The organism is Caldibacillus sp. 210928-DFI.2.18 (assembly GCF_020554505.1).
Classification (GTDB): domain Bacteria; phylum Bacillota; class Bacilli; order Bacillales; family Caldibacillaceae; genus Caldifermentibacillus; species Caldifermentibacillus hisashii.
Genome location: NZ_JAJCHL010000026.1, coordinates 1 through 42,263 on the forward strand (window position 1 = coordinate 1; position 42,263 = coordinate 42,263).

40 protein-coding genes, 1 rRNA gene and 1 pseudogene are annotated in these 42,263 nt (G+C 37.7%); 18 read left to right on the forward strand and 24 right to left on the reverse strand.

Translation table 11 applies throughout. The features are described from left to right. Window positions 1-181: hypothetical protein (locus LIZ98_RS07515; protein ID WP_227139345.1), on the forward strand; the 181-nt coding region annotated here is incomplete at its 5' end. Window positions 182-195: 14 nt separating this feature from the next. Here LIZ98_RS07515 and LIZ98_RS07520 read toward each other — a convergent pair. Continuing rightward, window positions 196-900, reverse strand: a complete 705-nt coding sequence (locus LIZ98_RS07520; RefSeq protein ID WP_227139344.1) for a hypothetical protein — start codon at window positions 898-900, stop codon at window positions 196-198. A gap of 173 nt (window positions 901-1,073) precedes the next feature. On the opposite strand from LIZ98_RS07520, the gene LIZ98_RS07525 reads away from it, so the two are divergent. Next, entirely contained in the window at window positions 1,074-1,529 is a 456-nt protein-coding gene (locus tag LIZ98_RS07525) for an SRPBCC family protein (RefSeq protein WP_227139343.1), read from the forward strand. Window positions 1,530-1,597: 68 nt separating this feature from the next. On the opposite strand, the gene LIZ98_RS07530 is transcribed toward LIZ98_RS07525, so the two are convergent. From LIZ98_RS07530 to LIZ98_RS07545, 4 genes are read right to left on the reverse strand one after another with little or no spacing between them, the layout of a single operon-like run. After that, window positions 1,598-2,269 (reverse strand): ABC transporter permease, encoded by a 672-nt coding sequence (locus LIZ98_RS07530; protein ID WP_216408126.1) that lies wholly within the window; start codon window positions 2,267-2,269, stop codon window positions 1,598-1,600. Continuing rightward, complete coding sequence (locus LIZ98_RS07535) at window positions 2,269-3,192, reverse strand: osmoprotectant ABC transporter substrate-binding protein (RefSeq protein ID WP_210766322.1); 924 nt, start codon at window positions 3,190-3,192, stop codon at window positions 2,269-2,271. Before LIZ98_RS07535 ends, LIZ98_RS07530 begins: the two co-directional genes overlap by 1 nt. 16 nt (window positions 3,193-3,208) lie before the next feature. Next, the gene (locus LIZ98_RS07540) at window positions 3,209-3,859 is read right to left on the reverse strand and encodes an ABC transporter permease (RefSeq protein ID WP_041846770.1); all 651 of its coding nucleotides are present in this window, start codon (window positions 3,857-3,859) and stop codon (window positions 3,209-3,211) included. 16 nt (window positions 3,860-3,875) lie between these two features. After that, on the reverse strand, window positions 3,876-5,018 hold the full coding sequence (locus tag LIZ98_RS07545) for a betaine/proline/choline family ABC transporter ATP-binding protein (protein WP_227139342.1): 1,143 nt from the start codon (window positions 5,016-5,018) through the stop codon (window positions 3,876-3,878). Between the two features lie 352 nt (window positions 5,019-5,370). Here LIZ98_RS07545 and LIZ98_RS18105 point away from each other — a divergent pair. Beyond that, a pseudogene (locus LIZ98_RS18105) lies at window positions 5,371-5,457 on the forward strand (Parvovirus coat protein VP1-like protein); the annotation flags it as partial. 25 nt (window positions 5,458-5,482) lie between these two features. Beyond that, window positions 5,483-5,617 carry a hypothetical protein gene (locus LIZ98_RS18110; RefSeq protein ID WP_309240451.1) on the forward strand — a complete coding sequence of 45 codons (135 nt, stop codon included), beginning with the start codon at window positions 5,483-5,485 and terminating at the stop codon, window positions 5,615-5,617. A gap of 228 nt (window positions 5,618-5,845) precedes the next feature. Here the strand turns inward: LIZ98_RS18110 and LIZ98_RS07555 are convergent, their stop codons facing one another. From LIZ98_RS07555 to LIZ98_RS07580, 6 genes are all read right to left on the reverse strand, one after another. Further along, window positions 5,846-6,187 carry a type II toxin-antitoxin system PemK/MazF family toxin gene (locus tag LIZ98_RS07555; protein ID WP_375293573.1) on the reverse strand — a complete coding sequence of 114 codons (342 nt, stop codon included), beginning with the start codon at window positions 6,185-6,187 and terminating at the stop codon, window positions 5,846-5,848. After that, complete coding sequence (locus LIZ98_RS07560) at window positions 6,181-6,456, reverse strand: AbrB/MazE/SpoVT family DNA-binding domain-containing protein (protein ID WP_227092311.1); 276 nt, start codon at window positions 6,454-6,456, stop codon at window positions 6,181-6,183. Before LIZ98_RS07560 ends, LIZ98_RS07555 begins: the two co-directional genes overlap by 7 nt. Window positions 6,457-6,556: 100 nt before the next feature. Then, window positions 6,557-7,048, reverse strand: a complete 492-nt coding sequence (locus tag LIZ98_RS07565; RefSeq protein ID WP_227092292.1) for a methylated-DNA--[protein]-cysteine S-methyltransferase — start codon at window positions 7,046-7,048, stop codon at window positions 6,557-6,559. 232 nt (window positions 7,049-7,280) lie between these two features. Continuing rightward, window positions 7,281-8,168 carry a fructose bisphosphate aldolase gene (locus tag LIZ98_RS07570; RefSeq protein ID WP_227092293.1) on the reverse strand — a complete coding sequence of 296 codons (888 nt, stop codon included), beginning with the start codon at window positions 8,166-8,168 and terminating at the stop codon, window positions 7,281-7,283. Between the two features lie 369 nt (window positions 8,169-8,537). Further along, window positions 8,538-9,473: an EamA family transporter RarD gene (rarD, locus tag LIZ98_RS07575; protein ID WP_227092294.1), complete on the reverse strand. Its 936-nt coding sequence runs from the start codon at window positions 9,471-9,473 to the stop codon at window positions 8,538-8,540. Window positions 9,474-9,709: 236 nt separating this feature from the next. Further along, the gene (locus LIZ98_RS07580; RefSeq protein ID WP_108897793.1) at window positions 9,710-11,119 is read right to left on the reverse strand and encodes an ISLre2 family transposase; all 1,410 of its coding nucleotides are present in this window, start codon (window positions 11,117-11,119) and stop codon (window positions 9,710-9,712) included. Window positions 11,120-11,512: 393 nt separating this feature from the next. On the opposite strand from LIZ98_RS07580, the gene LIZ98_RS07585 reads away from it, so the two are divergent. The 4 genes from LIZ98_RS07585 (at window position 11,513) to LIZ98_RS07600 (ending at window position 16,025) form a co-directional block, all read left to right on the forward strand. Further along, window positions 11,513-12,052 (forward strand): HD domain-containing protein, encoded by a 540-nt coding sequence (locus tag LIZ98_RS07585; RefSeq protein ID WP_041847840.1) that lies wholly within the window; start codon window positions 11,513-11,515, stop codon window positions 12,050-12,052. A 1,037-nt stretch (window positions 12,053-13,089) separates the two neighbouring features. Next, window positions 13,090-14,460, forward strand: coding sequence for a guanine deaminase (gene guaD, locus LIZ98_RS07590; RefSeq protein ID WP_227092295.1), 1,371 nt, complete (start codon window positions 13,090-13,092; stop codon window positions 14,458-14,460). A gap of 239 nt (window positions 14,461-14,699) precedes the next feature. After that, entirely contained in the window at window positions 14,700-15,746 is a 1,047-nt protein-coding gene (locus tag LIZ98_RS07595; RefSeq protein WP_216408143.1) for an aromatic ring-hydroxylating oxygenase subunit alpha, read from the forward strand. A 12-nt stretch (window positions 15,747-15,758) separates the two neighbouring features. Then, window positions 15,759-16,025: a ferredoxin gene (locus LIZ98_RS07600; RefSeq protein ID WP_216408145.1), complete on the forward strand. Its 267-nt coding sequence runs from the start codon at window positions 15,759-15,761 to the stop codon at window positions 16,023-16,025. Window positions 16,026-16,107: 82 nt separating this feature from the next. Here LIZ98_RS07600 and LIZ98_RS07605 read toward each other — a convergent pair whose 3' ends face one another. From LIZ98_RS07605 to allC, 3 genes are all read right to left on the reverse strand, one after another. Further along, entirely contained in the window at window positions 16,108-17,520 is a 1,413-nt protein-coding gene (locus LIZ98_RS07605) for an allantoinase (RefSeq protein ID WP_227092296.1), read from the reverse strand. A 14-nt stretch (window positions 17,521-17,534) separates the two neighbouring features. Next, complete coding sequence (locus tag LIZ98_RS07610; RefSeq protein ID WP_216408149.1) at window positions 17,535-18,788, reverse strand: pyridoxal-phosphate-dependent aminotransferase family protein; 1,254 nt, start codon at window positions 18,786-18,788, stop codon at window positions 17,535-17,537. A 110-nt stretch (window positions 18,789-18,898) separates the two neighbouring features. Continuing rightward, window positions 18,899-20,149: an allantoate deiminase gene (gene allC, locus LIZ98_RS07615; protein WP_227092297.1), complete on the reverse strand. Its 1,251-nt coding sequence runs from the start codon at window positions 20,147-20,149 to the stop codon at window positions 18,899-18,901. Window positions 20,150-20,437: 288 nt separating this feature from the next. Between allC and LIZ98_RS07620 the strand changes: the two genes are divergently transcribed. The 4 genes from LIZ98_RS07620 (at window position 20,438) to uraH (ending at window position 24,680) form a co-directional block, all read left to right on the forward strand. Beyond that, complete coding sequence (locus LIZ98_RS07620; protein WP_227139341.1) at window positions 20,438-22,042, forward strand: PucR family transcriptional regulator; 1,605 nt, start codon at window positions 20,438-20,440, stop codon at window positions 22,040-22,042. A gap of 252 nt (window positions 22,043-22,294) precedes the next feature. Next, window positions 22,295-22,792 carry a 2-oxo-4-hydroxy-4-carboxy-5-ureidoimidazoline decarboxylase gene (gene uraD / locus LIZ98_RS07625; RefSeq protein ID WP_216408153.1) on the forward strand — a complete coding sequence of 166 codons (498 nt, stop codon included), beginning with the start codon at window positions 22,295-22,297 and terminating at the stop codon, window positions 22,790-22,792. A gap of 33 nt (window positions 22,793-22,825) precedes the next feature. Continuing rightward, window positions 22,826-24,283 carry an NAD(P)-binding domain-containing protein gene (locus LIZ98_RS07630; RefSeq protein WP_227139340.1) on the forward strand — a complete coding sequence of 486 codons (1,458 nt, stop codon included), beginning with the start codon at window positions 22,826-22,828 and terminating at the stop codon, window positions 24,281-24,283. A gap of 40 nt (window positions 24,284-24,323) precedes the next feature. Further along, window positions 24,324-24,680: a hydroxyisourate hydrolase gene (gene uraH, locus LIZ98_RS07635; RefSeq protein WP_227139339.1), complete on the forward strand. Its 357-nt coding sequence runs from the start codon at window positions 24,324-24,326 to the stop codon at window positions 24,678-24,680. Between the two features lie 96 nt (window positions 24,681-24,776). Here uraH and LIZ98_RS07640 read toward each other — a convergent pair whose 3' ends face one another. The 4 genes from LIZ98_RS07640 to LIZ98_RS07655 all read right to left on the reverse strand — a co-directional run bounded on the left by LIZ98_RS07640 (window position 24,777) and on the right by LIZ98_RS07655 (window position 28,876). Beyond that, window positions 24,777-25,796 carry an ABC transporter substrate-binding protein gene (locus tag LIZ98_RS07640; RefSeq protein WP_227139338.1) on the reverse strand — a complete coding sequence of 340 codons (1,020 nt, stop codon included), beginning with the start codon at window positions 25,794-25,796 and terminating at the stop codon, window positions 24,777-24,779. Between the two features lie 39 nt (window positions 25,797-25,835). Continuing rightward, window positions 25,836-26,687 (reverse strand): ABC transporter permease, encoded by an 852-nt coding sequence (locus LIZ98_RS07645; protein ID WP_227139337.1) that lies wholly within the window; start codon window positions 26,685-26,687, stop codon window positions 25,836-25,838. Continuing rightward, window positions 26,684-27,469, reverse strand: coding sequence for an ABC transporter ATP-binding protein (locus LIZ98_RS07650; protein ID WP_216408163.1), 786 nt, complete (start codon window positions 27,467-27,469; stop codon window positions 26,684-26,686). The genes LIZ98_RS07645 and LIZ98_RS07650 overlap by 4 nt, the downstream gene beginning before the upstream one ends. 231 nt (window positions 27,470-27,700) lie before the next feature. Then, a complete protein-coding gene (locus LIZ98_RS07655) occupies window positions 27,701-28,876 on the reverse strand; it encodes an amidase (protein ID WP_227139336.1) in 1,176 nt (391 codons plus the stop codon). A 541-nt stretch (window positions 28,877-29,417) separates the two neighbouring features. Between LIZ98_RS07655 and LIZ98_RS07660 the strand changes: the two genes are divergently transcribed. From LIZ98_RS07660 to LIZ98_RS07685, 6 genes are all read left to right on the forward strand, one after another. Next, window positions 29,418-30,473 (forward strand): ABC transporter substrate-binding protein, encoded by a 1,056-nt coding sequence (locus LIZ98_RS07660; protein ID WP_227139335.1) that lies wholly within the window; start codon window positions 29,418-29,420, stop codon window positions 30,471-30,473. 20 nt (window positions 30,474-30,493) lie between these two features. Next, complete coding sequence (locus LIZ98_RS07665; RefSeq protein ID WP_227139334.1) at window positions 30,494-31,831, forward strand: amidohydrolase family protein; 1,338 nt, start codon at window positions 30,494-30,496, stop codon at window positions 31,829-31,831. A gap of 16 nt (window positions 31,832-31,847) precedes the next feature. Further along, entirely contained in the window at window positions 31,848-32,558 is a 711-nt protein-coding gene (wrbA, locus tag LIZ98_RS07670; protein WP_227139333.1) for an NAD(P)H:quinone oxidoreductase, read from the forward strand. 151 nt (window positions 32,559-32,709) lie between these two features. Further along, entirely contained in the window at window positions 32,710-33,534 is an 825-nt protein-coding gene (locus LIZ98_RS07675; protein ID WP_227139332.1) for a creatininase family protein, read from the forward strand. Window positions 33,535-33,674: 140 nt separating this feature from the next. Further along, entirely contained in the window at window positions 33,675-35,015 is a 1,341-nt protein-coding gene (locus LIZ98_RS07680; RefSeq protein ID WP_227139331.1) for an FAD-binding oxidoreductase, read from the forward strand. Window positions 35,016-35,265: 250 nt separating this feature from the next. Then, entirely contained in the window at window positions 35,266-36,531 is a 1,266-nt protein-coding gene (locus tag LIZ98_RS07685; protein ID WP_227139330.1) for an amidohydrolase family protein, read from the forward strand. 475 nt (window positions 36,532-37,006) lie between these two features. Here the strand turns inward: LIZ98_RS07685 and LIZ98_RS07690 are convergent, their stop codons facing one another. From LIZ98_RS07690 to rrf, 6 genes are all read right to left on the reverse strand, one after another. Then, on the reverse strand, window positions 37,007-37,600 hold the full coding sequence (locus LIZ98_RS07690; RefSeq protein WP_227139329.1) for a hypothetical protein: 594 nt from the start codon (window positions 37,598-37,600) through the stop codon (window positions 37,007-37,009). A 403-nt stretch (window positions 37,601-38,003) separates the two neighbouring features. Continuing rightward, window positions 38,004-38,987 (reverse strand): SPFH domain-containing protein, encoded by a 984-nt coding sequence (locus LIZ98_RS07695; RefSeq protein ID WP_041847842.1) that lies wholly within the window; start codon window positions 38,985-38,987, stop codon window positions 38,004-38,006. 52 nt (window positions 38,988-39,039) lie between these two features. Next, a complete protein-coding gene (locus tag LIZ98_RS07700) occupies window positions 39,040-39,789 on the reverse strand; it encodes a TPM domain-containing protein (RefSeq protein ID WP_041846764.1) in 750 nt (249 codons plus the stop codon). Beyond that, window positions 39,786-40,814, reverse strand: coding sequence for a TFIIB-type zinc ribbon-containing protein (locus LIZ98_RS07705; RefSeq protein ID WP_227139328.1), 1,029 nt, complete (start codon window positions 40,812-40,814; stop codon window positions 39,786-39,788). Before LIZ98_RS07705 ends, LIZ98_RS07700 begins: the two co-directional genes overlap by 4 nt. 138 nt (window positions 40,815-40,952) lie before the next feature. Beyond that, window positions 40,953-41,630 carry a PspA/IM30 family protein gene (locus LIZ98_RS07710; RefSeq protein ID WP_034770406.1) on the reverse strand — a complete coding sequence of 226 codons (678 nt, stop codon included), beginning with the start codon at window positions 41,628-41,630 and terminating at the stop codon, window positions 40,953-40,955. Between the two features lie 351 nt (window positions 41,631-41,981). Next, a 5S ribosomal RNA gene (gene rrf, locus LIZ98_RS07715) occupies window positions 41,982-42,097 on the reverse strand. Window positions 42,098-42,263: the final 166 nt, after the last annotated feature.

The window sequence follows — 42,263 nt, forward strand, 5'->3', positions numbered from 1 at the left end:
TTGTCAAGTGCTTTCCTTGACAAGCCAAATAGAAACTACTACCCTTGTAAGTCATCAAATGAAGGTGGTTTCCACTCAAAAATGCGAATACCCAAAAGACTATTTTCTTGTTAATCCAGTACGTACCTATCTTAAATTTTTGATATATTACAACAAATTCCCGCCTTGGCTTGTTGAATGATTTCGAGTTTCACATTACTTACTTTTAAAATAAAATGAGTGGATAATTAGTGCAACGATATATTCTGGCTGATTTTCTTGGACATCTATTACTTGTACATTACTAATAATATGGTTTGGTTTTAATGTGCCGATTAGTTTTTCACCTTGAGTTAGTGAAATGCCGGATGTCACTGTAATTGCAGATGATTTATACAATTTATCATAAAAGCTGAACTGGATGGCTTCTTTTAATTTTGCAGCATTTTTTAAATTCATTAATGTACGCGCTTCACCAATTCGTTCTCCATTTTTATAAATTATCCACTGATCCTGCTGGGAAAACCACTTTTCACGGTACCATTGTACATCATAAATGTCCTTGTTAATTTGAATTTCTAAGGACAAGTACCAGTTAAATCCAAGAATATCCCCGATGAAATATTGCCATTTTTTTGGAAAATAACGTTTTACATAACCTCTTAGCTCTTCCCCTTTAAAAAGTGGCTTTCGATTCATTAATGACTTTTGGATATTGTAAAATGACCATCCTTCAATATTTTTGGGCTGGTAGGAACTTTCTTTGGCTGCCAGTCTCTTACTAATCAAAAAAATTACAACAGATACAACGGGGAGTAGAAAAATCATCTCAAACATTAATGGATCAAATGCATCAAACACAATATAACGAGCAAGGGTTGTTAATAATAACAAGACAAAAAGTAAGTTTAGTACAATCATAAAATCACCTCGAATTATTTACGACAAACATCTATAAAAGTTTCATTTTGTTAACTTTAGCATTCATTTCATCGGATATTTTGAATATGTTATATTATTTCAGTTTACAAAATCGAAACTTATTCAGATTTGATATAAAAGTCACCATGAAAAATGCTGGGAGGACATGAAATATGCCTAAAGTAAATGAACGGTTTGACTTGAAATATCCCATCGGTACAATCTGGCGCTTTGCTAGGGATTCTGACCTTTGGGCTCCACTTGTGCCCGGTTATATCCGCCACCATAAAATAAATCATCATGCAACTGAATTAGAATGTAAAATAAATCTGGGAATACTGAAAAAGACGTTGAAATTTTACATAGAAATGAACGACGGTGAGGGGTCATATTTGATTCCTTTCCAATTTGCAAGCGAATCGCATAGTATTTTTGGTCATGGGATCTTAAAAGGGCAGGCGATAAGTCCAAGAGAAACGAGAATATTCATAACCGTCCATGTAACCGTCCAAGGAGCAATGGCGCCGGTCGTTAACACGTTCATAGCCAATGCCAAACAAAAATTCACCCAAGAAATAATCTCTGCTTTTGAAGAAAAAATAAATAAAATGAATAATAGTGAACACTGACTCTTAATCTGACTTATACAGTAAAAAAACCACAGAAACATGACTGTGGTTTTTTAAAAGAAAATTTTTCACACTTGATTTGCCGGATTTTTTTTCAATCTTGTACTTGGTGCCAGTCTTTTTTCAAACCATCCCATTACCGCATCAGCAATAATGGCCATTAGTGCTGTCGGGATTGCACCGGCTAAAATAATTGTTGTTCCATCAGAAACATTTGTACCGCGAATAATTATATCACCTAGCCCCCCTGCCCCGATAAATGTTCCAATTGTTGCCACACCAATCGTTATAACAAGAGCAGTCCTTAGTCCGGCCATAATCACTGATAACGATAGTGGCAATTCAACCATGCGTAAAACTTGAAGGCGTGTCATGCCCATTCCTTTTCCTGATTCGAGCATGGACGGATCGACATTTCGAATCCCTGTATACGTATTTTTAATAATTGGCAATAACGAATAAAGAAAAAGAGCAAACACGACTGTATTTGGTCCAAGTCCCATTACGAGCATTAATACGGCCAGCATTGCTAAAGCCGGGATTGTTTGAATAATATTGGCCAGTGAAATTACCCATGGACTTAAACGGTTATGATGTGCAATAAAAATACCGATTGGAATTCCGACGATTGCACCAAATAAAACACCGTAAGCAGACATGAGAAATTGTTTATAAAATTGTTCCCAAACATACCAAGCATTTTGCCCATAATAGTTAAGTAAATCTTGTAAGACGTCCATCATTCCACCCCCTCAAAAAAATGGTGTTCTTCTAAAAATTTCTGGGCGACTATTGCCGGTTCTCGCTTTTTTCCATCTGCTTCATAGTTCAGTTCTTGCATTTTAGACGTATCAATTGTCCCAACTAATTTATTCAATATCCCTTCTAATTCCGGATGCTCCCGTAAAACTTCATTCCGCGCAACTAATGATGTATCATACGGTGGAAAGAATTTTTTATCATCTTCTAAAATTTTTAGATTAAACGCGGCAATTCTTCCGTCACTGGAATAAGCAAGTACCACATCCATTTCATCATTGGCAAGCGCCTCATATACAAGACCGATTTGCATAGGATATATTTTTGGAAATTCAAAACCATATGTCTTAACAAAGCCTTGATAGCCGTCCCCTTCCCGATGGATCCATGAATTATCGACACCAAAACGCATCTTGTCGGCTACATCTGCAAGATCAGATACTTTTTCCAATCCATACTTCTCTGCCAATTCTTTGGTTACCGTAAACGCATACGTATTATCAAAGCCATAAGAATCAAACCAAGTCTGGTCCCAACGTTCCTTAAATTCTTTTTGGACAATTTTCATTGCTTCATCCGGGTCATTTACCGGTTCCATTCCGAGTGCCCCGGAAAGATCCGTCCCTGTGTAACGAGTTGCGGTAATATCCACTTGTTTATCGAGCATGGCTTGGTGCTGGACGATTGAAGAACCTAAATTATTTACTAAGACAACTTCCAAGTCCGTTTCATGTTCAATTAATTGTTTAACAACCTGACCCATAATTTGTGACTCTGTCGTATTTAACGTTCCAATCCTTATTGTATTTTCAGGCGCACCACTTAAGCCGGGAAGGGAACATGCACCCAATATAAATGATAGAGACAAAATAAGTATCGTTATAACTCTCTTTGTTTTCTTCAATGTCTGATTCACCTTCCTATACAGCTTTACTTTTTCGGATCCCTTTTGGGGTTACCCATGTTTCTACTTTTCCTAAAAATAGGTCTGTAACAAGTGCAAGAAGCGTGACAGGTATTGCTCCGGCAAGGATATATTCGGGTTTGTATAAATTCATCCCGCTAAAAATATAATCGCCTAAACCACCCGCACCAATATAGGAAGCCAATGTGGCCCATCCAATGAGAAAAACAGTTGCTAAACGAATCCCGGACATAATTACCGGTGTTGCGAGCGGAATTTCCACCAGTCGAATTCGTTCCCACTCAGTCATTCCCATTCCAATTCCCGCTTCAATCAAATCCTTTTTTACATCTCGGATTCCGATAAATGTATTTCTTAAAATCGGCATTAATGAATATAAGAAGAGTGCCACAATGGCCGGAACAAGGCCGATTCCTAAAAGTGGAATAAATAATGCTAAAATGGCAAAACTCGGGATTGTTTGAAGAACATTTAATAAACCTAATATAAAGTTTGCAATTTTCGGCACTCTCGTCAAAAGCACGCCTAAAGGAACAGCAACAATAATCCCCAAGAAAATTGCAATCAATGAAATATAAATATGTTCCCAAGTTTTTACAATAAGTTCAATACCGTTCACACTTAAAAAATCAAGCAAATTTACCATGAAATCGTCTCCATTTCTATTGAGCTTTAATTTCTGAATCACCATCTCCCCAAATCGAATCATAAACAACATCAACAAGATTTGTACGGGTTACAATCCCTACGAGACGGTTTTCAGCATCAACAACCGGTACGTATTTTAATCCTCGTTTTAATATCGTTTGAATCGTATCGCGTACCAACGTTCCAGTTTCAACTTTGAATAATTCTTTCTCAATAACTTCTTCAATTTTACTAGCTTTTGACCGTTTCTGATCGATGATTTCAAAATCAATATAGCCAACTAACATATTGTTTTGATCAACAACAAGAAGTGAGTCAACCCTCCGTTGTTTCATAATTTTTATTGCCTCTGTTAAAGAAACGTTTGGAGTAACAGTTACAGGAGCCGGGTTCATAATTTGATCGACCGTTTGAATATGTGGACGGACCTGAGATAAACGCTCTTTACCAATAAATTCTTCAACAAATTCATTAGCCGGATTTCGCAGTATTTCATCAGGAGTATCAAATTGGATAACTCGACCATCTTTCATAATGACAATCCGGTCAGCAAGTTTGATTGCCTCATCCATATCATGTGTGACAAATACAATCGTCTTCTTAAGTTTTCTTTGTAGTTTTTTAAATTCCGTTTGTAATGAATCTCTTGTAATTGGGTCTAAGGCACCAAAGGGTTCGTCCATTAAAATTAATGGTTGATCGGCTGCAAGTGCCCTCAATACACCAATTCGCTGTTGTTGTCCACCACTTAATTCATTTGGGTAACGATTGAGGTAATCAGGAGTCATATCAACGAGGCTCAATAATTCTTTTGCACGTTCTCTTTGTTTATCAGACGACCATTTTAATAATCTCGGGACAAGAGAAATGTTTTGTTCGATAGTCATATGAGGAAATAAACCAATTTGCTGAATGACATAACCGATTTGTCTTCTTAATTTAACCGGGTCCATATGCATGATATTTTCCCCGTTAAGAAAAATCGTTCCCTCTGTTGGTTCAATCAGCCGGTTAATCATTTTCATTGTTGTTGTTTTCCCGCAACCACTTGGTCCGATAAGTACAATAAACTCACCTTTTTCAATTTGAAAATTTAAATCATCCACCGCTCGTTTTTGTCCTTTATAAATCTTTGAAACATGTTCAAATGTCAGCAAAAAGAACACCTCCGTATAATTTTTTAAACTAATAATAATATTGTATAATAATTTGAGTAAAATTAAAAGTTTATGAACGATGGCATTTGATGAGTAATCAGAAACACAGTTATGAGTCAAACACGGATGAGTCAAGTTGTTTGGGAAATGGCGGAACATGATATGAGGTGGAAATTATTGATTATAAAAGAATGTAATTAGAAATCGAAGTCTGCTCCCATGCCTCGACCTTTTTTATTTCACAATTCTTTTTCTCGAATTTTTTGTATACCAAAGTATTCCCTACACCCGTCCATTCAAAATCACCATGACAATCATAAATTATTATAAATTGTTATAAGTAGGTGATTTGATGTACAAGTCGAAGCGAAGAGGATTTTGTTTTCCGGGATATAATTGGTGTGGTCCGGGTTGTTCAGGGCCAGGGCGACCAACAAATCCTGTCGATGCCTGCTGCAAAGCCCATGACGAATGTTACAGAAGATATGGTCATTCCAGGTACTGTGATGAAATGTTTAAGAGGTGCTTACAGCCTTATCGGAACAGACATACAAGAATGGGTAGAGATGCCTCATTATTTTCTCGATTTTTCACGGTAAAGAATTTTTTCTTTTAACCTTTTAATTCTATTGCGGCTGTCCAAAAGGCAAAATCGATGGCTTTTGACAGCTCTTCCCTTATCCAACTTTCCGTCCAAAACCGTGTTGTTCCGTTCGTCTAATTTTTTCTTGCGGTTTTTCAACGTAGGCTAACTGCATTGCCAAAGTCCATTAAAAATTCTTTAAACCATACGTAAAGAAGAATATGAAAAATTTTACTGCGTTTAATTAATAAAAAGGTAAAAATGTGGATACTAAATCCAGACAATTCTGAACAACTTCATCTGGAACATGGTCCACAATCTTTAAATTTCTTGAACGCCAATCAACACTCCTTAATTGATCGGTTAAAATTACCCCTTGAACATTCAATTTATCTGGTATTTTAACTTCGAAAGGATAGCCTTTTTCTTTAGTCGTGATTGGACATACAACTGCAAAAGTTCCACTGTTAAATAATTTGGGTGATAAAACAATAGCCGGTCTATGTCCTGCCTGTTCATAACCGGATTGAGGACTGAAATTAAGATAAACTATATCGCCTCTGTCTGGTGTTTGATTCATTACCATATTTCAGCACCTTCTGGTTTGCCCCAATTCACTTCATCATGTTTATTTTCAGGAGTAATTTTTGACATTAATTCTTCAAGAGTTGGTTTTTTCTTTATCGGAATAATTTTGATTGCATTATTTTCTACAGAAATAATAATGTCTGAACCTTCTTTAATATTTAAGTCGTCTAATATAACTTTCGGAAGTCTAACAGCAAGACTATTTCCCCATCTTTGCACTTTTGTGGTCATCTTGATTTCCCCTTTGTTTTCTTTATTCATTTTAATTTTATCATCCTTTGCATAATTTGTATATACTAAGTATATACAAACCGTTTAAAAATAATGCAAGGATAAATTTTTAATATTGTTTTTTTAAAGGAAATGACTACTTTTTACTATATTCCTTATGCTTCTTCTCATGTCTGAGCAACCACTCTTTCCGCCAAAGTCCACCGGCATATCCGGTCAATTTTCCATTAGCACCAATGACTCGATGACATGGAATCACAATGGTTAGTTTGTTTTTTCCATTAGCACTTCCCACAGCACGAACTGCCTTTTCATTTTCGATGGCCACAGCGATATCTTTATAAGACTCCACTTCAGCATAAGGTATTTCCGTTAATGCACGCCAAACTTTCTTTTGAAAAATAGATCCTTCCAAATGATAAGGTATCGTAAATTCATAACGTGTCCCTTGAAAATACTCATCCAGTTGGTTATAGCATTCTATCAGAACAGAAGGTGTTTCCGGCTGGGGGTAGTTTTTCCTTTTATCTTTCTCCGAGAACAAGATCGATGTTATTGCATCTTGAGTACCGGTTATTTCTATCACACCAATGGGTGATTCATAGTCTAATTGATATACTTTAGCCATATAAAAACCTCCATTGAAATATATCGGATTATGCCTGCCAACCCCACTGATGGATAAGAACCAATCGGACGCATGCTGGCAGCCCGTCCCCCAAATATCTCTTTGTAAACTCGAAAATCGGTGGGGGGTGGCCTGCCTGTTAAGATGGGAGTAATTGATTGAAAATTTCCGGAAAAACCTTTTTTGGTTGTCATTCAAAAAAGATGAGCGACAAAAGGTCATACATAAAAATTTATGTGTTGGAAGCTTCCGCAATTGCTTCAATGGATTTACCCAAAATTGCGTTAAATTCCTCATCAGTTTGATTTGCTGATAATCCTTCTGTTAATGCCCGGGAGAAGCTGGCAATCATTCCATGGTTACGAGCTAAAATTTTATTTGCTTCAGCTTGTGAATAACCACCGGAAAGTGCAACGACCCGTACAACATGGGGATCTTTAATTAAATCACTGTAAAAATTATCTTCTGTTGGTAACGAAACTTTAAACATCACTTTTACATTCTCGTCAAGTTTTGCCAACTGTTTAAAGAACTCTTCTTTTAAAATTCTTTCTGATTCTGCTTTATCTTGTGCATGAATATCTACTTCCGGTTCGATTATAGGAACGAGTCCGGCCGCGGCAATTTGTTTTGCAATGTCAAATTGTTGTTGAACAACTGTTTTAATTCCTTCAGCATTTGCTTCTTTAATAAATGAGCGCATTTTTGTACCAAATATGTTGCGTTCGTTCGCTCGTTTTAATAAGTTATCTAATCCGTCAATCGGTTTCATCACTTGAACACCATCTTTAAGTGGAGCAAGACCTTTGTCAACTTTTAGAAAAGGAACAATCCCTTTCTTTTCCCAGAGAAAATCAGCTGTATATTGTCCATCAGTATAACGATCCATTGTATTTTCAAAAAGAATGGCACCGAGAATATGTTTGGAGTGGAATGCCGGACTTTTGATAATACGTGTTCTCATTTCGTGAATAATGGCAAACATTTCTTCATCATTTGAATAACGGTCTTCACTAATGCCGTAAGCTTTTAATGCTTTTGGCGTACTGCCGCCACTTTGATCCAATGCGGCAATAAAGCCTTTTCCTGACTGCATTCTTTTCAATTGCTCCTGATTCATCATTATTACCCCTTTCAAAAATTGGAAATATGTACATACCTAATTATACCATTCTTTATAAGGATCAGGGTAGATTGTTAAGCGGAAAGAACTTATGATTAAGTAAACCCCCTTAATTATTACTTCTTCTTCAATGGGTGCCTTTTTGTAATCAAACTTATTTTGTGTTTTGAAGGGTATTTTTAAACTTAAACAATTGTAGGTGAAAATAATGAAACAAACTAATCTTAAAATTGGATTTTTTAATCATGATTTTTTTTAGCAATATCAAGAATCTTTATAACCTGAAAGAGTCAGTAACTTGTTTGTATTGCAAAAAGATGAAGGCTCTTATTTTTCGTTCTTACCGTTTTAATCTGATAAAACAACCTACCTTTTTGAAACACCCCTTACTACAGGTACTGTTGTTACTTTTCTTTTTCTTATCCCTTGATGAATATTGGAAACTGTAAATATCACAATTGCCAACCAGATACATGTGAAAGTAATGGCATGATCCTTTGTAAACGGTTCATTATACATCAGGACACCAAGAAGTAAACTAATTGTTGGCGTGATATATTGAAAAAAGCCGACCATATATAGCGGAATTTTTTTCGCTCCAATGCCAAACAGTAGCAGCGGTAAAGCTGTCGCAATTCCCGAACCAAGTAAAAATAAATCAATTTTAGGCGACCCTGTCAAAAAACTTTCCCGGCCATTCATGGTTATATACACTAAGAACAAGAATGCAAAAGGGAAAACAAATAATGTTTCTAATAGCAAGCCTAATATCGAATCTACCTTTATAAGTTTCTTAGACAATCCGTAAAAGCCAAAAGAAAACGCCAGCAGCAAGGCAATCCACGGGAATTTGCCAAATGTAATCGTCATATAAATAACACCAATTCCGGCGATGGCAAATGAAACAGCATGCAATACGTTAATTTTCTCCCGTAAGACAAAAACCCCCAGCAAAACGGAGATCAGCGGATTAATGTAATATCCTAAACTCGCCTCCACAATGTGATTCGCATTCACGGCATAAATGTATGTAAGCCAGTTAATGCTTATGAATAGAGATGCGATAAATAAGCCAATCCATGTTTTCTTTTTACTTATTTGCACTTGGAAAAAGCTCTTAAGTAATTTTCTTTTTAAAATGATTACGATTATTAAGACGAAACAAAACGACCAAATCACACGGTGAGCCAGTATTTCAAGTGCCGGAACACCACTTAAAAATTTCCAGTAAATAGGAAGTATTCCCCATAATAGATAAGAACCTGCAGTAAAAGAAATACCGATTGCGTTATCACGTTCCATAAATTCCCTCCCGTGTCTGTTTATTCCATTAAAATTGTTTGTAATTATATCATATTTATCTTAAACATTTCTCAAAAATGCTCATTTGCGTATGTGTCAAGTTTTTCTCGATAGTATTTAAATATCGGGTTTTCAAGACACTCTTTTTTGTACACTTTTCGGCTACCGCGCTTCGCTTACTCTCCTGGATAAGTGGCAATAATTTTCCAAATTAATGCCACTTATCCAGGCTGAAATTAAAACCCAAGAATCTTGCTTAAATGCCCCATTGCCGATGAATGGCTTGTATATAAAGCGACAGATCCACGTTTCACCCCGATTGACGGACGTACTGGCTGTTTAAATAGCTCTGATAACCTTATTGCTTGTTTTAATTCCCTTTGTTTTTTCCCACTTCTTGTACGGTGTTTCAAATAAGCTTCCCTCAATGTCTGGTTAAGAATCCCTTGTTTAATTTTCACCATGGCTTCTGCGCCTTTTTTGCTCCAATGCATGCCCCGTTTCTTCATTCTGAATGAGATATGCCTTTGGTTTGATTCCATCGCTCCCAGGCCTCTTGCACCTTCTGGCACGTTTTCAACCTTGTCTCTCCAGTCAAAAATGCGTTCCCAATTTTTCAAGATATACGAACGGAATTCCTTGATTTTCTTAAGGCTCTTTTCATCCGTCAATGTGCTCTCATACGTATCCAAATATAACGTGAATCGGTCACAGTCATGCGTTTTAATTGCTTTTCTAATTTGCTCTTTAATCTCGCTTTTTCCGCCCCCAAATGTCCTTACAATGGCTTGTGCAACGTGGTAGGTATCCAGCTGGTTGAGCACCGGATATTCCGACTGTGAGAATGCTGTTTGAAACCGTTCAGCTGTGTATCCCGCACCTCCATCACTGTTTGTAATGACATGTGCTTTTTCGAGAGAGTAGGTGTTGGCAGCTGTTGCTTGGACTTCATCCCAAAATGTCTGGATGGATTCCGTCGTCATGATAACAACGGGATGGTGTAGAGAGACCCTTTTTCCATTGGTTTCCCATCCTTCATAGAGAATGGCGTGGTGGACTTCCATACCCTGTTTCTTTTCTAGTCCCCGGACGAATATACCATCAGCTTCGGAAAACAGGTAATCTACCTTCTTTCCCTCAGGTAGTGAATCAGCTATTTCTAGCTCTTCTACAAGTGCCTTGTCGGCTTCAGCTTGCGTTTTCCCTACGTGTTTCACCATGTTCCCTACAGTTGTGTGACTGAGACTCACGGCTGTCCATTCTTTTAAAATATCAGCTACCTCCCGATAGGTGTTCTCACTTGCCAACTCTGCCACCTTTAACTCCACTAACGGGCTGTATCGTTGGTATGGTAAAAGCCCTAACCATTCATCCAGAGGATAATGTGAATTCCCTTTCTGGTCATGCATTAGTGAACGTTTAAAGGTCACATTTCCAAATAAAAACTGAATGCTTCTGTTATCACTCCGGCAGTACTCCCAGCCATCCTCCAGCTTTTTCTGCTTAATTGTTTTATCTAACGTCTCAAATATTTCCCCAACCCATTGCGTAAAGGCATTCTGGATCAGAATTTTAACTTGTTCTTCAAATTCAATAAGACTTTTTGTATCCTTTAATAATCTAGCAATTATTGATATAATATCCATAGGAAGACCTCTTTCTAAATGTATTCGCCCACAAGCGTACATTTAAATGATAGAGCGTCTTCCCATTTTTTTCCACTCATCTGCCCTTCGAGTAAAATTTTACACATACCTCATTTGCATGTTGAGAATTTAAATTTGGTATTTCGGTGAATTGGAAATAATCAAAAAAGAAAGTCCGCAACTCGGCGGACCTTGGCTTTTTTTGGTTAAACTAAAATACGATTAAAGGTCATAAAGCAAAGTTTCTTTTACAACAAGAATACCGTCCCATTTCAAAATGCACAATTATTGATTAATCAAATAAAATAATTGCAAAAACTAACAAAAGATGTTAATGTTTATAACAATATATTTTTATTTATTTGGAAAATACCGGTGTAAAGGAGGTTTATTATGGCTAGGAAAGTTACATTGGAAACATTATTCCGTCACCCGATTGTTCAAAAATATGTCGGTCGTTCCGGTATGGATCATGCGATTACTGTAGCTGAAAAGGCCTTTAATATTGCTATAAAGTCAGGTGTAAACCCGGATTTAGCGGCAAAGGCAGGTTTGCTCCATGATATTGGCCATTATCAATGGTATACAAATGGAAAATGGGATTATCAAATGTACAAACAAAATGATATCCATGCAATCAAAGGTGCTGCTCGTGCCCATAAACTTCTTGTCCGTTCTGGAGAAGATTTAGAAAATGCGAAGGAAATTGCACTGGCTATCCTGCTTCATACAGATTCTTATTTACCTGAGGGAAGTCTTGAATTAACCCCGCTTCAAAAAGTTGTTGCCGAAGCAGATACCGATGACGAAGAACCAGGGGGAAAACATCATTATCGGCAAATTGACCAACGCACCGCGCTAGCCCGAATTCAAATGCTTGACAAAAAAATTGAACGCCATCTCGAATACAATAATTTAGGGAAAACAAGTTAATTCATAAATACAAAAAATTTTTATGAAGCTGAATCCCTTGCCTTCCACCCTCCCCGCTTGTTTTCAAGAATAAAGACTGCCTGCGGAAACGTCCCGGACAGCCTTTTCACCATGCTTTTTTCCAAAACAGATGCCCCCACTCATCATCTCCACTCATTTGTATCAATTTTGGAAAAAACTTTACCGGTTTTACGTAACCTATTTTGGAAACGGAATAATTTTCCCCGTTTCTTCCGGTTGTCTGCTGATCATGATTTGAATAATCGCCTTACCAACACAGTTTGATCCAACAAACAAGGCTTCAAAACCTCAATCAAATCCATCGTCAGTTTTTCCCGCTTATAAAAAGTGAGTTCATCACTGAAAAAAACATGCTGGCAATCTCTTGCTCCTGCAGTATACTCATCTTAGAAAATATAAGGGAACTCAGGAAATTGTTCTGCCATCCGGGTTTATATATTGATAAATACTTTCCTCTCGGTGTTCGCTTGGCACATAACTCCTCCTCTATTTTTACCAATTTCTTTTGTTGTTTTTACATCTATTAAAATCTAAACTTATACCCCCATGTTGGTAAACAACTTCTTATATGTGAATAACAATACAGATTGTAGAATGAGGACTAATGACATTATCAAACCTGACATATTATGTTCTAAAACAGCCAATATGGCAAAAATGATACCTGTAATGATAAAAAGAATACTTAGGATAGGCGTGAGTTTGCTTAATAAATTTAATTTTTTGTTCATTGGATTCTTCCTCCTTTTTCATACCGCACATCGTTATTTACAATGCATGAACACGTATCTATACACTTCTGCCATAACATCCACCTTAATTACATAATAACATATGACAGAATATTTTGTCACCCGAATTCAGTTTTATTTATGCATATTTTCGATTGAATATAGGTCGGGTTGTTGGCGTCAATTCATAGCGATCCAAACCAGAAAAATTGTTCTAGACGTAATATTTATTCTATTTTATAATTACTACATGTTAGAAAATATAACATAAAAAGGGGTTGCAAAATGATGGAGTATAGGTATGTTTTTCGAGGGACCGCATTTACCAGTGAGTCACCTAATGAAGTTAAGATTTTAAAGGATTATCTTTTCTGTATTAACCGCAATGGTGTGATTGAAAAAATGATTCATCCGGATGATAACGAATACGAGCTTGTCTTACATACGTATCAAGGGAAGGACAATTTTCGTCAGTTAAGTGATGGGGAATATTTGTTGCCGGGTTTTATTGATTTGCATATTCACGCACCACAATGGGCTCAGTCCGGAACTGCCTTGGATTTACCACTCAATGAATGGCTGAATACGTATACTTTTCCGCTCGAATCAAAATTTTCCAATATTGATTTTGCTAAACAGGTTTATGAAGATTTAGTGTCTACGCTTTTAGCACATGGAACAACAACAGCTCTTTACTATGCCACCGTCCATAAAGAATCCAGTTTCCTTTTGGCAAGTATTTGTGCAGAAAAAGGGCAGCGTGGTTTAGTGGGGAAAGTGGTGATGGATGATCACAAACAAAACCCGGAATATTACTGCGATCCGGATACAGCATCAGCTCTGGCCGACACGGAGGAATTTATTCTGGCGGTCCAAGATTTAGCGAAGAAAACAAAACAAGGCGTTTATCCGGTTGTCACACCTCGTTTTATTCCGAGTTGTACTGATGAAGCATTAAGGGGGCTTTCTGCTTTAGCCACAAAGTACAACACGTATATCCAGTCTCACTGCAGTGAAAGTAATTGGGAGCATGAATTTGTCAAAACTCGTTTTCATAAACATGATGCCTTTGCACTTCATGATTTTGGGTTATTACGTGAAAAGTCTATCATGGCCCATTGTACGTTTTTAAGTGAAGCGGATGTCGATTTATTTGCAAAAACCGGAACAGCCATTGCCCACTGTCCGATTTCCAATGCTTATTTATCAGGCGGGGTATTACCAATTGCCCATTTTCATTCGAAAGGTGTAGAGATTGGGTTAGGAACCGATATTTCCGGCGGTTTTTCTCCGAGTCTGTTCGATAACGCAAAGCAAGCTGTAATCTCCTCTCGAATGCTAGAAGACGGGGTTAACCCAAATCTTCCCACTGAGAAAAGAGGAAAACCCGCATCACGCATTACGATTAATGAAGCCTTCTATTTTGCTACAGCAGGTGGCGGTGAAAGTCTAAGTTTGCCGATTGGTCGTATAATGGAAAACTATACATGGGATGTACAAATCATCGACACGCAGATCCCAGGTGCGAAACTGCCGATATTTAGTAGTAGAAATCAAGATTTATATGATGTTTTTCAAAAAATCATGTACCATACCCGACCGGATAATATTCGTGAAGTGTGGGTGCAAGGTGTGAACGTACATGCACGAGCGTAACTTGTTAAGGAATCAACCGATTTGTCCAATGTAAAAAACTTGCTTATTTTTGCTTTTAGACAAAATAACTGAAACAGCTTTCCAAATATATACAAATTAACTAGTGATTCTTTTTTATTTTTTTGATAATATGTTACAAAAGTTAACATTAGATTGTACAATAATAGTTTAATAAACTAATAAAACTAACATCACGGGTTATGTTTTTATTTTTAAAAAATTGAAAGGTGTTGATTATATTGGACCAAGTTGAATCTGTAGTCAAACGGCAGCTGCCGATTCCAAGAAATTGTACGTTTTCCCCTCAAGATTGGACAGTTTTGTCCCAATATTGGTATCCGATTGCTCGAGCGGATGAAGTGACTGACAAACCTTTAGCTGTAAAACTTCTGGATGTCGAATTGGTCACTTATCGAGCAAACGGAAAACCTGTTGTTGCCCGTGATCTATGTGTTCATCGCGGAACCCCGCTAAGTATGGGATGGGTAGAAGGAGATGAAATTGTTTGTCCATATCACGGTTTTCATTATGCCCCGGACGGGAAATGTACTTCCATTCCCGCTCATCCCGGCGCAAAAATATCGCCAAAACTATGTCTCACCGTCTTCCCGACTGTAGAACGATACGGTCTTATTTGGACGACCCTCTCCGGGACTGAAGAAAACCTGCCTCCATTCCCTGTTTGGGACGATGATGAATTCCAAAATATATTGCCCCCGACGCTCGATATTAATGGTAACGCCGGTCGGCAAATAGAAGGTTTTCTTGATGTGGCGCATTTCGCTTGGGTCCATGCCAATAGTTTTGCAGACAGGGATAATTCCTTTGTTCCAAGCTACAAAGTGGAAGTAACGGATTATGGACTCCATGCCGAATATATAAGTACGGTCAGTAATTATACAAAAGAAAACCGACATAAAGAGCCACCTGGTTTTAAATGGCTTAGAGTTTTTGATGTTTACCCGCCTTTAGCCGCTCGATTAATTATTTATTTTCCCAACGGCGGTACACAATGGATTTTAAATGTTCCTTGTCCGATTTCAGCCAGAAAAACTCGACTTTTTAGCCCTATGGCCCGGAACTTTGATAAAGATGCTCCATTAGAAAGTTTTTATGAATTAAATTTACAGATTTTTACAGAAGATGCTGAGATGGTGGAAAACCAGAAACCGGAAGAATTACCGATTGATTTAACTTCGGAAGCACATATAGCAGCTGATAAAACTTCTATTAATTATAGAAAATTCCTCATGCAGCTAGGAATGGGCGAAAATTATACAAACTAAGGAGAGACAAATATGGCGAAATATACCATTGTTTGCCAAGATACTTGTATATCGTGCGGAGCTTGTGGCGCTGCTGCCCCGGATATTTTTGATTACGATGACGAGGGGCTTTCTTACACGATTGCCGATAACAACAAAGGCACGACAGAAGTCCCGGAAGAATTTTATGATGATTTAGATGATGCTTATGAAGGTTGTCCCACCGGATCCATTAAAGTGGCCGATCAACCGTTTGATGGTGATCCACTAAAATATGAAAAAATGGAATCTTCAGCTTAATAAGTTTAGCAAAAAGAAATGAAGAAAGCCAAAAGCGATGGAAATCCATCCTCTTGGCTTTCTTTTTGTGATTGATAAATAATTAAAATGCCTTTAATTGAACATCGAAAGAAGCAATTTCACTTTCTCTCAATGAAGGTAAGCTGCCTAGTCTTAGCCACTTCCCGCTTCGATCTTGTCCGTTTATATGTCCATTTTCATATACCACTTTACCTCGGAGGAGCGTCGCTTTAATTTTACAAGGAAAGGTGTGTCCGAGATAGAGACTTTGTTTATGTTTTGCAAAAAAGTTATGCTCTGTTACTTCATACGAGTCGTTTAAAGAGACAATAGCCAGATCAGCATCCATCCCGACGGCAATTTTTCCTTTTGTTGTTAAGCCGAAGCGGGTGGCCGGATGAAGCGATGTCCATTTTGCAATTTTTGTCAATGGGATTTCGTATTTTTTTGCCATTTCAACCATCGCCATTAAAGTAAATTGCCCGCCGCTAATTCCTCCCCATGCTTGAAATAGATTATGTGTCATCGGATCCTTCATTCCATATGGACAAGGTGAATGATCAGACGTCACCATGTCGATTTTTCCATCTAACAATTGTTGTATTAATTTTTCTTGTTCCGGTTTTTTTCTTAAAGGCGGGGCGCACTTGGCAACAGGTCCCTTTCGAACGAGATCATCATGAGTAAATAACAAATAATGTGGACAAGTCTCTACTGTTACATCAACCCCATCATGCTTTGCCTCTTCAATTTTCAAAATCGCCTCTTCACTGCTAATATGAACAAAATGTAAAGAACACCCGGTTAATTTTGCATACGTAATAGCTCTTTCCACCGCTTCCACTTCAGCAACAATCGGACGGGTTTCTATATAATCATCCGTAGAAAGACAGCCTTGTTCCTTTTTCCATTTCGTTAAAACATTGGTAATCGGTCCACTTTCAGCATGGAGAGCAAGAATTTTTCCTAGTGAAGCAATTTCCTTCATTCCTTCTAATAATGTCATATCATCTACCCGTTCAAATTCTCGATTACCTGTTTCCGAAAGAAAAGCTTTAAAACCGACTACACCGGCATCAGCCAGTTCCTTTAACTGATTAACGTTTCCCGGTACAAGGCCGCCCCATAAGCCAAAATCAACCAAAGACTTCTTTTGTCCGATATTTGCCTTTTGCAACAGGGCACTTCTATCTGTTGTAGAAGGAATCCCGTTTAATGGCATATCAAAAAAGGTTGTTATCCCGCCAGCTGCCATCATATTGGAACCGGTTAGGAACCCTTCCCATATTTCTCTGCCCGGCTCATTGAAATGGACGTGACTATCAATCATACCCGGGAAAATGTACTTGTCTTCCGCATCAATAACCCGATCAGATGAACCCATCACATTTTTATCAATTTTTACAATCACACCGTCTTTTACGACAAGATCGACTTTCTGTACTTCATCCGGAAAAATAACGAAACCATTACGAATGATGAGATCATAATTCATGTTTTCCCCACCTTTCAACCGATTTTTATCGTACGTTTTTCTTCAGCCACGTATAGATCTAGAGCCGCTTGCAATGCCTCTCCACGGTTTACTAATATCCCATGGCGAATTAAAACGGCTTCCAAAGCACCAAGAAGAAATAAAATATTTTCTTTTCGACAACTATACCCCATCGTCCCTATCCGCCAAATTTTTCCTTGAAGCGGTCCAAATGATGAAGCAATTTCAATACCAAATTCTTCAAGAAGCATGCGTCGAACCGATTCTCCGTTGACTCCCGGAGGAATCTCGACACATGTAACTGTTGGCAACTTATGATTTACATTACCAAACAATGTAAGCCCCATCGCTTGGATACCGGCAACTAATGCGGCTTCATGCAATTTATGTCGGTGAAACCTCGCTTCCAATCCTTCCTCCAATATGATACGGAGCCCTTCCCGTAACGCATAAATCATGGAAGTTGCTTCGGTATGATGATTCAATCTTCTTGGACCCCAATAGTCTTGGATCATACTTAAGTCAAAATAATTACTGGCAATTGCCGGTTTTGCTCGAACTATTTTTTTATCGTCTTCAGTTTCAATGCCGCGCTCCACTTTTTTCCGAGATTGAATCTTACTTTCTATTCGATGATTATAGCTGATGGGTGCGAGACCGGACGGAACAGATAAACATTTTTGTGTTCCTCCAATGATTGCATCAATATTCCATTCATCGGTTTTTATATCAACACCGCCAATCGATGCAACCGCATCTACAACAAGTAAAATATCCATTTCCCGACAAGTGTTACCTATTTCTTTCAACGGCTGCATTTGTCCGGTTGATGTTTCCCCGTGAACTATGGCGACTATTTGTGGAGATACTTGCTTGATTGCTTCGATTACTTCTTCCGGGTCAAATACCTCGCCCCATTTCGCTTCGATAGTATGAACAGTGGCACCGTATCGTTCACAAACTTCAACCAACAAATGACCGAATCTGCCGTAAATCGGGACAAGAACCCGATCTCTCGGTTCGATAATACTGCACAATACCGCTTCAATACCTGCTCTTGAAGTCCCGTCAATCGGAAACGAACAGTAATTGTTTGTTTGATAAACGTGACGGATCATTTCCATTACTTCATTCATTATTTTGGTAAAAGCAGGGTCAAACTGTCCAAGAATTGGTGTTGACATTGCCCGAAGTACCCGGGGGTCCACTTCAACCGGACCGGGCGTCATGATCGTCCGCTTTGGCGTGTTCAGCTCGGAAAAGACCATTTCCCATCATCCTTTCATAGGAGTTTTTATGGAAAAGTTATCCACTTTGTATTTGTTGCATAAATATTTAACAACAACTTTGCCCAAGTTTTCTTGCCCAGCTTCAGCGTTTAATCATAGGCAAGTTTATATAAAATCGTTTCCAACAAATGAATGCCGGTTGCTAAATCTTCTAAACTTGTGAACTCTTGCGGTGAATGACTAATTCCTTTATGACTGGGTACGAACAATAATGTAGTCGGGCAAATCGAGGCAAACACTTGCGCATCATGCCCTGCGCCACTGACAATATCTTGAAAGCAAATCTTTTGTTTTAAGGCGACCTCGCGTATCCAATTGTTCAACTCATCATCCATACGTACCGGTTTCACATCCATCCATTGTGAAACTGAAATGTCCATAGCTAAGGATATAGCTACGTTCTCAAACATTGAAAATAGCTCTTGGCAATAAAAATCTAGTATTTGTTCCTCATGATGACGGATATCGAGACTAAATTCAACTTCCCCTGCAATGACATTTGCAACATTCGGTGTTACATGCAATTTTCCCACAGTTGCAACCAGTTGCTTGTCTATTTCTTTTGCTCTTTTGGTTAAATAGGATATTAAGTATGAAGCTGTGCTAACCGCATCTTTCCGACCTTCCATCGGTGTTGTTCCGGCATGATTGCTTTCACCTTTTATTCGGACAGTATATCTTCTTTGGCCGACAATGTGCGTGACAACACCAATCGAATTGTGATTTTTCTCCAAAGTCATTCCTTGTTCAATATGAAGTTCAATGAACCGTTCTATGTCTGTTCTGGCAGCAGGTTTATATTTTTCAGGGGCAAAACCAGCCGCTCTCATCGCTGCGAAAAAGGTTACGCCGTGGTCATCTTGTAAATTCTTCACATGTTCCAGATGATAAAACCCGCTTATATTCCTAGAACCCCAAAAAGTTAATGGAAATCGACTTCCCTCTTCTTCAGCTAATGAAACAACTTCTATCGTTTTTTTCGGATAGCCAAAGCGCTCAACCAAACCGGCTACTGCCAATAGACTCGCAATAATCCCATACGCACCGTCATATTTTCCTCCGTTTACAACCGTATCGATATGGGAACCGGTAAGGATGATATGATTTTTATCTATTGAACCGGTCATCCTGCCAAAGAGATTCCCGGCACTATCGAAATAAGTTTGAAATCCTAACTCCCCCATCTTATCTTTTAATGCAAATTGAGCTTCTTGCCAAGTTTGTGAAAATAAAAGCCGTGTCACACCCCCACTTTTTGTCTTCCCAAATGTGCCAAGCCATTCAATCATGTTACCGATCCGGTTTTTTAATGATAAATCATTTTCTAAACGATAAGCCAATGCAATCCCCCCTTTACATTGCAATTATTTTATATGTTATATATTATCACATAAATTTGTCATATTTTTAGTTTATCGATCTTTTTATGCAGTTTCATTAGTAGTTTTAAACAAATTTTTTTATTTTTTTGGTTAAATTAACTAAACGATTTAACATTTTGTTTTATGGATGCGTACTGTTTGTTATTTTTTCTTACATATATAGATAATAAAGTTCACACAAATTTATCTCAATATGGTAGAATAAAATGTAAAATCAAAATAATTATTTTATAAGGGGGAATCGTTATGAAAGTAGCCGAACTTTTATCCATTCCTCAATTTTCCGATATGTCAATTATTGCAGGGGAAACCGGAATAAATCGGGAAATTCATACAGTTAATATGATGGATGCACCGGATATTATCCACTTTTTACATCGAGACGAATGGTTGGTCACTACCGCATTCCATCTCAAAGATCATCCTAAGTTACTGGTGGAGTTGATTAGGGCCATGGCTGAAAAAGGTTGTGCGGCCTTAGGAATAAAGACGAAACGTTTTTTGCATGAAATTCCAAAAGAAGCATTACTTTTAGCAGATGAATTACAGTTCCCAATATTAGAGCTGCCCCTTGAACGATCACTTGGGGAAATTGTCAATCATGCATTACGGGCGATTCTCAACAATAGAGAAACAGAACTGGCAAACGCGCTAGAGATTCATCGGCAATTTACCGAATTCATTATGAAGGGAAACGGAATCAAACAATTGCTTCGTGTTTTATCAAAACAAATTTCACGCCCGGTTCTATTGTATGATCAATATTTTAAACCGATTTACACCTCACAAAGACAGTGGGCGGTCCATTTAAATTTTAATCATTTGTCTTTTGCAACTTCAGATATGGCATACATTACATTTTCCGATATCGTTTCGAAACAAACTTATTCCCTATTCCCGATCCAAATGAGCGAAAAGAAGATTGGCTCACTTTTAATAATGGGAGAAATTTATCAGTCGGACCATTTTACAAGACTCATCATTGATCAAGCAATGAACGTCATTAGCTTTGCATTGATGAAAGAGTATGCTTTAAAACAACGCGACCGAAGTATTCGCAATGATTTCTTTCTTCATTTTATTGATGGAGCTTTTTCGACAACCGAAGAAATTATCAACCGTGCAATGGAATTTTCAATAATAAATGAAAAGAAATACATTTGTTGTGTCGGAAAGATCGATGATGACGGAAATTTTTATACGTATTCCCAACGCCAGGAATATGCAGATGAAGTATTCCGGTTTCTTGAAGAGCATTTAGAGAGTTATTCACCAAATATTTATCTGTTTTCCAAAAGTGAACTATGTATTCTTTTATACAAAATAGAAGACCATTCTATCAACACAAACCTTTATATTGAAGATTCACTTAAAAAAATTCAAAAATTAGTTTTCGATTCTTTTCAGCATACAATTTCCTTTGGTGTTAGTAATTTATGTCATAAATTTTTACATGTAAAGACAGCATATAAAGAAGCAGTTGATGCCCTGTCTCAAGGCCAGCTTTCAAAACAAGCGGAATTTATTTATACGTATAGCACGCGGAATATTACCGAATTATTAAGGTTAATTCCGCAAGATAACTTGAAAAATTTTTATACGTATGTGTTAAAGGAATTTTCAACAAAAAACGATGAAGAAAAACAAAATCTTTTGAACACATTATTTGTCTATTTAGAAACAAATTGCCAAATTTCGGAGACTGCAAAAAGATTATACGTGCATCGCAATACAGTCATTTATCGGATTGAGAAATGCGAAGAAATACTTGGGAAAAACTTTAAAGATCCGGAAACATCCCTGCAACTAAGACTTGCGTTACGGATAAAGTCTATATTTGAAGACGAATAAGTCCCCTGCCTAAATTTGACTCCTCAATGGAAGGATTTTCGCAAAACTACCAATAAAATGGCTGTTTTGTACAAATAAACCGGATTTTTTTAGCTAATTTGCACAATGACAATAAATTTCAAATTTACTATGATATGAATATATGTAAGTTTATATAACATAATTAGGTAATATGTTATTACCTATAAACCTCTGTTTAATAAAAAGCGCATCATAGTTTTTTCCTATATTCTATACAAAGGAGGTAGCATCTTGATAACCATTGAACAATTAAATGAAACAAATTCTTTTCGCTTTATCGAACTATTAGGAGATATTTTTGAGCACTCTCCATGGATTGCCGAAAAAGTAAAAACTGAAAAACCTTTCCATTCGATTCAACAATTGCATGAAAAAATGGTAGAAATAGTAAAAAATGCAACTTATGAACAACAATTGGCACTAATGAAAGCTCACCCAAATTTAGGTGAGCGAGTAAAAATGACCAAAGAATCAAAAAAAGAACAACAATCCGCAGGTCTTAACAATTTGACAGAAGAAGAGTATGTCCATTTTGTAAAGTTAAATCAAGCATATATGGATAAGTTCGGATTTCCTTTCATCATGGCAGTCCGATTTAAAACGAAAAATGAAATCTATCAAGCGCTGGAAAGACGGATCTATCATAATCAGCAAACAGAATTTGAAACTGCCTTGTCTGAAATCTATAAAATTGCCCGTTTTCGTTTGGAAGAAAAATTTTCCGATTAGATTTATATTTTTTACAAGGAAAGGGTGAAATCAATGAGTTTGCAAGAGTTAAACAACCGAGTAAAAACAGATTTGTCCTACTTGAACTTTGACGGACCGAGTTGGGTAAAACCGATTCGTCACCACGAAGGACATGTATATGATGTTGTTATTATTGGTGGCGGACAATGCGGATTAGGCGCTGCATTCGGCCTCATAAAGGAACGAATTTCAAACATTCTTGTTCTGGATGAAAATCCGAATGGGTATGAAGGACCTTGGGTAACATATGCTAGGATGGTGACGCTAAGGACACCTAAACATTTAACAACGATTGATTTTGGAATCCCCTCCCTTACTTTTCGTTCTTTTTGGGAAGCACAATACGGACCCGATTCTTGGGAACAGGTAAATAAAATACCACGTACGGATTGGATGGATTATTTACGTTGGTTTCGCCAAATCCTCAACCTTCCTGTTATCAATGAGGTAAAACTGCAATTGATTGAACCGACCGAAAAAGGAATTCATCGCTTACATCTCGAAGGAAAAAATATTCCTTCCAAAACAATATTAACGCGAAAGGTCATTTTGGCAACAGGAATCCAAGGCGGCGGTGAATGGCATATTCCGTCTTTTATCAAGAGGAATCTACCAAAACAGCTTTATGCTCATACATCAGAGCAAATTGATTTTACAGCTTTAAAAGGGAAAAAAATAGGTATTCTTGGCGGTGGAGCATCCGCTTTTGATAATGCAAATTTTGCCCTGTCCCATGGGGCGGCAGAAGCCCATGTGTTTATACGCCGAAAAAAATTACTGCGGATCAACCCGATTCGTCAAATGGAGAGTTCCGGTATGATCGACCGTTATCATACTTTTTCAGATGAAGAAAAATATGCCGTAATGAGTCATTTCTTTAAAAATAATCAACCACCGACAAATGATACGTTTGAACGAGCTGCCTCTTGGCCCGGATTTCATTTACATTTAGGTGCTCCGTGGCTTGATGTAAAACAAACCTCACACGGTGTAGAAGTGATGACTCCTCAGGGCAAATACATCTTTGATTATTTAATTATCAGTACCGGTCTCATCACAGATCCCGCTTTACGTCCGGAATTAAAACTTCTTGAACGACATATTTTACGATGGAAAGACTGTTACCAAGCACCAAAAGAGTTGGCTAATCCGTTAATTGATCAACATCCTTATTTAAATCCGGGCTATTCATTTGCCAGTCGTGATCATAAAGGAAAAAAACTGTTATATGGAATATTTGCTTATAATTATTCCGCTTTAATTAGCTGCGGATTAACTGCCTCCGCATTATCCGGTGTAAAAGTTGGATTACCAAAACTGATTGAAACAGTAGCAGACCAGCTTTTCCAAGATAACAAAGAAATGATTTTGAAAGACTATTTCGACTATGATCAAGTAGAATTTACCGGATATGTAGATAATGATTTTTCTGAAGCAATGCAGCCTATTTCAGTCGGAGAAAAAAAGTAACGATTTTCCAAAAATCGAATGGAGGAAGGAATTTTTTATGATGCCAGGATTAACAACGCATATTTTAGACTTAACACACGGCTTACCGGCAGCACATGTTAAGATCAATCTATTTTATCAAGAGGAATTATCTTCTGAATGGAAGAAAATAAAAACAGCAAAGACAAATACAGATGGCAGACTCGATGAACCCCTCGTTAAGCAAAATATGATGCCAGGATTTTATAAAATGGAGTTTAATGTTGGTGAATATTTTCGGAGCAAAGCCATTCCGCTTCCGGAACCGTCTTTTTTGGAAATCATTCCCGTTCAATTTGGGATTGCAGATGGAAATGCACATTATCATATTCCGCTCCTCATTTCTCCATGGGGGTACCAAGTCTATCGCGGAAGTTAATGATATAGAAATAGCCGAATTTATTTTTCACTAAATAGAAAAGGACTGCCTGGGTAAAGACCCAGGACAGTCTTTTCATAATACATTTCACGATTTCTAATGCTTCGGAAGAAATTCCGTCGTAAATATTTCCTTTGCATCATATATCTCATTTACCAAACCTAGTTCATGTAATTGTTCGATTAAAGTTGCCCAACGTTCTTCAGTCATGTATCCAACCCCATGTTCTTCAGCATCCCTGCCGTAAACAAATTCTGCTTGTGTTTCCGATTCGAATTTTAATGATTCTAGTTCGATATCCGGGTTATCCTTTTGAACGAGTTTATTAATCTCCTCATATGAATCTTTATAGAGATTCCAGCCTTCCACAAATGCTTTCGTGAATGCACGGACGGTTTTTTCGTTTTTCTCCAAGTAATCTTTAGAAACAAATAATACGACATTGTATGGATCATAACCGGCGTCGGATATTAATTTCGTCTCAACATCGATTCCGTCTAGTTTCATGAAATACGGCTCAGATGTTACAAAGGCTTGAGTCACTGCATCCATATCGTCGACAAAATTTACATGTTGCCCAGTATATGCCAACTCCTCGACTCCGCTTAAATCGTACTTATTTTTTAAAAACTCCCAGTAAACAATCCCCGGTTGTATATACACTTTTCTGCCGTTTAACTCTTCAAAATCTTTTATCCCATAACCTTTATGAAACATAAATGCTTGAGGACTTCCTTGCATGACAGCAGCAACTGCCACCAATTCGATTCCTTCATTTCTGGCCATTGCAATTTGGTCTGCATGAGCAAGACCAAATTCAGCTTTTCCTGAAGCAACTATATTAATAGAAGAAACTTGTGGTCCACCTGATTCAACTGTTACCTTTAAACCATTTTCCTCGAACAGCCCCTTATCAATTCCTGCGTACAGACCACCATGCTGTGATTTTGCAAACCAGTTAAGAACGATTTTTACATCGTTCATTTCTTGTTTGTCATTTTCAGTGCTATTCTCTTCTTTTTTAGAACTGCTTGATTCTTGTCCATTGCAAGCAGCTAGTATCAAGAATAATACTATTCCCATTACCGATAATCTTATTTTTTTCAATATTTTCACTGGCCACTCCCCCTTTTCAATCTTTCTCAATATTCTCTTTTACTTTTCAACTTTCATTGCTGATTCATGCCATGATTTTAGTAGCATATTGGATAAATAGCTTACAAGCAGGTAAAAAACAATGCCAAAAATTGCAGATGCAATACCACAGGCGAACAAATACGGTGTTTTTAACTGCACAGCTGCAACAGTAATTGCGTAACCTAAACCACCTTTTCCCCCACCTATTCCGGCAATATATTCACCTGTAATAGCTCCTAGAATAGTCAGTGTACTGGAAACTTTTAAACCTGCCGTAATGTATGGCAATGCGGCGGGAATTCTTAGTTTCCACATTGATTGCCACTTTGAAGCATTGTAAAGTGTAAATAACTCTTGCATGTTTTTATCAACAGAGTTTAGTCCCATAAGCGTATTGGAAATAATCGGAAAGAGACCGAATATAAACGAAATAATCACAATAGAATTAAATCCTGATCCAAACCATATGACAATAATCGGGGCGATGGCGACAACCGGAATAGTTTGCAAAATAATGGCGTACGGGTATATACTGATTTCCAATATTCTGGAACTCGCCAATAAAACAGAGACAAATATGCCGATGATGGCACTGAGCAGAAACCCGATAATTGCTTCACCTAACGTAATTTGTATGGCTGGTGATAATAATGTCCAATTTTCCAATGCCGCCTGTATGACATCTGTCGGTTTCGGCAAAATAAACGGTGCAATCCCAAATAGCAACGGGATTAATTGCCATAACGAAAGAAAAGCAATAAATGCGAGAACAGGTCCCAACACCGTTCCTTTAAATTTAAACAATCTCTTCCTTTTGCCTGTTACTGTAACAAGTTCTTTCCTTTCTGATGTTACTGTTTGTACATTCATGTTCCCAGCTCCCTTCTCCCCATTGTATCTTCAAGACTTTGAGAAGCAATATTGACATACTCGGTAAATTTCGAATTGGCTCGCTCCCGCGGATAAGGTAGATCAACATCAATCATTGCAGTCAATCTTCCGGGGCGAGCGGACATTACTGCAATTCTCGTGGATAAATAGACTGCTTCATACACGTTATGAGTAACAAATAAAATAGTCGTATTTTCCTTCTTCCAAATATTTAACAAATCCAGCTGTAATGTTTGTCTTGTAATCTCATCTAGTGCTGCAAACGGTTCATCCATCAATAATAGTTTTGGTTTAGCTGATAATGCGCGGGCAATGGAAACCCTCATTTTCATTCCACCTGAAAGTTGCCGGGGATATGATTTTAGATGATCTTTTAATCCAACCATCTCCAATACCCTTTCAGCCGTTTCTTTCTGACTTTTTTTATCGGTTCCACGTAACTCAAGCGGAAGGACAACATTATCGTATACCGTTCGCCATGGTAATAAATTTGCCTCTTGAAATACGAAGGCGATGTCATTTGAATTTCGAATAACATCTTTAGGTTTTTGTTCAAATACTGTAACTGTACCGTTAGTTGCTTCCCCTAATCCGGCCACCATCCGTAAAGCAGTTGATTTCCCGCAACCTGATGGACCTAGGAAACTAATAAACTCTCCTTCATGAATCGTTAAATCAAATTCACTTAAAGCAACTGTTCCGGTATTATAAACTTTTTTAACACGGTTAAAAGCAACTACTGGATTTTGCTGTATTTCCATTCCCATCCCTCCTTATTTTTAGAGAACACCACATATTTTTTGATGTTAATTTTCAATACTAATTGATGTGATAAAATATAACGTTATATGTTAAAATAATTATATATATTAACAAAATGTTTGGCATTATGTAAAACGCACAAAATATCTCATAGCATTTGGACATTTTAACTAAAGAAAACCATTGGCAACTTTGACCAATGGCTTTATATTAAGCAAGCGATATTTTTATTAACCAATTTGCCTGAACTGATTGACAAAGTTTAATAAACGTAAATCTTGGCCTGCATTCGCTATAACGGATAAGCCGACAGGTAAACCGTTTTCCTTCATAACAGGTATTGTCACTTGCGGAAAACCGGTTAACCCGGCAATGCAAGTTAACTTCATTACTTTGGAGCGGTATTGTTCCATACTCTCGACAGGTAAATTACGCAGAGGTGCTTCGCCAGGAGCAGTAGGAATTACCAACACCCCATCATCTCCCAATAATTCAGATAAATGTTCTCTTATTTTCATTTTTAATTTGTTTTTCGGTTTGAGTTCCTTTCTATTTAAGCTGGCTGCCCATCGGAACCGTTCCGCTATTCCCGGTCCAAAAACCGGATTTTCTTTTTGAATCCATTCGCCATGTTCCTGCCAAATTTCAATCCCTTGAATAATCCGAAATATTTCTGCCCAGTCTGACAATCCTTGACTGGTAATATCGACTAGTTGCTTGGTTTCCGTTCGTTCTGCTAATTTATCCGTAGCCTTTAATAAAGTCATCTTCGCTTCGCTATCAACAAGTTCCCATGCCTCTTTCGGAAAATATAAATGTCGGAAAGATTGTTCATCTTCTCCAATTTGAGCGAATAATATTTTTCCTATTCTTAACAGCAGTTCAGCATCCCTGGTCATCCACCCCACAGTATCAAAACTTTTTGCCAAAGGAATGACACCTTCAACCGAAACAATGCCGTGCGTGGGTCGGATGCCAAAAACACCACAATATGCGGAAGGGATACGAACAGACCCCCCTGTATCCGTTCCTATAGCAAAGTCTGTTAATCCCGCTGCAACGCACACCGCTGAACCGCTGGATGAGCCTCCCGGGATTCGATTGTTGGCTTTCGGATTTACAGGTGTTCCATAATGGAAGTTCTCCCCGTTTAGACTATACATTAATTCATCGGTATGGGTAACGCCCTGAAATGTCGCACCTTGCTTTAAAAGCGTATCAATGATCGGTGCGGTTTTCCCGGCAGCTCGATGTGTTCGCAACCAATCCGGATTGCCGGCTGTATTCGTATGATTTTCGACTTCAAAAACATCTTTGACTGCAAATGTTAAACCGTTTAAGATTCCGGATCCTTTCGGTGGTATTTTCATCACACGCATAAACGCATTCCATTCATCTTTAACCATTCTTCACTTCAACCCCTTCTCCCTTTTTCTATAAATTACGAAATTCATAGTCCAAAAATTTTAAGTCACTTTTTATTATTTAAAAATATCATGTTATATATTCTAACACAACAATTTCGATTAATTAGATAAAATAACTAAAAATATAATTGATTTTTATTCTTATTTACTAATGACAACCATATTCTTTTGAATTACTATTAGCCCAATAAGATTGTTATGTTAATTTTCCTTACATTAAGTTTTAAAGTTTACCAACCATTAATTTCCGGAATTCTCTTTGCCATTTAGGTTTAAATTTACTGTTTGTTTAGGAGGGATAACTTAGTAATTTTTTAGCTAATATGAAAGCTTCGCGGGAATACATCGCAGCCGAAAAAAATTTATATTTTTTCGGTGAACTAGAGAAGCTTCGGTAGCATTACCTCGCAAGCGAAAATGTATTTTCGCTGACTACGACTCTGCTCTCGCCTAAGGGCTCGGCAGTCGCCGAGTTTTCTTTATAGTTTTTATCAATAATTCTAAAAAGAAGGTGAACAAAATGGAAAGTAGAAAATTATATTTTTCAGTAAAACTTCTATTTATGCTAACATCATTGCTACTCACTCTTTTCATATTAGCTGCTTGCACCAGTAGCGGTGAAACAAACGGTTCAAATACAAACAGCAACAACTCGGAAACGGATTCAATTGAAACAGGTAACAAAAAACTGACGGCAGTTAAACAAGTAACAAACTGGTTTGCTGAACCCGAACATGGCGGTCAATATGCAGCATTGGCTAAAGGCTTTTATGAAGAAGCCGGTTTAGATATGACGATTGAACCCGGTGGACCCCAAGTTTCGTCTATAACTCAGGTAAGTACCGGGGAAGCTATGTTTGGTATGACGCAAGCCGATGACCTGCTTATTGCTCGTAGCCAAGGTATCCCAATCGTAGCCATCGCAGCTACCTTCCAAACGAATCCTCAAGGGTTGATTTATCACAAAAGTCAAGGGATTAGTCATTTCTCTGACTTAAATGGGCATACTGTCTATACTGCTCCGGGGGCCGGGTATTGGCAATATATTAAAGCAAAATATGAATTAACTAATGTGAAAGAAATGAATTATACCGGATCACTAGCTAATTTTGTTAATGATCCTGGCGCTGTTACACAAGGATACATTACAGCAGAACCGTTTTCTTTAGCTGAACAAGGAATAGAAACAGATATTCTGTTGAATGCTGAATCCGGATATAATCCATATGCAAATATTCTTTATACAACGGAAGAAACAATTAAGAATCACCCTGATATCGTAAAAGCGTTTGTTGAGGCTTCAATTAAAGGATGGAATTATTACAAAGATAACTATGAAGAGATTAACAAATTTCTCCTAGAATATAACCCGGATTTATCAATCGATTTAATGAAGCATGGTTCTGAAGCGCAAATGGATCTAGTTTATGGTGGTGATGCTGAAGAAAATGGCGTTGGCTATATGACAGAAGAACGTTGGAATCTATTAATGGAACAATTACTGGAACTTAAGCTCATTTCTAAAAAAGAAGATGTAAAAAATGTTTTTACCAATGAATTTTTGCCATCAAACTAATCTTTATTGGAGGAATGGATTTGTTAAAACAACAATTAAAACTGATTAATGCCAATTTACCACTAGTAGATCAAGAAAAACTATGCACATTGACAATTGAAAATGGTTTGTGGACTTCAATTACTAAGCAAAAGGGATATGTAAAGGAAGGACAAGCAAACGATTTAGAAAATATGGATGAAGCAACCGTTCTCAACCTCGAAGGAAAGATTCTCCTACCGGGTGTCGTTGATGCGCATATGCATTTAGATAAAGCATTCAGTTTTCAGAAAGTTGGGAATAGTTCAGGAACATTAGAGGAAGCGGTAGAAAATTATTCCTATGCAGTAAAAGATTTTTCAAAACAAGAAATTAAGTCGAGAATTATCCGGGCAGCATTAATGGCCGTTTCTTTCGGTACCACTGCGATTCGAACTCACCTTGATTTTCACATAAGGTGGGGAAAAGAAGTAGCGTTTCGGACAATTGAAGCAGCGATTGAGGCAAAAAATGAGTTAAAAACGATTGTCGATATTCAATTATTCCCATTGACGCCATTTTTTCATTTCACAGAAGAAGAGATTAATATTTTAGAAGAAGCGATGCAAATGGGACTTACCGGATTCGGTGGAGCTCCACATTTATCACAAACTCCGGAAAAAGACATTGATATTATTTTCCGGCTAGCTGAGAAATATGATTGCCCAATTGATTTTCACACCGATGAAAGTGACGACCCGAATGTCAGGACGGTCAATCATATTGCAAAGCGGACAATCGATTATGGAATGAAAGGCCGGGTAACAGTGGATCACCTATGTTCATTGGCAGCTATGAGTATTGAAGATGCTGAAAAAATGATCAATAAAATGATTGAAGCCGGATTAAAAGCAGTTACACTTCCTGGAGCAAATTTATATTTACAAGGCCGTCATGATTCTTTTCCTGTCCGCCGTGGTGTCACTCGTGTAAAAGAGTTACTGTCTAAAGGGGTACCAATTGCAACGGCATCCGATAATATCCATGATCCCTTTCATCCATTCGGTCGCGGTGACTTGTTACAAATTGGATTAATAACTGCATATGCCACACATATGGGGAGTCCAACTGATATTCGGACAATATTGAAGATGATAACAGAAATCCCAGCCAATATTCTTGGACTGAATGGTTATGGTATTTCAGTCGGCAATAAAGCTAATTTTGTCATTTTTGATGCAATTACCCCGGAAGAACTGTTTACCCTGCTACCCGAACGGAGATGGATTTATCGAAACGGAGGCTGGCTCATCGTACCGGGCAAACAGAAAAGTTGGAATAACCCCAAAATTGAACGACTTTGGTCTCAATCAAAAAGCTACATGACGTTGACATTATAAAAAGGAGCAAGGACAGATGACAAATATTCTTGTAATTTATTATAGTGCTTACGGGCATATTTTTCAGATGGCAAAAGCTGTTTGTCAAGGTGCAGAAAAAGTTCATGATGCTAATGTTAAATTGGTTAGAATCCCGGAAATGGATTCTGAAAAAAATCGGACACCTTATATCGATAAAGAGGCAAATAGAAATAAACAAACAGGTGTTTCAGTTCGTTTTAAAGTAGTTGACCGTTTTGATAAATATGTAACTGCACTCGAATGGCAAAAAGATGTTCCCATCGCAACAAATGAAGATTTACGGTGGGCAGATGGAATTATTTGGGGATTCCCGACTCGCTATGGATCCATGCCTTCACAAGTACAATTATTTTTAGAATTTGCCACAGATTTATGTGGGAACGGGGATTTGGAAGGAAAACCGGCCGGGATATTTACGAGCGCCGGCTCTATTCATACCGGTCATGAATCAACAATATTAACGTCCATGGTTCCATTGTTTCACTTTGGTATGATCATGGTTGGTTTACCTTACTCGGAAAATCCTGAATACTTAACAGGAGATGCAATTGGCTCCTCTCCTTATGGCGCTTCAACACTTGCAGGACCTGATGGATCAAAAACTCCGGATGAACGGGAATTAATCATGGCGAAACGACTGGGTATGCGGGTTTCATTTGTTGCAACTGCATTGAAAAAGAACCCTATTCAAGTAATGAGTGTATAACGTGGTAAGCTCCCAAAAAGTCTATATTTCTATAATCATATACAAGAGGCATAATATTTTGTTTTTACCTTATCCCAAGAACATTTTTCCAAATAACCTTAGGGTATCAATCATAACTTTTTCAAATTTGACAGATGAAGGGATGTACAAAATGTTAAATGAACGGTATCAAGGAATGGCTTTTGAAAAGAAATTTTTCCCAAGGCTAACGACAGAGGAAGTAAAACATCTAAAAAAAGATGATGCGTTAATTGTTTTACCGATTGGGGCTGTTGAACAACATGGTCCTCATTTACCGATCTATACAGACACGTTAATCGGTGAAGGTGTGCTTATTGAGGCGTTCGAATTATTAGATGAAAGCGACAATATTTGGATGCTACCTCCTATCCCGTATGGAAAAAGTACCGAACACTTGACTAGATCCGGAACGATTTCATTATCTTCAGCAACACTTTACGCATTTGTCATGGATATTGCAAAAAGCATTCAACAATCCGGTTTTAAAAAATTACTATTATTCAATACCCACGGAGGGAATCATGATTTGCTAAATATGGTGGCACGTGATATTCGGGTGGAAACTGGAATGATGGTGTTCCGATTAAATCCTAGCTCAGAAAAAACAAACTCCCTAATTTCAGAAAAAGAACAACAATACGGTATTCATGGTGGTGATGTTGAAACTTCAATGGTGCTGAGTTTTAAAAGCAATTGGGTAGATATGGAAAAAAGTACACGAGAATTCGTTCATTTACCGGAAGAAACAAAACATCTTTATTTAAAAGGTTCAAGTTATTTTGCCTGGGTAATAGATGATATTTCTCACAGCGGGGTAGCTGGTGATGCCACAAAAGCATCAGTTGAAAAAGGAACGTTAATCAATAAAAGTGTGGCAGAAACAGTTGTGGATGCTTTAAGAGAGATGGCTCGGTTTGATATCGAGTCTATAAAAAGTGAAGCAGTAAAGCAGTAGAAATCCTTTGTCCTCTTCAAATAACTTCTTTTGTCTATTTGGTTCTAGCAATCTAATGTTCTGTAAAATCTTGATTAGATTATAATTCAATCAACCATTCGAAAAATATGTTTTTATCATGATGGAGGCGATTTATTATTATGTGGGTAGATGAGTTAATTAAGTTATTGGGAAAAGAAAAAATTTTAGTCTCCGATTCGGAAAGGGAAACTTTTTCAAAAGATTTTTATTGGTACTCCCCCATTTTGCATGAACAATTAAAAGATAAGGTCGCTGATTGTATCGCTGTTCCGCATACTGTTCAAGAAGTGAAAACCATTATTTCTTTTGCGGTTAAAAATCGAATTTCGCTTACAATCAGAGGTGCCGGAACTGGAAACTACGGACAGGCCATTCCCCTTAACGGAGGCATTGTATTGGATATGACAAAGTTGAATCAAATTTTAGAGGTCAATGATCAATCTGTCCGCGTTCAAGCTGGTGTAAAGCTTGGGGTATTAGAAAAATATTTACGAACGAAAGGAAGAGAATTACGGATTTTTCCCAGCACATATTTAAAATCAACTGTTGGTGGATTTGTCTGTGGTGGGTCAGGTGGAATCGGGTCCATTCGCTGGGGCAATTTATGGGATCAAAACATAGAATCTATGACCATCATGACCGTGGAGGAAGAACCGAAACTAATTCATGCATCCGGTCCGGAACTGGAGCCGTATATTCATAATTACGGTACAGCTGGAATTGTGATGGAAGTCTCATTATTTATCGAACCAAAAACAGAATGGGAACAACATATTGTTTATTTTGATTCTTTTCAGTCCGCACTTCTGTTTTGTGATGAACTTGCTCACGATGAATCCATCATCAAGCGTTTGATATCCGTCTGTGAATGGCCAATTCCTGTACATTTTCAATCAATATTAAAATTTCTTCCAAACGATAAATCGATTGCCATGCTTGAAATTGCTGAAAAGCATAAGGAGGAGTTACAAAAGATCGTCCACAAATATAAAGGAGAAATTGGATTTTCCATTTTGGCCGCTAAATATCAAAAAGGAATAAAAGTATCTGATTTTACTTGGAATCACAGTACATTATGGGCACATAAACTTGGAGATAACCATATCACTTATTTACAGGCCAATTTTCAAAAAGAGCGGATTTTTGAACAGATAGATGCGATTCGTAACAAGTTTGGAGATGAGGTTCTGTTTCACTTTGAATATATTAAAACCAATGGTGAAGTTACTCCATCTTCTCTTCCAATAATTCATTATCAGTCGGAAAAACGACTCAATGAAATAATTAACTTTTTTATTGCACAAGGTGTAGAGATCAACAACCCTCACACATACTTGCTTGGCTTTGGAGGATATAATATAAGAATTAACAATATTGTTAAAGAAAAACAAAAAAATGACCCTTATTCTCTCTTAAACCCTGGAAAAATTCCGACCGGCAGTGAAATTGTATACTATTAACATGAACTAGATGTGTTTATGTCCTGAAAATTTCGGATTATATCTTAGTTGGTTATCACCCAAAAAGCCCATTTTTCAAAAACATTCACGCTCAAATAACAATATATTGTGTCTTGATAATACTTGTTAATACTATATTTGGCGCAATTCTTTCCATAAAACCTTTTTGGGTGCTAATCATTACACTACTTATCTAGCAAAAAATCACAATTATGTAGCCATACTCTTATAATATGAAAGGATGGATATTGTGTATGATGCCGTTATACAAAATGTAAAGCTTTTAGAAAATGACCAACCCGTGAATATCGGTGTAAAAAATGGTAAGTTTTCATCGATTACTAAGGAACCTATTCAGGGACGGAATACTTGGAATGGCAATGGCGGTCTCGTCCTTCCTCCTTTTGTTGAAATGCATACCCATCTTGATACTGCCTTTACTGCAAGATCGAGCGAGAATTTATCAGGAACCTTACTAGAAGGAATCCGTTTATGGCAAGAGAGAAAAAAACAGCTTACTATTGAGGACGTGATAGAACGAGGTACAGAGATGTTACAATTATTAATTCAACATGGCGTTCTCTTTATTCGGACAGCTGTTGATATATCCGATCCAAATCTCACTGCCTTACATGCGGCCTTTCAATTACGAGAAAAATTTCATGATCTGATTGAAATGCAAATAATCGCTTTCCCTCAGGATGGGTTAATGGGATGTCCGGAAAATCTAGTAAGAATGGAAAAGGCAATTCAGTTAGGTGCCGATGCAGTTAGTGCCGTTCCCCATCTCGAACGGACAAGAGAAAGTGGGATTGCTTCTTTAGAATTCTGTTTTCATTTGGCTAAAAAATATGGTGTATTCGTTCACATTTTTTCTGATGAAGTTGACGATGGCCATTCCCGATATCTTGAAGTCATTGCCGATTTAACAATAAAGGAAAAGATGATAGAAAGAGTAACCGCCAGTCACGCCATTGCCCTCTCCTATTATTCTAGTGCTTATGCTTCAAAAGTTATTTCATTAGTAAAGGAAGCCAAATTGACTATAGTGTCCTGTCCGTTAATCAATGTCGCTATGCAGGGAAGATTCGATATTTTTCCAAAAGGCAGAGGGATTACACGTATAAAAGAATTAAGTGATTCGGGAGTAAATGTATGTATCGCACATGACGATATCCGTTCCCCTTTTTATCCATATGGAGATGGAAATCTATTACAAGCTGTATATATGGGCGCACACTTAGCCCATATGACCGGAAGCGAACAAACTGTAAAATTAATCAAAATGGTAACCAATAATGGAGCAAAGGCATTCGGAATGAAAGATTATGGAATCAAGATCGGGAATTGTGCAAACTTTATCGTTTTTCCTGCCCAAGATGCGACTGACCTAATAGCGAAACACCCTCCCTGCACTCATGTTTTTCGAAACGGTCGTCTCATTGTTGGGACAAAACCAGCCGAGATCAAATGGAATTTAACCAAGTTCAGTAATTTGAATATCAATCTCCAGTAGATTGTTGCGTACTAAATCTTTACTGCCATGTTTTTCAATCAACAGTGGCGACTTGCCTTGACAAAGAAGCCCGATTTGTTGAGCGTTCTGTCTAAGCTTTTGAAATGTTACAAAACGTGTGGTAAAAATAACAAAGAAGCCGAGCCTATGAGGTTTCGGCTTTATTTAGCTAATAGGAAAGTGAAAATTTTTCAATTTCTACTTTCCTAATGCGTAAGTGCACAAGGAAAGCTTCGCGGGAATACATCGCAGCCGGAAAACTTTCTATTTTTCGGTGACTAGAGAGACTTCGGTAGCATTACTTCGCAAACGAAAATGTTTTTTCGCTGAACTAGAGAGACTTCGGTAGCATTACCTCACAAGCGAAAATGCTTTTTCGCTGACTACGGCTCTTTGGTTTCCTAAAGGCCTGGATGCCCGAGTCTTCTTTAACCCATTTGCCTAATTTTAAAAAAATATCCTCTCAATTACTGTTTTAACTGCTACACCCGCCACCACAGCTGGAGCAACTGGAACCACCAGAGTCACCCGAACCGCCGGAATCCCCCCAATCACCGTGATGCCCGGAATATTTTGAATCGCTATCCACATAACAAGCAAAACCGGAACAAAAAGATCCGCTATTGTATTGTGTCGCTTTATAATATTCACTAGGCATTGCATCATGCATGACCTTTTCGTATTCATTTTCATAAAAAAGCGAAAAATAGACTGCCGGCAGCAACGCATACTGATATACGTCTGCTTCCGATTGCGTCTTCTTTGTCGCAAAAGGTTTTTCTCCTTTAATCTGTTCAGATTCCTCAATTTGCAACTTCATTTTTTTAATTAAGCTTCTTTTCAAATCCATCCACTCACCATTATGGCGGAAGTAATGATTTAAAAGTTCCTCTTCAGACAATGTTTTGAAATCTTCTAATATATTTTGTGAGATCGGATATTTTAGAAATCCACCCCAAAGAACCCGACTATTCGGTGTCGATTCAAATAAGCTTAAATATACCCAATCAAAGAAACTTCTTTCTCCCGGAATTGGCTTACTGTCCAAATTTGGTGTGTGATGAAGCATATCTTGATAAAATTGCTTACGGAAGGGTGAGTCCTACCACCCATTTTATTTTGGACTTCATGTAATACCTCCAGTTTCTTTCAATTGATTCATACTGATCGTTATAGAAGAAGAATATTCCCTTGTCTTTTCAAGGTTGTGTTCCATAGACCAAAACGAAAATAAAAAACCGCTCATAATAAATATTCGCTACTCACAAGAAAAATCCTTCTCTATATTTATAATTTTTTACTTTAACTAGTGAAATCCGTGACGCAAACCGTGGGTAATCCGATTATAGCGACATTATATGATGGGATTATCAAAATTTGTATTTAAATGTATACGGTGAGGATATCAAGATTGCCATTTACATAGGAAGCAAACGTAAAAGGAAAACTCGGCGATCACCGAGTTTTCTTTATTACGCTAATTTATAACCGCAATTCGGGCAAAATTTCGTTCCGGTATTTTTCTCGCCGCAATTTGGACAAAAGTTTACTTTCTTTGCTGTGTCAGTTGGCGGGGGCGTTTGTTCGACAGATTTTGCTCCGTCTTTCTCGTCTCCCTCCATATTTTTTATCATTTCTTTAGCCATATTCATACCCATCATCATTCCGGCTACGTCCGATGCCGCGCCACCACCACTCGTTTTGCCAGACGACATCCCGTCAAGTATCGATACTTGCTGGTATTTCTTCATATCACCAACCATGCCAAAAGATGCGTTTTTGTTAATCATATCTTGGATTTCTTTCGGATAATTAAAACTCATAATCGTAAAGCCGGTAATGGTCAAACCGTCATCAATAACTTCCATATCCAAATCTTCTTTAATTCCCTTGGCGATTTCATGGGCATTGGCTTGCAAGTTGAACATATCTTTTCCTTCTTTAGAAATCCATCGCATCAAAAGCTGATCCAGGATTGCGGTAATCCGAATTTTCACGTCTTCAACAAAATAACTGCTTTTCACCCCGGCAATTTTATCAATCAGAGCAACATAATCATTGACTTTAAATTGGAACGTACCATTCGCACGGATCGGCATTCCCCCCGGCATACCCGGTGTTGGAATATTGATGGCGTTTTTCGTTCCCCATTTTACCGTAAATTCTTTCGTATTAACAAAAAGAACTTCGATACGCATTCCGCTGTTAAAGCCAAACTTGAACCCTTTCAAAGTTGAAAGAAACGGGATAATTTCCGATTCGATATTGTAATCACCTTCATCTTTAAAAATCCCTTCAATTTTTCCATTATATAAGAAAATTGCATCCTGACCCGGACGAATAATTAATTTACTGCCTTTCTTAATTTCACGGTTGCTCCATTTCCAAAAAATCATATCATCGCGAAATTCTTCCCATTCTACAACATTGGCAAATTGGTTTTTGAAAAATGCCATTTCATCAAATCCTTTCTTTCCTAAAATTGACCTATTCTTTCAGCTGACGATATTAAAAACTGCCGCGACTACCGCTATGGGAATGTCCGCCACCGGTTATTCCCCCGCCACCGCTACTGGAATTTTGCGACGGTTTTCTTGTCTTTGTCACAACTGTCCGAATATAATCATCTCTTTTTGCCAGAATGTGTGACGTATTCGTGTTTAAATATGTTCGATTATTCGTCGTTACTCGCCCGCCACTGTTATAGACGAAAGCTCCTGTAATCACACCGCCTATTACAACGGCAATAATGAGCTGGAACCACCATTGTAAAAATATATTAGCCGGTTCACCAGCCATATAGTCATCAACCAGCCATATAAATTGTTCAAAAGCCTGTTCGTAATTTCCGGCAGTCAACGCAGGAGAAATTTGTTCACGAATATTATCCAATCGACTATCATTCAAATATAGTTTACCTTTATAAAATCCGGCCAAATAAACTTCCCTGTTGTTCATATCTACTGTCAACATGGCCACATTCCATTTATCTAAACCTTGTTCGTCTATTTTTTCATCGTAAAAATCTTCCGTATACTGCTTCACATCAATATTCGGGTCATTGACAGTTACAATTAAAATATCAGTGTCCCATTTCTCACCAACCTGTGTTGCTAAAGTCTCCAGTTTTGTCACTTCCCGATCGGTTAACAGGCCGGCCTGATCATAGATTTTTTGACTGATAGCAAAAGCATGATTTCCCCCCACCATGAATGAGAGAAGAAAGAACAACGCAAACAGGAACAAGTTTTTCTTCATATTAGACCGCCTCCCATGAAAAAGGTGACAAGTCTAAAGATAAGTAATGTGATCGCAGCAATACCACCAAACCAACCTGCTACTTTGGCACGACTAATTGGCGGTTTTCCGACCACTTTCCCTGTTTGCCCGTTCATTGCAAAAATATAATCTTTCCCCCTGTAATGATAGGTCACCATCCAAATCGGAAGCAGCACATAATAACTTTTCATTTTTTTGATTTCAATCTCCTTTTGCTCAGGAATAAACGTTGCATACCCGGATACGGTGGAATGAATATACGAATTAATAAAACTTTGAATCTTTGTTTTCGCCCGGGGAAGTAATGCCTTATCATCGTAATTATATTTTTCCGCTAGATAACCGGCCAAATAAGGTGTTTTAAATGTTTTCAACTGATCATACTTGTAAGGCTCTAATTTATCCATTAACCCATCTTCCATTTTCTCAGAAGCATCAACAGGGACTTTCATATAGTCAAGGTTAATATCACGAAAGACGCGATAATAGCTTGTCTCTGTATAAATATAATCACCACTCGTATATTCACGTACCTTTGTTCCACTACCGGAAACACGGACACGACTATTTAAATCATACATCCAAAACGGTACATACATCCCGGTCAATTTTTTGATCCGGTCAGCCGTCATAAAATCATTTGGTGTCACTAATCCATTTTTACACCACTTTTTAAAAGCTGCGACTGCCTCGACTTTGTTAATAGAAAAGGGGATGACTAATGAAGGTGCCAATGTTCCTGAAACCCGTTCCGCAATAACCACGCCGGCCCCGCAAAAGCTGCATGTGGTCGCAACGGTATCAGTATCGGTTAATAAAACTGCCCCACAATTTTCACAATGATATTCTTTTGTTTCATTTTCTTCAAAAGTTGTCGTAATAAATTCATCAGAAAAGTTTTCTATCGCATCCTGTCTGCCGCAAGAAAGACAGGTTAATTTTCCTGACTCACTATCAAACGACATATCATCGCCACAGTTCGGGCATTTATAATGAATGACCATGTTTCTCACTCCTGACTGTAACCAACACATAAACTCAATAAAGCCGCAGCAGTTTACTTAATTGCTGCAGCTTTATACAATAAGAGTCGTTATAAATTTTCTATATTATGACACCCTTAATAATAACATGCCAATTTGTTATTCATCTTGTTTTAACTTTGCCTTTAGTGCAGCGAGTTCATCATCTACACTCGTTTTTTGCTCATATTTATCCGCAAGCTCATCCAGATCGTCTTCCGGTTTCTTGTTTAGTTCGGCCATTGCATTTGCTTCATCTAGGGCACGATTGATTTTATCTTCCATCCTGCCAAACGCAGATGATGTATTGTTCGCATCTGTGACCGACGAACCGATTTGGTTTAGTCGTTGTTGTGTTTTGGCAACTGACCATTTTGCCTTTAACATGCTTCTTTTTGCTTCTAATTCATTGATGTCTGAAACGAGTTTATCATGCATTTGTCTCATTTGACTTGCATTAGATGCAGCCAAATTGTAAGCCGATTGGAATGCTGTTTGTTTTTCGGCCAATTGCGTCTTTCTTTCAAGGAACTTTCTTGCATCATCTTCATTACCTGCTTCTAACGCTTTAATTGCATACTTTTCCATTTTCTCGATATCGCTTTTACACTCCGCCAATACTCGTTTTGCCCTTTGCTCTTCAGCCATAACCGATGCAGTCTCAGCTTTCACATTGCCAAGGTCACGATTCAAATTTCTCAAATATTGATCAATCATCTTTTCGGGATCCTCCGCTTTATCTAACAACGCATTTATATTACTGGCCATAATATCTTTAAATCTTGTCAAAATACTCATTTATTTTTCCTCCTTAATAATAACAATAATATATATACTGGCTGAACCGGTAAAAAGATTCATTTTTTTAAAGCTTATATAGATGATGGAAAGAAATTATTACATTCTAAAAGATTGTCTATTGCTGATTCCCTCAAAAAAATATTCTCGTTTAGGTGGAAATTATTGAAATTCTTTAAGAAATTTAATTCCTAATTCCATTCTAATTACATTTTTACATCCATACTATATTAAGAGATGTTTAGCAAACTGTGTATCACTTAAAAATGTACCAACTATATTCTGACCATATAACAAAAAAGAGCTGATGATAAAGTTCAATATAAACTTTATCATCAGCTCCTTCAATTTGCCTGGCAACGTCCTACTCTCGCAAAGGCAAGGCCTTCACTACCATCGGCGCTGAGAAGCTTAACTTCCGTGTTCGGGATGGGAACGGGTGTGACCTTCTCGCCATTATTACCAGACAATTATCAATGACATTTTTTATTATACTAAATAATATGTGAGTTTGCAACACATACTTCATTCTCTCAAAACTAGATAACGTAAGGCTATTTACCGAGTAAATAAATGCTATAGGTTAAGTCCTCGAACGATTAGTATCCGTCAGCTCCACACGTCACCGTGCTT

Coding starts and splice junctions, on each gene's coding strand:
- LIZ98_RS07570 (WP_227092293.1), bottom strand. CDS start 8,168: ATGAATCAGGAGCAATTGAAAAGAATGCAGTCAGGAAAAGGCTTTATT.
- LIZ98_RS07530 (WP_216408126.1), bottom strand. CDS start 2,269: ATGGACGTCTTACAAGATTTACTTAACTATTATGGGCAAAATGCTTGG.
- LIZ98_RS07700 (WP_041846764.1), bottom strand. CDS start 39,789: ATGAAGAAAAACTTGTTCCTGTTTGCGTTGTTCTTTCTTCTCTCATTC.
- LIZ98_RS07630 (WP_227139340.1), top strand. CDS start 22,826: ATGAGTTTGCAAGAGTTAAACAACCGAGTAAAAACAGATTTGTCCTAC.
- LIZ98_RS07620 (WP_227139341.1), top strand. CDS start 20,438: ATGAAAGTAGCCGAACTTTTATCCATTCCTCAATTTTCCGATATGTCA.
- LIZ98_RS07555 (WP_375293573.1), bottom strand. CDS start 6,187: ATGGTAATGAATCAAACACCAGACAGAGGCGATATAGTTTATCTTAAT.
- LIZ98_RS07655 (WP_227139336.1), bottom strand. CDS start 28,876: ATGGTTAAAGATGAATGGAATGCGTTTATGCGTGTGATGAAAATACCA.
- LIZ98_RS07525 (WP_227139343.1), top strand. CDS start 1,074: ATGCCTAAAGTAAATGAACGGTTTGACTTGAAATATCCCATCGGTACA.
- LIZ98_RS07695 (WP_041847842.1), bottom strand. CDS start 38,987: ATGGCATTTTTCAAAAACCAATTTGCCAATGTTGTAGAATGGGAAGAA.
- LIZ98_RS07690 (WP_227139329.1), bottom strand. CDS start 37,600: ATGCTTCATCACACACCAAATTTGGACAGTAAGCCAATTCCGGGAGAA.
- LIZ98_RS07585 (WP_041847840.1), top strand. CDS start 11,513: ATGGCTAGGAAAGTTACATTGGAAACATTATTCCGTCACCCGATTGTT.
- LIZ98_RS07650 (WP_216408163.1), bottom strand. CDS start 27,469: ATGGAAATACAGCAAAATCCAGTAGTTGCTTTTAACCGTGTTAAAAAA.
- uraH (WP_227139339.1), top strand. CDS start 24,324: ATGCCAGGATTAACAACGCATATTTTAGACTTAACACACGGCTTACCG.
- rarD (WP_227092294.1), bottom strand. CDS start 9,473: ATGGAACGTGATAACGCAATCGGTATTTCTTTTACTGCAGGTTCTTAT.
- LIZ98_RS07600 (WP_216408145.1), top strand. CDS start 15,759: ATGGCGAAATATACCATTGTTTGCCAAGATACTTGTATATCGTGCGGA.
- LIZ98_RS07610 (WP_216408149.1), bottom strand. CDS start 18,788: ATGGTCTTTTCCGAGCTGAACACGCCAAAGCGGACGATCATGACGCCC.
- LIZ98_RS07645 (WP_227139337.1), bottom strand. CDS start 26,687: ATGAATGTACAAACAGTAACATCAGAAAGGAAAGAACTTGTTACAGTA.
- LIZ98_RS07660 (WP_227139335.1), top strand. CDS start 29,418: ATGGAAAGTAGAAAATTATATTTTTCAGTAAAACTTCTATTTATGCTA.
- LIZ98_RS18110 (WP_309240451.1), top strand. CDS start 5,483: ATGACGAATGTTACAGAAGATATGGTCATTCCAGGTACTGTGATGAAA.
- LIZ98_RS07605 (WP_227092296.1), bottom strand. CDS start 17,520: ATGAATTATGATCTCATCATTCGTAATGGTTTCGTTATTTTTCCGGAT.
- wrbA (WP_227139333.1), top strand. CDS start 31,848: ATGACAAATATTCTTGTAATTTATTATAGTGCTTACGGGCATATTTTT.
- LIZ98_RS07520 (WP_227139344.1), bottom strand. CDS start 900: ATGATTGTACTAAACTTACTTTTTGTCTTGTTATTATTAACAACCCTT.
- LIZ98_RS07540 (WP_041846770.1), bottom strand. CDS start 3,859: ATGGTAAATTTGCTTGATTTTTTAAGTGTGAACGGTATTGAACTTATT.
- LIZ98_RS07565 (WP_227092292.1), bottom strand. CDS start 7,048: ATGGCTAAAGTATATCAATTAGACTATGAATCACCCATTGGTGTGATA.
- guaD (WP_227092295.1), top strand. CDS start 13,090: ATGATGGAGTATAGGTATGTTTTTCGAGGGACCGCATTTACCAGTGAG.
- LIZ98_RS07705 (WP_227139328.1), bottom strand. CDS start 40,814: ATGGTCATTCATTATAAATGCCCGAACTGTGGCGATGATATGTCGTTT.
- LIZ98_RS07675 (WP_227139332.1), top strand. CDS start 32,710: ATGTTAAATGAACGGTATCAAGGAATGGCTTTTGAAAAGAAATTTTTC.
- LIZ98_RS07710 (WP_034770406.1), bottom strand. CDS start 41,630: ATGAGTATTTTGACAAGATTTAAAGATATTATGGCCAGTAATATAAAT.
- LIZ98_RS07680 (WP_227139331.1), top strand. CDS start 33,675: ATGTGGGTAGATGAGTTAATTAAGTTATTGGGAAAAGAAAAAATTTTA.
- LIZ98_RS07580 (WP_108897793.1), bottom strand. CDS start 11,119: ATGGATATTATATCAATAATTGCTAGATTATTAAAGGATACAAAAAGT.